The organism is Deltaproteobacteria bacterium IMCC39524 (assembly GCA_029667085.1).
Lineage (GTDB): Bacteria > Desulfobacterota > Desulfuromonadia > Desulfuromonadales > BM103 > M0040.
On sequence record JARUHJ010000002.1, the window covers coordinates 1 to 57,671 of the forward strand.

Genomic DNA, 57,671 nt, shown 5'->3' on the forward strand with positions numbered 1-57,671 from the left:
TGTTCCCCAGCACCAAGATCCTGGACGATTTGAACTACAAGGCGATCATGATCGGTTTCCCGATGCTGACCCTAGGTATCATCACCGGCGCTGCCTGGGCCAACTATGCCTGGGGCACTTACTGGAGCTGGGACCCGAAAGAGACCTGGAGCCTGATCGTCTGGTTTATCTATGCTGCCTTCCTGCACGCCCGCTTTACCCGTGGCTGGGTGGGTCGTCGCGTGGCCTGGCTGTCGATCTTCGGCTTCGCCGCCACCATCTTCTGCTACCTTGGTGTGAACCTGGTGCTTTCCGGGCTACACTCTTACGGCGGTTAATTGGGACTATCCGGAGTCGTTGGGTGACCCTCATGCCGTGATGATGGTATTGGAATCTTGACGTTAATTTTCCAAAATCCTCGCGGGTAAATATTCGTATCAACAAGTTTGTCATCGGGGGATGGACATTGTGTTCTGTCCCCCGATTTAAGTTTGGTCTAACAAGGCAGAAAACTTGCATATGTGCAGAGGTTAGCTCTTTGTGTGCAATGCGGTTACGTGCTTTTCTTTAGCACCTTTGGCAAGTTAACCCCTGAAAAGTGAGCCTCTTAATTAGGGTATCTCACTGATTGGGTACCGTCAAAGGGCGATAATGATTGTTTGACTTCTTATAAGTTTATCCGGCTAATGGGAATTGATAAGAGATGCGTTTCGGACTGCTCTGCACCCTGACAATACTTCTATGTGCTTTGGCACGGCCTGGCTTTGCTGTCGAAACGGCAGGTAAAAGTTTTGTGCTTTGGGCCGGGTCAGGGTCAGCGGAGACTTGTCTGACCGCTGAATGTCACGCAGATCTTGGTCGAGCGAAATATGTCCATGCGCCGGTTGCCGAAGGTGATTGCCTGATTTGTCACGGCACGACGGATCAGCCACATCCCGGCGCGGGTTCCATCGTCTTGCTTGAAGAGGAGCCAGGTCTCTGTTTTCAGTGTCATGAAAACCCGGCGGCGGGGATGGCCTATCCCCATTCCGCCGTTGCCGAAGGTTGTACCGGTTGCCATAGCCCGCACCAGGGAGGGTTGCCGCAGCTCGTTGTTCAATCAGGCGGCCAGCTCTGCCTGCTTTGCCATGAAGACGTCGATGATGGTAAATATATTCACGGGCCGGTCAGGGCGATGAACTGCAAGATGTGTCACGGCATTCATGGCGGAGATAACCTTGCCATGTTGAATCAGCCAGGCAATGGTAATTGTCTGGGCTGTCACTCCGGTATCCAGGCCATCATGGATAATGCGGTTTCCCAGCATGAGCCGGTCGTTAATGGTTTTTGCTGGGATTGCCATACGCCACATGCCTCAGAATATAGGCCTTTTTTGCAGGAGTATTACCCTGAAGAGTTTTACACGTCTTACAAAAAAGAGAACTTTGGGCTCTGCTTTCGCTGTCACGACGAGACGGCCTTCACTTACGAGCTCACTTCGGAGGCGACCGCGTTTCGTAACCATAATGACAACCTGCACTATTTTCATGTTAACAGGAAAAGTAAGGGTAGGGTTTGTAAGGCGTGCCATGGTGTTCATGGTGCCGTTCAGGATAAGCTCTTGGTGGCGAAGTCCCCAGGGTTTGGCCGCTGGGCCATTCCTCTAACCTGGATTAGTGATGGTGAACGTTCGACCTGCTATGTCGGATGCCATAATCCCAAAACGTATATTCGAAACAAGAAATTCGGTAATCTATGAGTGTCGAAAAAAACTTTAAATGTCTCAGCTGTTTGCTCTTTTACGGCTTACTTGCGAGTCTCTTGCTCGCGGGTTGTGCTCCTGTAGAAGGGGTAGTAAAGCAAAGGTTCTTTTGGCCTCTTCCTGTGGATGGGGTTGAGCCAAAAATCGAGTACCTCGGTTTTTATCAGTCGGATAAAGATCTGGAAGTTCATGGGCCAGGATGGGTCGAGTCTGCGGTTCTGGGTGAATATCCCCCGTTTGAACTGTTTCAGTCACCTTATTATATTGCTACCCTCACAGGGGGGCGACTTGCGGTTTCAGACACGGTTGCGCGTAAGGTGAAAATTCTTGATCTGAAAAAAGGGGTCGTTCGTGAGCTCATGGGCAACGAAGGTTCGCCCTTTGCTTTTTCCCTGCCTATGGGTGTCGTTGGTGATGAGTCGGGGGCTGTTCTCGTGGTTGACTCACTGAGGGGGGAAATTTTCAAGTTTGGTGCTGACGAAAAGTATGTCGAGACTTTTGGCGGCAAATCAATTCTTGGACATCCGCTCGGCATCTCATTGGATGAACGAGGCAAGCGGTTCTGTGTGACTGATGTCGTGGAGCATAACATCGCTTTTTTTGATCTATGGGGAAATCTGCTTTACAAGATTGGCGAGCGGGGAGCAGGCCCTGGCCAGTTTAACTTCCCAACGGATGTTAGCTTTGACGAAGCAGGCAATGTCTTTGTGCTTGATGCCCTGAATTACAGGGTGCAGGTGCTTGATGACGCCTTGCAGTTTAAGCGTGAATTCGGGGAGCTGGGTACCGCCGCGGGTTCGTTCCGTTTGCCAAAAGGGTTGGCCGTGAGTCCTCACGGTCAGGTATACATCACAGATGGCCTTGCTCATAAGGTTGTAGTGTTTGACCACCAGGGCGCTTTTTTGCTCAGCCTTGGGGATAAAACATACTCACGGCAAAGTGGTGAGATAACTCCGGGTGGTTTTTTTGCACCGCGTGGTGTTGCCGTCGATGCAGCAGGCGAGGTTCTGGTCGTTGACGGGATCAACAGAATGGTGCAGCGCTTTCAATATTTGACAGAAGACTATCTCCAGGGGCATCCGGTTCGTGATGAGGAGATTTATTTGCCTCCGGCCTTAAGGCAGCAACCGCGTACCCCCTTTGCCCCGGTGTCAAGTCCATCGGAGAAAAGTAATGACTAACTTCTTGAAGCCTGCGATGCTGCTTATCTTTCTGCTGTCCTTGATGGGAGACTTTTCCAGAGTCTGGGCCCTGGAGATTCTTTATCCCCGGGATGGCACCTATGTCACCAAATCCAATTATTTGATTATACAGGGCGGTGGGGAACAGCTTCTTGACGGCATGCTGATTGAGATCGATGGTGTCAGGAGTGACCTGATCGATTTGAGCCCTGATGCGTATCGAAGCCTTTATGCGGATAAGCTGGTGGTCGAGCCCCTCTTTGATCCAGGAGAAAATAAAATTACCGTCGAGGGTTATCTTCAGGGCAAAAAAGTGGCGTCTTCCAATGCCAGCGTTTATTATCTTGCTGATGAGACCGAGTCCCCGCCGACTGGCTACCGCAGGGAAATTTTTCATCTGGCAGAGCGAGAGGACGTCTGTGCAGCTTGTCATAATATGCAGCCCTCTGTAAATCAACTGCAAAACCCGACTATAAATAATCCTTGTGCCAGTTGTCATGCGCGAATGCTGGCGAAAGCTCATGTCCATGGACCTGCGGGTGTTTATGATTGTTCCTACTGCCATGATGCGGAGAGCCGGCCGGCAAAGTACGCTCTTAGACTTGATGAAGGGGCCCTGTGCCTGGAGTGTCATGAAGAACAGCGTTCGCTGCCCCTGTTGCATGGGCCTGTTGATGCTTCGATGTGTGTCATCTGTCACGATCCTCATGCCAGTGATCACCCTGCACAGTTGACCTCAGAATTGAACCAGGGTTGTCTGGAGTGTCATGCAAGTTTGATCGGTAAGCCACATGTGGCAAGCGGTATGAGCTCTTCTAGAGCCCATCCTTTGCAGGGGCCTGAAAATCCAAGAGAACCGCAAAAAAAATTAAACTGCAGTAGTTGTCATAACCCGCATGGAGGGGCGTATGCAAAATATTTCGTCGGCGATGTACAATCGCCTATGCAGCTCTGCGCCGAGTGCCACAGGAAATAACAGGGCCTGGGTCCACAATAAGTTGATTGAAGGATCGCGTCTCGGCAGAATTCTGAAAGTCGCTAAGCTTTGTTTCTGCTGATTTCATTGGGTTGCTGGTTTAAACGCGGATTGTAGCTTGCAGCGTTATTTTTTTATTAAGGAGTCTAGAATGCAAGACAAAGGATTGATTAGAAAACTTATTATGGCGGTGCTCTTGTTCAGCCTGTTTGGCTGTTCGGCGGCAATTCAGGAAAAGGTTGTCTATCCCGTTCCACCGGAGACCGCAAGATTTGAGTGGGTGGGGACATACGCCTCAGTCGCCGATTTCAGGGGCAAGTTCTCCCAGTTTATGATTGGTGAAGGCGGGGTGAGCGGGGGATTTTTTGCCGGTGTGATGGGTGTGGGGGGGGACGCGGACGACCGCCTTCTGGTCTGTGATCTCGCCGGCCAGAAGCTCAGAGTTCTGGACCTGGCAAACCAAACAATCGAGAATTTTACAAGTTATGCCTTCCGTAATCCGATCGATGTTGATGTCGACCGGCAGGGGCAAGTCTATGTCAGCGATGCCGCCGCTAAAGAGGTTCTGGTGTTTTCACCTGAGGGCTCCTTGGTGCGCACCATTGGCAGCGAGGATGTGTTCAAGAAGGCTTCATTCCTCACGGTCAATGATGATTTGGGCCGGCTTTATGTCAGTGATCCGCTGGCTAATGATATCAAGGTGTTCAGCCTGGAGGGAGAGCTTCTGTTCAAGTTCGGTCAGAGAGGTGTAGAGGGTGGAGCCTTTCATGTCCCCCAGGGCCTCGAGTTTGACTCCTCCGGGCAGCTGTTTGTCGCTGACTCCCTGAATGCCAGGATCCAGGTGCTCAGTGCCGATGGCGAGTTTATAAGACAATTTGGAGAGCGTGGCACATTTAACCACCAGTTGGAAGCCCCCAAGGACCTGGCGTTTGATAGCGAGGGCCATTTGTACGTAACCGATTCCCGTAAGCCAAGTTTTCGAGTTTTCGATCCTGAAGCAGGGCAGCTTCTGTTGATGATTGGGGGGTCAGTAACCTCCGATCACAAACTTGGCTTTACGGTGCCAACAGGCATTTACGTTGACAGCCAGGATCGCGTCTATATTGGGGATTTGATGTTGGGTCGCGTCACCGTATGGCAGTACCTGTCAGAGGCCTACAAGCAGCGCGTTAAAGAGGCCGCTAAGCAGCAATAAGCGTTATTGGTGATATGGCTTAGGTGTGGCTGGTTTTATGGCTAAGACTGAAACGCAAAAGGCGACTGTGCAAATGCACAGTGCCGAAAAATAGGCGTTTGGTTGTTTTGGCATTGCTCTTGCTAGTATAGGAAATCATGTCCAGCAGGACAAACAAGTTTAAGATGGAGAGACTAAAAACTCTCTGTCTCAATTCAAACCGGGGATGAGCCCCAAATTAACGGAGGTAGGAAAATGAAGAAGATTATTGTAATGGTAGCACTGGTAACCCTGGCGGCAACTTCAGCTTTCGCTGGTATCCAGAACACAGCTCATGACCTGTCCGGTCGTGGCACAGGCGTCGACGAGATTTGTGCTTTCTGTCACACTCCTCACAGTGGCGGTACTCAGGCTCCTCTGTGGAACCGTGGTAATGGCCCAGCAGTAACCCAGCAGTACAGCAGCATCAGCATGGACGCGACCCCAGGTTCCGGTACTTCTGACGCTCCTCTCTGTCTCTCTTGCCATGACTCGGCTACAATTGACACTCTTGTCATCACCAACACCCCGAACAGCAAGACTTACAACCCAGCTGGCCTGACTCTGAACGCCAATGCTGACCTCGGCACAGACCTCTCTAACGACCATCCTGTCGGTTTCGACATCACGACTGCTGGTCTTGAGATTAACGCTACTCCTGCTAACGCTCCTCTGTTTGGCGCTGGCAACGACGTATGGTGCTCTAGCTGCCACGACGTACACAACAACACCAACGCACCGTTCCTGATCATGACCAACACCAACTCAGCTCTGTGCTTGGACTGCCACAACAAGTAAGACTTTGAGTACTTTGATCGCATCTCTTTTGTGATCCTGAGGGGGACGGCTTGCCGTCCCCCTTTTTTTTCGAGTCGGATGGTGCGAATAAATTAACAGGCCAGCCACAATTGTGTTAAAAAGTTTAAAGCAAAATCCTTGTGGGATAAGCGCTGCCGGTATCAAGGGACTCGACGTCTTTTCTGGGAAGGTCCTGATGTAAAAGTTTCAGGGTCGATTTTCTCGGCTTTACAACCCTTTAAAGTAAAAAAATAATCGATTTCTCGGCTCTCTTTGTGGGGGCTTTGTTTTCTTTGTGGTATTCGTATCGCCCCCTTATGTATGAGCGGACTTTTCCTGCTCGATGCTTTCTGGGGAGCGGGTTGCGTTTGCACTTTGTGTAATCGCGGGATGTCTGGTCTTTTCGCTTGGCGATCTTATTGTTGTTTTCGTGTCTTTGGGCCACTGTCTCCATGTTCGGGAGGGTAGTTAGCGCACTTTCTGCTTGGTATAAAAATTGCTTGTTTTTGTATTGAGTACAAAGATGGTTATGTTTTTTTTATGCCCGTGTTTCGATGTGATGGCGAGAATGGTAATAAACCTCAAATATCAATTGTCAGTTAACCAAACTAAGCTGGCACAGTTGTGTCTGTTGGTTGTTATGGTTCTGACTTGTCTTGCCTCCACAGCGGAGGCGCGGATATCCGGTGAAGTTGCATTGCTTTACACAGACTACTCTGCCAAAGAGGATGGCGAAAAGGTAAGTGACTTTTCCTCTTTTTCCCAAAATTACTCTCTCTACTATAGCAAGTCTGGTTTTGTCGGCGATCAGAGGTTGGGTAAGTATAATTTCGGACTGGGCTATCAATGGGCGTCTACGTCCGCGACTCTTGATACAAGCCACGGAACTGAGGATTTCGATCTCGAAAACTCCGATGGCAAGTTTCTTTTCAACGGCGATATAACCATCGCCCCTGGAGCTTTGCCGTTCCGTTTTCACGCCTTCAGCTATGATAACCAGGCTCCAATATCTAATTACGCTCGGACTCGAGGTGTTTTGGACCGAACCCTGATCACCGGCACGCGAACTCGTGAAGAGGTGGTCTCCGGATTTACTTTGATGGCAGGTATTCGCAACGGTTCATATCTAGGCAAATATCGTAAGCTCCTTAGCAGCTTGCCCCGCGCTTATGTCGACTACAGCCAGACTTTTATCCGCGACCTTGACACTCTCAACAAAGTTCATAGCCTGGAGCGTGACTTGGCTTTTGTCTCCTTGAATAAGAAAGACAATTGGTTCCATTTTCGCGCATCTGACTATAAAGATTACCTCGATAGCAGGAATAATACGTATACAAAAACGATTCTCATTGGCACTATCAATCAGAATCTTGCCCGCCAGTGGATTAATATGACCAACTGGATCAAACTTTCTGTCGATGCCAGTTATACGGAAGAAGAGAGCGAAGAGACTCTTGAAACAGCATATGACCCTAAGGTCTTTTCTTTAAATCTCTATAGTCAGGCCGATTATGGGAAAAATCACGTTTCCGTATTTAATAACTACAGTCGATTGAGGGATTCAGACAAATTTGAAAGACGTTATGAAATACCTGTTTTCGCCCGGGGTGTGATTGATCATAAGCGGTCCTGGAGTCTTCAGCTCCGCAGGTATGCTGATCAGGAAGACTGGTACAACACAAATTTTGTTGGTGTGGATGAAGAAGGTGAATACCTCGCAGCACGCTTCAATAATCAGAGGAGCACTTACACTTTCGCATCGACGCTGGAGCTGGAGAGGAGCAAGCAAATTCCTACAGAAGCGTTTGCTGCTCGACTTCGCCAGGAGATCAGCCAAACAAGGTCTTATGGTGTCGCGAACCCTTGGTTGTTGGGTTATACTGCGGTCTTTGTCCATACTGATGGTGACTACGAGGCTACTGGTGGCACGGGAGATATCTTTGAGCATGAGCTCTATGGATCCTCCCAGTGGGCCTTATCACCACGCAACACTTTAGAGCTCAGGCAGAACTTCCGCCACGCAACCGCAAACGGTTCCGGCTACTCGACAATTTATATCTCACCCAAGGGGTATGATGTTACCTTCGATAACGTGGGACCAATCGCTTCTGAGGAGGCCCTTTACGCTTCAGAGACGACCCTTAGCCTTGAATCACTTTGGGGGGCAAAGCTGAAAAACCGACTGGTATTATCGAACCAGGTTTATTATGGCGGGGCTGAAGATAAAAGAGATTCCTCTCTGGTGGATTTCCTGACCTACCGATCCCGTAATTGGCGGCTTGAGATGATGAATGGGGTTTATGTGGGTGATGATCCTCCTGATATAACGGTGAGTCAATCGAGCTCAGCCAGGTCTTTCTCAAACTCAACAGCTGGAGGTCTGGATACTCGTGATGTGAATTATATTCTGGGCCACAGTACAAAAGTGGAATATTTCAGCAGTCGGAATTTCAAGAGCAAGGCGAACTTTAAATTCGCCCTGAAGGACACAGATAACGGTAAGGTTTACCAAGGATCATTCTTTGAAGAGAGTGAATATTCCTTGTTCTCAAGGACTGGTCGTAGAAGGGCCTTGGGAAGGCTATACCAGCAATTCGAGTACGAAAAGTATTCCAGCGATTTCAATACTGCGAGCTATCTCAAATTGTTGCTTGGAGCCACTTATTATCCCATGTCATATTTCGAGCTCGGCGGAGATATTTATTATGAAACATACGACCAGCTAGGGATTGATCAAATAGCATTAAGCGTTTTGGCCAGACTTACTTTTTCCAGATTGACGTGTGAAACTCGTTACTCTTATGCCCTTGGTAAGTTGGACGATGGTAACTATGATAAACGAACAGAACATTTGTTTGAGGCAAAGGTCATAAAAACCTTTTGAATCGCGCCTCCAAGTTGTGCCCCTTCAATTATTCTTTTTGATCGCTTCCCTGGTAGAAATCGCTTAACATCGGTACCTAACATCTCTTTATCGAAAGAAGCTTGATATGAATAACCTTCAGATTAAGATTTCCGTGGTGGTTCCGATTTTTAATGAAAAAGAGAATCTGCGTGTCCTGGTCGATGAGGTGCGGGCGGCTCTGGTCGAAACCGGCCTGAGCTATGAACTGCTCCTGGTTGATGACGGCAGCACCGATTGCTCCCCCGCTCTGCTCGAAGAATTAGCCTCTGAATCAAAATCCACAAAAGTGATCCTTCTCCGGCGTAACTTTGGCCAGACGGCTGCGATGGCTGCAGGCTTTGACCACGCCCAGGGAGAGGTGATTGTTCCCATGGACGGCGATCTGCAGAATGATCCCCGGGATATCCCCCGTCTCCTGAAAAAACTGGATGAAGGCTACGATGTTGTCTCCGGTTGGCGCAAAGACCGCAAAGATAATTTCTTCTTCCGAAAAATCCCCTCGATTCTTGCCAATGCACTGATTTCACGTATGACCGATGTGTCACTTCGCGATTATGGCTGCAGCCTCAAGGCTTATCGGCGAGAGGTTTTGTCCGGAATTAACCTCTACGGTGAGTTGCACCGTTTTGTGCCTGCCCTGGCCAGCCAGTTTGGTGCCAAGGTCGCAGAAATAACCGTGAACCACAGGCCGCGTGTGGCCGGGGCCAGCAAGTACGGTATCGATCGAACCTTGCGGGTCGTTCTGGATCTGGTCACCGTTAAATTCCTGCTTAAATATTCGACCCGCCCTATGCAGCTGTTTGGCCGTTGGGGAGTATGGACTTTCCTGCTGGGTGGAGTGAGCGGCTTGACGACCCTTTATATGAAGATGTTTGAAGGTTTGTCTATGAACCGTAACCCCTTAATGGTTCTCACTGCCTTCCTGCTCTTCAGTGGTGTTCAATTCCTGGTGTTGGGGCTGGTTGCTGAACTGGTGACCCGAACCTATCACGAGGCACAAAATAAGCCTGTCTATGTTGTCCGCGATAAACTGAACTTCTGAGCTTGTTTGACCTTGACTGCGCTGCATTGATGGTGTTTGCCAAGTATTCATTGAGCGTGTATCATTCTCCTGACATTTATTGAGTTGGCTATAAAACATCAATAAACTCATTTTTTCCCAGCGCTAAAATATAAACAACACTACACTCTCTCACCCCTGACTTAGCGAGTCGATGCGCATACTTTTTCTCAATTATGAATTTCCGCCGATCGGAGGCGGAGGTGCCAACGCCAACGCCTATCTATTCCAGCAGTATGCGAACAACCCGGACTTTGTTGTTGATTGTGTCACCAGCACTCTTGACAAGCAGGACCAGGTTGAGAGCTTTGCGGAGAATATCACTTTGCATCGGCTTGCGGTGGGTAAGCGGGAACTGCATTTCTGGACACAGCGTGAGGTTTTATCATGGTTGCGGCAGGCGCATCGAAAAGTTCGAGAGCTTGTCAGCCAACATGATTATGATGTCTGCCATGCTTTTTTCGGTTTTCCATCCGGGTTAGTCGCCTGGTGGTACAGAGCTCAGGTCCCCTACGTACTGTCCTTGCGTGGCTCTGATGTCCCTGGTTTTAATCCCCGTTTTGCGTTCCAGTATGTTTTTCTGAAACCGCTTTTTCGCCATATCTGGCAGCAGGCCTCCTCGGTTATCGCTAATAGCCAGGGACTTAAAGTTTTGGCCAACAAGTTCATGCCGAAGCTTTCCATCGGAGTCATTCCGAATGGCATTGATACTCAGCAGTTTAAGCCGGCGACCGCTGGCACGAGGGTGCCGCAACGGATTTTGTGTGTCTCCCGCCTGGTCGAACGCAAGGGCGTCCAGCATTTGATCGGGGCGATGCCTGCGATTGTCGCCAGCTTCCCAGATGTCAGTCTTCAGGTCGTGGGCGAGGGGAACTTGTTGGACGAACTGGCTGCACAGTGTGTTGCACTGGGAGTGCATGAGCATGTTGATTTTTTGGGCTATGTTCCCCACGAGCAACTGCCTGAGTTTTACCAAAAGGCCGAGCTCTTTGTGCAACCGTCATTTTATGAAGGGATGAGCAATACCGTGCTCGAAGCTATGGCTTGCGGTTTGCCGGTTATCGCATCCGGTGAGGGAGGGCGCGAAGAGCTGCTCCGGGACAACGCATTGCTGGCACCCTACGGCGACCCCACTGCTTTGGCAGAAGGGGTCACTGCCCTTTTGTTGAATCCAGAAAAGCTGACAGACATGGGACAAGTCTCACGCGAGATTGCCCAATACTACTCCTGGGCTGCCGTGGCCAAAAGTTATCTCAATGTTTACCATGATTTGCTCGACTCCAGCCACGCGCCACGCGCCGCGCGCCACGGATTATAGCTATGTGTGGCCTTTGCGGATACCTGGGACCAGGCAACGAAGACGTGTTGCAGGCTATGTCAGAGGCTATTGTCCACCGTGGCCCAGATGATTCCGGAATTCACGTCGGTGATGGTTTCGGTTTGGCCCATCGTCGCCTGTCGATCATCGACCTGGCTGGTGGCCATCAGCCGATGTTTTCGCCCGAAGGCGATGTGCTGGTCTTTAACGGCGAGATCTACAATTTCCAGGAAATGCGTGGTGATCTAGAAAAACTCGGCCACCGTTTCTCGACCCATAGTGATACCGAGGTCCTGTTGCGCGCTTATCGACAGTGGGGCGCCGACTGTCTGCAACGGTTGCGTGGGATGTTCGCTTTTGCCCTGTGGGATAATGTTCGCCGTGAGCTCTTGATCGCCCGGGATAGAGTTGGCATCAAGCCACTCTACTATACAGAACACCGGGGGACTTTCTACTTTGCCTCCGAAATCAAGGCACTGCTTGAAATCCCGGATTTCCCGCGTCGTCTCAACCGTGAGGCCCTGCCGCTATTCCTGACTTTCCGTTATACGCCGGGTGAACCGACTCTGTTCGATGGAGTTAACAAGCTTCTTCCCGGACACAGCATGACTCTGAAAAAAGGTCAACCTGCGCAGATCAATCGCTATTGGCAGCTCGAATTCGAGCCGGATGAGGGGCCAAGTGAAACCGCATGGAAAGAACAGTTCTGGGAAACCTTTGAAGAATCGGTTCGTCTGCGCATGATCAGCGATGTGCCTCTTGGCGCCTACCTCTCGGGTGGTCTTGATTCAAGCTTGATCGTCGCCGGGATGAGTGGCCTGTCTAGCTCGCCGGTAGAGACCTTCTCGGTTGGCTTTCGCGACCAGAAATTCGACGAATCCCCCTATGCCAAAGAGGTTGCTGCGCAGTTCAACTGCAATCATCATCAACTCTCAGCAGAAGAGGAAACGGGCGATCTGCTTGATAAGGTTATTTACCACCTTGATGAACCCTTGGCTGACTTGGCAACACTCCCTACTTATCTCATGGCACGTGAAACCAAGCCGCATGTAACTGTCGCCTTGTCCGGTGAAGGTGCTGATGAAATTCTTGCCGGTTATCCCAAGTACCGGGCTTTTCTCATGAGCCGCAAGGCGGCGAATATGTTGCCAACATCTCTTTGCCACGTGGGGGGCCGCATGGCAAACAATATCACTCTGCAACGGGCTTTTGCTTCAATCGGTGAACGGGATCGAGCCCGGGCCTATCTCAATTTAGCTGCTGTCTATTCAGGTGGCGAGCTCTCTCAATTGCTGAATAACCAGGTGCTTGCAGGAGGCAATGCTGCGGAGTTGATCGTCAAGTCCTTCTTTTCTCCCGGGTTGGATGGCTTGAGTCAGCTACTCAACCTCGATTTCCATACCTGGCTGCCCGATGACCTGCTGCTCAAGAACGACAAGATGACCATGGCGCACGGTGTTGAAGCCCGAGTGCCATATCTCGATCACAAGTTGGTGGAGCTCTGCGCCCGGATTCCGTCTCGATATAAACTTAAGTGGAATCAGGAGAAGGTCCTGCTGCGCAAGGTCATGCAGGGGCGATTGCCAGAACGGATCCGGACGCGCAAAAAGACAGGATTCACTGTTCCTTTGGAGCAGTGGATGAAAGGGCCGATGGGCAAACAGGTCAAAGGATTTTTTGAGCCTGAACAAGTTGCTGAACAGGGGCTGTTCCGTCCTGATTTTCTGCAGGAATTGGCACGCAAACCTTTGAATGACCAATATTACCGGCGGCAATTCTGGAGTGTTGCGGCTTTGGGGCTTTGGCAGCGGCGTTTTGGTGTCTGGTCTTGATGGGAAAAAGACAATTTGGCCGCGATGAAGGTCTATCAAGATCTATGGTTAAATCCAAACACAAGGTCATGCTCTTTGGCCACATAGATTTTCATAGATTCTGATAGCGGCTAAATATAGATTGTTGCTTTTGTTTTGTGTGCTCAGGAGGGGAAGATGGTTAGAGATAAAGTGTATTATGATGCATTGGCCGAAGTGATTGTCGGTAGTGCATACAAGGTTGGCGGTACTCTGGGGTGTGGCTTTCTCGAAAAGGTTTACGAGAATTCACTGGCCATAGAACTTGTCGCGTCTGGTCTGAATGTCGAAACACAGAAACCAATCAAGGTTCGTTATGCAGGCGAGGTCGTTGGCGAGTATTTTGCTGACATGCTTGTTGAGAACGATATCGTCGTCGAGTTGAAGGCTGTTAGGGCAATTGAGAATATTCACTTTGCGCAATGCCAGAATTATCTGAAGGCCACAGGGAAAAAGCTTGCATTGCTCATCAATTTTGGCGAAGAGAAGGTCAAGATCAGGCGAGTAGCAAACGGCATTTAAAGACCAGTTTGCCGCGATGAAGGTCTATCTAGGTCTATGGTTTACCCCAAACACAAGGTCATGCTTTTTGCCCTTATAGATTTTCATAGATTTTGATCGCGGCTAAACAAAGGTTTTTGTTTTAGCTTGATCACAATGGCCGTTCAAAAAATGAACAAGAAACATAAATACCCTTGATTTATATGGAGTCTTTGTTGTAGCGTTCATAATATGAACAATAAATCCACCGATCAGGAATCATTCCGTACCCTGCAGTTGATGACAGAACTCGAAGAGGGTTCGACGGTTTCCCAGCGGGAGCTGGCCGGGCGTCTCGGGGTTGCTGTCGGTCTGGTCAACTCCTATCTGAAGAATTTTGTTTCCAAAGGCTATGTGCGGGTTAAGAATTACCCGCGCAACCGCTATGCCTACCTGCTTACTCCTAAAGGTTTTGCCGAAAAAAGCCGCCTCGCACTACATCACCTTAACTACTTCACCAATCTCTACACCATCACCCGTCAGGAATATCTGGAGCTGTTCCGGCAACTCAAAGCCGATGGCGTTGTGGAGGTGGTGTTCTGCGGTGTAGATGAGGTGGCGGAAATCGCCTATATGTCGTTGCAGGAAGCCGGGCTCAAGTTGTCGTCTGTGATCGACGAGAGCTATGAGCGCCGGGAACTGTTCGGCCAGCCGATTCGTTCGTTTCCGGAAAACTGGAGTGATATCTCTGGAGAAATCGTCCTGACGACTCTTAAGCGCGGTGCTGACTTAAGGAAAAAACTACGCGAGCATGGCTGGCAACATGATATCTATGCGCCGCCTGCTTTACTAAATGGTGACATGTGAAAGCGAGACATAATTGAAGCAATTTGATTTTGGCCAGAACTGGCAGGATTTCTCCACGAGTCGCCTTGATGACCTCCATATCGAACAGGCTCGGCAACATTTCCGCGAATTGATGGCAGATGTCGACCTTACAGGGAAAACCTTTTTAGATGTCGGCTTCGGTCAAGGTTTGAGCCTTTTGATTGCTTATCAAGAGGGGGCAATAGTCACGGGTCTGGATATCAACCCGAAGTGTGCCCAGGTTGTTGAGAGGAACAAGCAGGTCCTTGGTGTCGAGGAAGATATCGAGACGATTGTGGGTTCAGTGTTGAACCAGGCTGACTTGGCTAAGTTGCAAGGTCGACAGTTTGATATCGTCCATTCCTGGGGAGTACTGCACCATACCGGTGATATGGCGAGCGCCATCAACAATGTTTGCAGGTTCGTTAAACCTGATGGACTCCTGGTCCTGGCGATCTATAATCGGCACTGGAGTTCTTTGCCCTGGCTTTGGATCAAGTGGTTCTATTGCCATGTGCCGGTAGTTTTGCAAAAAATCATGATTGGTCTGTTTTATCCGGTAATCATGCTGGCAAAGTTCCTTGTCACTGGAAAGAACCCTTTTCGCATGAGCCGGGGAATGGATTTTTATTACAATGTCGTCGATTGGGTCGGCGGCTACCCTTATGAGTATGCTTCACGGCAAGAGCTGGAGAATGTTTTGAAGCTCAAGGGGTTTTCCCTTGAAAGCTTTTCTCCTTGCCGCCTCCCGACCGGCTGCAATGAGTTCATCTTTCGGAGAAATAACGCTTAATGTACCGTTTGTTGAAAGAGCGCGGTCGTGCCGCCTCCGATTACTATGCCGGTAGTCGCGAGTATTTTTTCTTGTCACCGGCAGGGCTGTCGTTGTTGCAGTCACTAAAGCCAGCAATTGAAAGCTGTTGCCGGGGTCGAGTCCTGGACGCTGGAGCCGGCCGTGGGGCCTACCGGGAGTTATTGGACGGATTTGCTGAAAGTTATGTCGGTATGGATGTTTCAGCGACACCGTCGACCGATGTTGTTGGGGATGCGCAAAAGCTCCCCTTCGTTGATGAGACTTTCGATGCGGTTTTCAGTTCGCAGGTTTTGGAGCATGTACCACAGCCCGAGGCAGCTTTAAAGGAGTTTCAGCGAGTACTGAAACCGGGCGGATATCTGATTCTCACGGTTCCGCACCTGTCGTGGTTACACAATGAGCCCCACGATTATTACCGCTATACGCCGCATGGACTACGTTTCCTCTTAGCCAGGGCAGGATTTCAGGATAAATACATTGTTCCAGCAGGAGGTCTTTTGTCATTTTTAGGTCACATACCTTCCACGGTCATGGTGAATTCAACTTTTGGCATCCCTGTCGTGCATCGTCTTGTGTTGGCGTTAAATTCCATTTGGTGTCGGCTAGTTACGTCATTGGACCGTCTAATAGAAAAGAATAAAATTTACGCTCTAAATTATGTTTGCCTCGCTGAAAAAAATAGAGTTTTTCAGCAACGGAAACCAGATGATAGAAGCTAAGTGTAAAATTCTGATGCTCATCGATAACTTTGATCCCGGTGGTGCGCAGACTCTGCTGATTGATTTAGTTAAGGGCCTGGATAAAAATAGGTTTGAGGTGTTCATTGCCCCTTTGCGAAAACCTGAAGCCTTTGCCGATGCTTTAGCGAATTCCGGGGCAAGGATCGTGAATCTTTCCGGAGGGAAATACAACCCATTCAAGATGTTGAGTTTGGTCAGGCTGATTCGTAGAGAGCGTGTGGACGTGGTGCATACCCACCTTACTGCTTCGCGATTTTTAGGAGTGCTCGCAGGTTTTTTTGGCGGAGCAAAAAAAATCTTAAGTCATGACCACAGTGGTGATGAGTACCTGCGTAAAAGAAAATGGGCTGCTAAACTTGTACTTTATCCCTTAGATCGAATGCTCATGAGTTGTACCGATCAGGTTCTGGCTGTTTCAGAAGCGATCGCTGCTTTTAATATCGATTATAAAAAAATCCCCGAGCAAAAAGTTACAATCTGCCACAACTGGATTGATGTTGGCCGATTTTCCCCCGACCCAAGTGACCGCAGGGAATTACGCCTGATATTGCAGATTCCAGAAAGTGCATTTGTGGTGGGTGCAGTCGGCCGATTGAGTTCTCAAAAAGGCTATCGTTATTTTGTGGAGGCTGCTGCTGAGATTTTAGCCGGGGCACCCAAAACTGTTTTTGTTGTTGTTGGTTCTGGAGAAGAGTTTTTACCTCTTAAACAGATGGTGCAGGCTCTCGATATCGATCATGCGTTCCGCTTCCCGGGGTTTGTTCCCGAAGTAGAGAGGGTTTATCCGGTTTTCGATATTTTTGTCCTGCCTTCCGTGTACGAACCTTTTGGCCTGGTCGTATTGGAGGCGATGGCTGCGGGCTTGCCGGTCGTGGCCTCCGCAACAGGTGGTGTCGTTGAAATCATCGAAGATAAACTCAACGGTCTTCTCGTCCCTCCTGGGGACTCAAAAGCTTTGGCTCAAGGGATTGTCAACTTGATGGAGAATATGGAGGCGTTGGCCAAACCAATGGCTGCCAGGGCAAAACAGTTGGTCAGGGACAGGTTCGATCGCAACACCGCGATTTCCCGAATTGAATCACTTTACCTGGAAGAGGGTGTATGAAACCAGGAACCTTGCAAATCCAGAGAAGGAAATTTCACTTCAAAATAATGGAATTCTTTCAACCGACAGGGTTGGAGAGGTTGATGGAGGCGGCTGTTAAACAATGATGGCTCAGGAAAATAAAAGACTTCGAACTGATATATTGTTTGTGTCGATGCCCTCCCGTGCTAACTCGGTGCTGCCTCCCCTTGGTTTTCTTGTCTTGGGTGGTTTTTTGGATAAGCATACGGAATTCACCTCGGCAATTTTTGAGAAGAAGATTTCTAGTCTTCGAGAGGTCACTCCTGCCCGTAAGGTTGAAATTGAAAAGACTATTCTCGATCAAATTGAACTTCAAAAACCCCGGTTTGTCGGTTTCTCTCTCTTCCCTGGCGATCTGAGTGAGTTTTATTCTCTGGCGCGGCAAATCAAAACTCGATTTGCAGAGATTAAAGTAGTTGTTGGTGGAGTGCTGCCAACCATTGATCCTGAATCACTTCTGTGTGATGAGTCCCCTGCCGATATATTGATCCGTGGAGATGGCGAAACACCACTGAGTCATCTTCTTTCTGGAGGGATTCTATCCGAAGTGCCAGGTCTTGCATGGCGAGAAGAGAGAGAAGTCTGTGACACGGGTGTGGCTTGTTATGTCGGTGAATTGGACTATATGCCAAGTTATCACAAGATCGATATGGGATATTACTGCCGTGTCTCCACTGAAATCATCAGGCCCTATTACAGCAAGGGAATGTTCGTTTTCTCAGCGGTAGGATGCCCTCATCGGTGTTCTTTTTGTTTTAATCCAAAGACGAAACTCAAATACAAAGACTTGGACGTATTTATTGAAGAATTGCGACTGCTCAAAGAAACTTACGGGATTAATTCATTTTTTGTTTTGGATGAGTGCTTCCTTGCTAACAAATCAAGAGTTGCCAAATTCTGTACCAGGTACAAAGAATCTGGTCTTGGTATGCCTTGGGCGATGCAGACCCGGTCCAACCTGCTTAAGGAAGAAAACATCGTGACACTAAAGGATGCCGGTTGTGTCCATATCAGTTTTGGTGTGGAAACGGGGTCTCCTGGACTACTTAAAGCCATTACCAAGGGACTTACCGTTGATGACAACCTGTCAGCGTTCAAATTATGTAGAAAACACGGGATCAAAACTTTTGCCAATATGTTGTTTAACCTGCCCGGGGAAACCGTTGAGGACGTCGAATTGAGCAGGCAGTTCCTCAAAAAAGCCAAGCCGAACCATGTCGCACTCAGCCTGACAGTTCCTCTCCTGGGGACCCAGCTTTACAATGAGCTTGTCAAACCGCCGCTGGAGAAAGAAGAATATGTATTGTTTGGCTCAAACGATCCCTATACAAGGATTGTCGATCCACGTTTCCGCTTGGCAGCGCACGACTTGGCCCTTGATAAGTTGTTGGCCCGCGAATCAATAAGATACTATATAAAGACGTCCTTTGGCTTGTTGAGCATGGACAAGTGGTACGTGCAAGGGGTCTTGCGGAAGATGGCTCTGTCTGAGTTGGCTTGGGCCATCTGCAAAAAAACAGTTAAACAGGGGCGCTCTTACTTCAAAGGTGGCGTAAGTCTCTTTCGCAGCACCCTTGGAGTGAAAAGGAGAAAGTGTTAGTCCTCTCTTTATTTAGGCTCATACCTTTGTTAGACAAAAGGCTCTCTGTTCCCTCGTGCCCTTATTCTTTGGAGAACTGAAAAGTGAAAGAGGTCAACTCAGATTTAGCGGAGGAGGTGCGCCAAGAAAACATCAAGATGCACGACCGCGACAGTCAGATTTATGATATGCGCCACCCATACATGCGGGACAAGAAGTTTCAGGAAAGCTTTAAGGCTGATCTCGCATTGATGGCTTCGTTGCTAGGGCTTGTTAAGTCGGTCAGGGTCCTTGATTGTGGGGCCGGCACAGGAAATCTGACTCTCAAGTTCCTGGATTTTGGCTGGCGGGTGACAGCGCTCGATATCTCCGGTGGTATGTTGGAGGCCCTTCGTGCCAAGGTGACCGATGGTGATGATCGTCTCGAAACCGTAAAAGCCGACGCTGAAGATTATTTGCGTAGCCAGGAGGGGACCTTTGATGTTGTGGCTTTTGGGGCCACGCTTCACCATCTTCCTGACTACATAACCGCGTTGGAACTGGCGTGCAAGGCTCTGAAGCCTGGCGGTATCCTCTATATCACTGGAGAGCCTGCCTTGGTTGATCAGGTCAGCCCATTGGAGCATCGACTGCTTCGTCTCGACGAATACTTCAATGTCTTTTACAAAGTCGTGAGTCGGCCTCAGCACGGTTTGACTGTGCTGGGAAAGCTGTTGAGTCTGTCCAGACCTGAGGAAGTCGACGAGACCTTGGCCGAGTTTCACGTTGAAGCCGGCATCGATCAGGGTCGCTGCCAAGCTGTTCTTGAAAACTCGGGTCTAACACTGGTCAAATTAGAATTGTTTGGTTATTTCGGGTTTCGCTTCAACCGATTTTTGGCGAGGCTTGGTGGGATTGATCTTCGTTCTCAGTTTAAGCTGATAGCCCGTAGGTGTTGAGTGCCAGTTTCCTGTCGACTGGATAGCGTGTCCTGAATATGCCTTAGGTAAAGGCATGTCCCTCGATCTCCGGGGATGAACTGATCTAAAAAGTCTTTGTCGTTTTCGGTGATCTGGTTGCTGGAATTAGAGCTACGAGTGGCTAAAAAGTCAAGAACCACGTGGTTGTTTTGGTTTCTACGCGATTTTAAGTAAATGCAGTGTTTTGATCAGTCACTCGGACTTAGGCATGAAAGGTTCGATTTCTCTTGCGTGTTAAATTCGGCCAATAAGAGGTCTTTGTGTTATGGCATTTTTTGATCATTATTCTTCAGATAAAGCAACCTCTCTTGGTAGGGGCTTTGTCAGAAAATCTGCACAGATGTTGTATCTAAACATAAAAAAAGTGCAGCCTGAAGCTAAAGCGGCTCTTGAAATTGGCCCTGGTAAGGGTGATTTCTGTGACCTCTGGTTGAGTCATGGCGGGGAGATTGCCGCTATGGAAGCCAATCCTGGAATGGGACATGCGTTGTCAAGAAAAGGTGTTCGGGTTGTCGAGGCTTTTGCGCCGCCTCTTCCGTTCGATTCCGCCGAGTTTGATGTTGTTGTTGCATCACATGTTATTGAACATATGCCTACCGTTACTAAGGCTGTCGAGCTTGTTGAGGAGATGGCAAGGGTTTGCAGGCCGGGTGGCTTGGTCTGTGTTGTTGCGCCAGACGTCCGTGCCTGGAAATCTGATTTCTGGAATGCCGATTACACGCATAATTATGTGACAAGCCCCAGGCGCGTCGAGCAACTATTTCTCAATGCAGGATTACACGTTGAATCTCATGTGTTGTTTTCCGCTTATTTTAGTGGCTTCAGGGGGAGACTTCTGAGCCTGTTGGCGAGCATCTTCCCGGTAAGGTTGCTCGATTGGTTGCCCTTTTGCCGATTCCTGCAAGTCAAGCTTTACAAGTTGAAACTGACTTTTTTAGGTAATTTTCTGTTGATAGGACGTAAGGAATAGAAGATTGTTCTCCGGTTATTGGAAATTTATTGCAAAACTTGTTGCCTCAATCACTTTGTTGGGAGTCCTTTTTGTCTTTGTAGATTGGCGAGAGGGGTTGAGCTTGTTGTTAGAAGTGGAATTGAAGCCACTTGTTCTGGTCTTTGTCCTCTATGCGATTGGTTTATGGCTGTGTTCTGTAAAATGGCTAATGTTACTGAATGTTCATGACGTTTCTGTTCCTGTTGCTAAGCTTTTTCGCTTTTATTGGATAGGGGCTTTTATCAGTAATTTTTTGCCATCAACCGTCGGGGGTGATTTCTCACGACTGTCATTCCTTCGCTCTACCAATCGTCTGGCAGAGGTCGCTGCCAGTATTGTCCTGGAGCGAATGACTGGCATGTTCATGCTTATTGTCTTTTCAGGTTTCTCCCTGTCGTTACGGGCTCATTATTTTGGGGGTAGTTTTTTACTCCTGGTCCTATGGTTAATCTTTGGTTTGAGTTTGGGAGCCTTGTTAGTGTCTTTTATTTACAACAGAAATATAGTTGGTTGGCTGGGAAAGTTATCGTTAGACGAAAATGGGTTTACATGTAATCTTTTAGTGAAAGCAAAAAAAGTTCTTGTTGCTTTGCTCTTTTGCCAAGAGCAGAAACTGGTTTTATTTAATTGTTTAGCATTATCCTTTGTTTTTTATTGCCTTTCTTTTTTGGCACAACAGCTAATCTTTCTTTCCTTGGGTTTGTCTGTTCCTTTCACTGAAATTATGTTTATACTCCCTCTGGTAAGTTTGATTTCTTTAGTTCCTTTTTCTCTTAATTCTATTGGCCTAACCGAAAGTGCTTTTGTCTTTTTTTTCGTTCAGGCGGGCCTTCAGCCATCAGAGGCACTTGCTGCCGCCTTGCTTGGGCGGATTCTCATGGTTTTGTTTTCTTCCTTTGGAGGTGTCTTGTTGCTCATAGAAAATAACACCATTGCAAAAACGCCAGCAAACTGAGGTGGGTTGGAAAAAGTGGACACCAATCTTTTTTAACCTATGCGCCTTAAGAAGGCGTTTGGTTGTAACCTCCTTAATGTGGAAAATTAGATGATCAGAATTGGTAATATTGCTAAATTAAATAATTGGGTCTTATTCCCCGCAGCTTGCTGCATTGTTTAACTTTAAAGAGGCAACCTTTGTTTGGCCGCGATGAAAGTCTATTAAGATCTATGGTTAGAACCAAACCTAGAGCATCTCTTTTTAGCTTGTACAGATTTTCATAGATTCTGATCGCGGCTAAAAATAGACTCCCATTGTGTTGACAACAAAAGTTACACGCTGTTGATACTTCGAAGCTTGCTGCGAGGTAGTTCATTATGATGGAATGATAATTCTCAAATCAATGGAAGGGACTCCACCTTGACGTTTCTGCGCGTAATCAAATATGTGAGCATTCTTACTCTTGGCACCATGGCCTTCGCCGTTCTCGCTGTTGCAATTTCAGAGGTGCATTCCTTTGATGTCTTCTGGCAATTGCAGTCCGGCAAGTATATCTGGCAAACCAAAAGTATGATCCACAGTGACCTGTTCACGCTTGCCAAAGATGTTCCGAGAAGCGAGCATTCCTGGCTCCATAGTCTAATTTTATTCGGTCTGTATTCAATGGGTGGCTATGCCACGATCAGCGTGCTTAAGGGCCTCCTGGTGACGGCAACCTTGGCTTGTCTGGTCTTGGTCGCGCGGCGCCGCTCTGCGAGCTGGACGGCTATCCTTTTAGTTCTGCCGGTTTTTCTGCTGACCAGCGGTGGATGGCTGGAACGACCGCAGCTGTGGACGTTTTTGTTCTTTGCCCTGTTCTTGCTTGTGCTGCAGCAGTTCCTTGAGCAACAGAGCTGGTCGGTTCTATGGCTTTTTCCCATAGCGATTTTCTGGGCCAATGTCCATGCCGGCTCGGTGCTTGCTGCCGCGCTTCTGGTCGCTTTTCTTGTTGGCGGGGTTGGTGACCAGTTTCTGCCTGGAACGCGAACTCCTTTTCAACTTCGCAAATTGCTGGTTGCCTCGGGCCTGGTCGCTTTGGCGAGTTTTATAAGTCCTTACCCGGGCTACCTGATGAATGTTCTCCTTAATGTTTCCAAGCTGGGTGGCTCGACAGATAGCTCTGGCAATTATACCGTTTCGATGGCACAGAAGTTCAACATGGACTGGACGCTGACGACGTTCAGTAACGAGCCGTTGTTCTTTTACCTGATGGCGGCAACTGCTCTCATCGTCCTTCTTGGTTGGCGCAGGGTCAGCCTGGTGGATCTTTGCCTGCTGGCTGGTCTGGCCATGATGGGGATGAAGCTTGTGCGCCACATCCCGTTCTTTTACATGGGAGCGATCGCCATCCTGCCAGCTTACCTCGACCAGCTTGCAGAACCGGTGCGCGTGCGACTGCCCGAGCTTTATCGCAAGCTCGCTGCACTGGTTCTCTGCTGCGTGGCTGTTGTTCTGTTCTGGACTCTCTGGCAGCCGATCTATAAAGTTTATGGCACCTTCAAAACGGGCTTGCGCGAGTGGCATTACCCGATTGCCGCAACCGAGTTCGTCCAGAAACACAAACTCACGAAAAACATCTACAACACCTACGATTGGGGCGGATACATGGCGTTCAAGCTGTATCCCGAATACCTGATGTTCTGGGACGGTCGTCAGAATTCTGCTGAGATGTTCCAGCTCGGTTGGAACGTGATGGCCGGCAAGCCTAATTGGAAGGAAATTCTCCAGCGCTTTGATGTCAATACCATTGTCACAAGAGCGTCGACCATAGACACCGGCCAAAAATATCCGTTGCTGGACCGCCTGAGTGCAAGTGACGACTGGCACCTGGTCTTCAATTCGGAATCATCCATGATTTTTGTCCGTTCCGGAAGTGTTCACCCTCTCTGGTTGAAACGGCATGAACGACCCAAGGAGCAGATTGACAACACGGTTCTGTCTGAAGCCAACTTGATGGTTCGCTACAATGCGGGCCGTTACATGGCCTGGTGGGAAATGGCGCAGATTTACATGAAGCGTAAACATTATGCTCGAGCAAAGTTTGCTTTGGAACAACATATGTCAAGAACTCCGCAACGCAACCCCAATGCCGAACGTATGTATAACCAACTGTTGCGGAGGTTGAATACCACTTCTCATGAAAGAAAGTAACCTGTTTGTGCAAGGGGCGCTATAAAACAATCCTCACGCCATCTTTCTAATATTGCTAACTATTCCGTATCGGTCCCGAAGTTGATTTCTGCTTTGATGCTTGTCATGTATGTGCTCTGTTACCTTCCTCATGCAGGAATAAGAAACTTGTAACAATAAGCTTTAATCGTTAGAATGACTGCCTAAACCTTGGTTAGGATTCCTGTGTCGCTGAAAGGGATGTTAAGTCTGCTGGTTGCTGTGTTTAGCAAGGAAGCGTTCACTCCAAACTCTTGATTTCTTACTGTTAATAGGCTCTGTTATGAAGAAAGTCGCTATTGTTCAGTCAAATTATATCCCTTGGAAGGGGTACTTCGACATGATCGCCTCGGTCGATGAGTTTATCCTTTACGATGATATGCAATATACCCGACGTGATTGGCGCAATCGTAACAAAGTAAAGACGCCCCAAGGGTTGATGTGGCTGACAGTTCCAGTGAAAGTGAAAGGCAAATACCACCAGAAGATTCGCGAAACGGAAATTGATGGCAATGATTGGTGTGAGTCTCATTGGAAGTCTATCTCACAGAACTATCGAAAAGCTAATTACTATGAGGAAATCGCTCATTTAATTGAACCCTTATATTCAAAGGGTACTTACAGGTCTTTGTCTGAACTCAATCGGACTTTCATAGAGGTTATCTGTGGTTATCTGGGAGTCGATACCAAAATAAGCAATTCATGGGACTACGATCTTGTCGATGGCAAAACGGAGCGTCTGGTCGATTTGACTTTGCAGGCAGGCGGGGGGGAGTATGTCTCCGGGCCTGCCGCTAAAGGTTATGTTGAGGAACATCTATTTGCAGATGTCGGGGTTGAGTTGACCTGGTTCAATTATGACGAATACCCTGAATATCCTCAACTTTGGGTTGGTTTCGAGCATGGAGTGAGCATTCTGGATCTCTTGTTTAACTGCGGCAAGCAATCGCCTCGTTACATGAAATACGTCACGATATGAAACTTTCAATTGTTGCAACTCTGTACAACTCAGCCGGCTACATTGAAGAGTTCTGCCTTCGGGCTGCAGATGCGGCGGTCCAACTTGTAGAGGACAGCTACGAAATCGTTTTGGTCAATGATGGTTCTCCAGATAACAGCCTTGATGTTGCCGTTCGGTTAAGTGAGCAGAACCCTCATCTGAAGGTCGTTGACCTGTCCAGAAACTTTGGTCATCACAAGGCAATGATGGCCGGGCTGACTTATGCGCGTGGCGAGAAGGTCTTTCTGCTCGATGTCGATCTGGAAGAGTCGCCGGAGTGGTTGCCCGATTTTTCTGCGCAAATGGAGCAAGAGAAATGCGATGTCGTCTATGGGGTGCAGGAGAGCCGTAAAGGGGGGTGGTTCGAAAGGTGGAGCGGCGAGCTTTATTATCGTTTTTTAGACCAATTGCTGAGCTTCAAACACCCCAGGAATATTACCACCGCCAGATTGATGACCAGGAGATACCTGGATTCTCTTTTGCTGCACCATGAATGTGAGATTGTTATTTCCGGCTTGTGGCTCATAACGGGTTTCAAACAATCTCAGCAGATTGTTCAAAAACAATCGACCAGCAAGACGACCTATAGCTTTTATCGCAAGTTATCTCATCTGGTGAATGTTGTTACGTCGTTCAGCAGCAAGCCACTCAAAACAATATTTCTCAGCGGAGTCGCAATTTTTTCTTGTTCTTTGGCTTATACAACATATTTGGTCTTAAGAAGACTGTTTTTTTTAATACCTGTAGACGGCTATACCTCGATCATGGTTTCTGTTTGGTTGTTGGGGGGGCTGACGATTTTATTTGTCGGGATTGTAGGTATTTATCTGTCAAAAGTGTTCTCTGAGACAAAACAAAGGCCACTGTTTATCGTAAGGAGTGTCTATGGCGGCAATAAAGGGTGATATTGATTCGAGTTATTCAAAATTCTACGCCGATCGGGTTCACAGGCGCGTTTATCCAACCGAGTTCGTAGTACGGACTTTTTTGGCTGACTACCCTGGATTGCATTACAAGAAGCCGCAACCTGGTGATTCGGTTCTTGATGTTGCCTTTGGTGATGGCAGGAATACGGTTTTATTGTGCGACCTCGGTCTTGATGTTTCTGGCATAGAAATTACCGCTGATATTGTTCAGCAGACCGGTACTCGATTGGCAGAGATGGGATACCACCCCGATTTGCGCGTCGGCCGCAATAGCAGCATTCCATACGAGGATGGGTCTTTTGATTATATCCTCGCTTGCCACTGCTGTTACTATTGCGATGAAGGGGAAACGCTCATCGATAATCTCAAGGAATACCAACGTGTTTTGAAACCGGGCGGGGCTTTGATAGCTTCTGTTGCAGATAGGAAATCTTATATTTTTCAAGAGGCTGAAGAGTTGCACGATGGCACAATGCGGATAAAAAATGACCCCTACTGCAACAGGGATGGATACCGGTTGCATGGGTTTCATTCAAATAGAGAAATTGAAGAATATTTTTCGGGTTATTTTGGTAACTTTTCATTTGGCCATGCGAATAATGAATATTTTGGAATTCAGGAGCAGGTGTTCTGGGTTGTTTGTGAGAAGAAGCTTTAGCCGTTAATCTATCCGAGAGGTGTCGGGATGAAGTGGACTAAGCTCGGTCGTGTTTTTTGTGCCGATAGCGAAAGCGAATGGATGGTTACCGGAGGGCGGGCACCCGTCCCGCTACATATAGACAACAACTTGTATCGAATTTATTTTGCCTCGTACGATAAGACAGGACGTGGCAGAATCTTTTCGCTCGAACTGGATATTTGCGAGCCCTCAACAATTCAAGGGTTAACCACCTCCCCAATCATCGACCTCGGTCAGGTGGGGTATTATGATGACAATGGGATAATCCCCTCATCATTGGTAACGCTTGGTGGAATGGTGTACTTGTACACAATTGGGTTCAGTCTGAAAAACAAAATTATTTTTGATGCAGCTTCTGGTTTAGCTGTCTCTCGTGATCAGGGTAAAACTTTTGATAAATACCCTGGTCCGATCCTTGACAGAGGGGTTGATGACCCATGTTTTGCGGCTTCTCCAACTGTTCTCAGGGAGGGGGATACATGGCGTATGTGGTATGTTTCATGTGACCGTTGGGAACCTGAGGGCCAAGGTTACAAGCATTACTACAATATTAAACATCGTACCTCCCATGATGGCGTATACTGGGGGCCCAAGGCGTCGGTATGTATTGACTATGCTAACGAATATGAGTATGCGATTTCTCGCCCGTCTGTGCTCCAAGAAAAAAATGGGTTGTACAGGATGTGGTACTCATTCCGGGCTCAAAAGAATGTAGAGACTTATAGAATTGGTTATGCCGAATCATATGACGGCCTCGATTGGGTGCGTTTGGATGACCAGGTCGGCATTGACGTGTCTGATGCTGGCTGGGACTCTGAAATGATCTGCTACCCCTGTGTTTTTGAGCATAAGGGGCGTAAATATATGCTATACAACGGCAACGGCTATGGCCGAACAGGTTTTGGTCTTGCGGTCCTAAATGAGGAGCTATGAAAAAAGTCATACTTGCAGGAAATGCAGTTACTGCAGATATTCTCAATGAGTACCTGATGCGGGACACACGTTATGAAGTGGTGGCCTTGACTGTTGACGATGAATACGTTAACCAAGGCGGCATCGTGGGTTTGGAAACGATCCCTTTGTCAAAATTACAGCAGCGTTATGACGTTGCCGACTGTGTCATTATTATGGCGGTTGGTTACAACGGCCTCAACCGTAACCGGGAAGCTCTGTTTGGTCGGATCAAAGCCATGGGTTACATCATGGAAACTTACATTCATCCCGACGCGAAAATTTATACGGAGTCTCCTCTTGGAGAGGGAAGTGTCGTCCTGGCCAATGCCGTGTTGGAGCCGCATGCCAAACTCGGTGCTGATACCCTGGTGTGGTGCAACACCACGCTGGCCCATCATTCCGAGGTGGGTGATCATTGCTGGATTGCTTCGGGCTCTGTCATCTCTGGTCACGCCGTCGTCAAGAACAATGTTTTTTTGGGTGTTAATGCGACCGTTGTCAATAAGGTTATAGTCGATGAATTCTGTATCATCGGTGGCGGTGCCTTGATAACCAAATCGACCAAGCCTTCAAGCGTCCACCTGGCACGATCCGCAGAAGAATTGCGGTTTACTTCTGAAGATTACGATAAACATTTCGGGATTTAATATGAATGAGCGTTTAGTTGCAGTTTTGTCGTCAGTATTTGGCCTTCGCCAAGAGCAGATTGTCCCTGAATTGACTAAGGACATGGTCAGCAAGTGGGACTCTCTGACACAAATGGATCTGGTTGTCTCAATAGAGCAGGAGTTCTCCATAACACTTGAAATTGAGGATATCCTCAAGATGAGTTCTGTGGCGGGTATCTTTGAGGTGTTGCAGGGTAAGGGGGTTGATCTTGGACATTAACGATGCCCTCGCATTGGTGACTGGAGGTGGCAAAGGTTTGGGTTTGGCCATAGCCGAGCACCTGCAGGCCAAAGGTGCGCGGGTGATTGTCGTTGACCTCGATCAGGGGGCTCTTGACCGTTTGCCAGAGGGTATGATCGGTTATCTGCTCGATGTCACTGACCCCGATAGTGCCAAGAGGGTGGTGCAGACCGTTGTTGATAAGCACGGTTGCATCGACATCCTCGTCAATAATGCCGGGGTCATATACAGTGAGCCTTTGCTGAATATGATGAACCCGGCTTCGATGATGCACGATTACGAGCGCTTCCGTAAGTATGTAACCCTGAATATGGATTCAGTTTTTATCATGTCCACGGCCGTTGTTGAGCAGATGGTTATGAAGCGTTGCAAAGGTGTTATCGTCAACATCAGTTCGATCAGTGCCCGTGGCAATGAGGGGCAAACGGCTTATTCCGCTGCCAAGGCCGGTGTAGAAGCCATGACAGTCACCTGGTCGAAAGAGTTGGGCCGTCTCGGGATTCGATGTAATGCTGTCGCCCCAGGTTTTATTGGCACAGAATCGACAAGTGCCGCACTGAGTGAAGCGATCATCGAGCATGTGCGTTCGAATACTCCGCTGCGGCGACTGGGTGTGGCGGGTGAAGTGGCCCATGCCGTTGCGGCCTTGGTTGAGAATGATTTTATGAATGGTGTGATTCTGGATGTGAATGGCGGTCTGACTATTTAGACCGTGGCGGTTTTAGATAGCTTACGAGTGATCAATGATTCTTCTAAATAAAAACAAGTACTTGAAAGTACTCGACGTCTATCGTAAAAACGAACTTTTCTTCCCTCTAGTTGCTGCGGTGTTGCAGGAAACCCAGGGCGGTGTCGTCTATGCCGACAGTGCTGAAACACCAGGGCAGTTTTATGTCGAGCACTCGTTCGGTTTTGCTCAAGTCTTTGGCGAGCCGAACCCGTCTTTCGAACAAAACCTTGAAGCTTATTTGCTGAGGGAAGGTCGCTTTCATGCCAGTAAAGTAAGACTTTATGCTCCTTATGTACCTGGTTTTTTATTGGTAGAAAATGACAAGGTGTCGCTGTCCACGCGGCAAAGGTTTGCGCTGGATAAGATGCAGATGACGTCCGAAGATATTCTAACGGCTATGCCGCATCGAGGAGACATCTCTTGTGTCGGAGCGAGCCAGACCAATATTGCTTTGATCGATGAAAAATTCGGGGTCGTCACCCGCTTCTGGGGGAGTCCGGCAGAGTTTATAGCAAAATCAAATATGGTTGCTGTCATGTTCAAAGGGGAGGCGGCCGCGATCTGTTATTCCGCAGCCACGGCTGACAGTTTTGCTGAGATCGACGTCATGACCTTGCCAGAGTTCAGGAAACTCGGCCTGGCGAAGCTGGCTGTTTGTGGCTTTGTTGAACATTGTTTCAATCAGAATATCTCGCCTTTATGGGATTGTTTTACCAATAATGCCCCTTCTATGCTACTGGCAGAATCTGTCGGCTATTCGCCGGTTGGCAAGCCTTACAGCTTTTATACAATCAATCGTTGATTTGGCTCTGATTAGTTAGGAAAAGTCTCTTGTATTACTTCAATCTAGGTTCTCTCTTCGCGGAAGTTGTATCCGGAAACCCTGCTTGCCCTGCTTTGCGTTATCCTGAAGGGGATGTTAGGTATGCCGATTTGCAGGCCACTGCGAATCAGCTTGCTCAACTGCTTTTGGACAAAGGGTGCCAGCGTGGTGATGTTATCGCTATCGGCCATACAAAAAAAACACTCTCCTACGCGTTGATGTTGGCCGGTTTAAAATTGGGTATTCCTTATGTGAATGTTGATGTGACCTCACCTGTGGCCAGGAACGCGCGGATTATTGCTGTGAGCAACCCGCGACTTATTTTTTTCGATGACATGCAGTTTGCAAGCAGTATGCAAGAGCTGTCTGAGACGAGCAGTTGTGATGCCATCTATCTCGATGGAGAGGTGTTACCGCAGCTCTCTGTTCGGCAACTTGAGAACCAGGAGCGTTTGCTCTCGCACGTGGACGGAGCATGTATCGCATATATCATGTTTACTTCCGGCTCTACAGGCGATCCTAAAGGGGTAGCTGTTACCCATCAGAATGTGTTGCATTTTATCGAGTGGGGGCAAAAACGCTTTGACGTGAGTACACAAACAAATTTTGCCAATTTGAGCCCGATGTATTTCGATAACTCGGTCTTTGATTTTTATGTTGGTCTTTTTTCGGGTGCTTGCCTGTCTCCAGTTCCCAGGGAATTGATGACCAGTCCTTATGAACTGGTCGAGCATGTTGGGAAAATGCAGTGCAACCTCTGGTTTTCCGTACCATCTCTACTGATCTATTTGACAACCATGAAAGCAATGAAGGCGAACAGCATGTCGGCATTGCGCTGCATCGTGTTCGGAGGGGAAGGTTATCCGAAAACCGAGCTGAAGAAACTTTATGACGAGTTCAGTGCGCAAGCGATGCTGGTCAATGTTTACGGCCCCACGGAATGTACTTGCATCTGCAGTGCCTACGATATCGTGCAAACAGACTTTGACGATATGCAGGGCTTGCCGACACTCGGGCACCTGAATCAAAATTTCGATTACCGGATTCTTGATGAGGAAGAGAACGCTTCGGATTGCGGCGAGCTCTGTTTGATCGGACCCAATGTGGCCAGTGGCTATTTCAATGATTTAGAGCGAACTTCAGCCGCATTTTATACCTTGACTGAGCCCAACCGTTATATGAAGAGAATGTACCGGACCGGCGATCTGGTAAAGGAAATCGATGGCCGTCTCTATTTCAATGGCCGCAAGGATAACCAGATCAAACACATGGGATACCGGATTGAACTGGAGGAAATCGAGCATGCTCTAGTCAAACTTCCGCAGGTCAACCAGGCTGCTGCAGTTTACCAGCGCGGTAATGTGACCCACGGCAAGATCATTGGCTTTGTCGCTTGTCAGGGTTCGGTTGAGGAAGAGGAACTCCTGGCCTGTTTGGCCAATTTCTTGCCGGACTACATGATCCCCAGCAAGATTGTCGTTGTGGAAGTGTTGCCCAAAAACCCCAATGGCAAGGTTGACCGTCAGCAATTGAAGGCTTTGATCTAATATGGTGTTAAATCAAGAAAATTGGGGTGGCAGCCTTCGGCAACTCATTCGCTATGGTGTTGTTGGCTTGCTGAGCAATCTCCTTGGTTATCTGGTCTACTTGCTGATTACCTGGCTGGGCGTGGACCCTAAGCTCACAGTGACTTTATTTTACCCTCTTGCCGCAACCATAGCTTACTCTGGCCATGCCCAATACTCCTTCGCGTATAAAGGAGGGCATGCCAGTGGTTTTTCGAGGTATGTTGTTGCCCATGTCTTTGGATACCTTTTGAATATCGCGTCTCTTTACTTTTTCGTTGATGTTCTTCTCTACCCACACCAACTTGTACAGTTATGTAATATTTTTCTGGTGGCCGGTTTTTTGTTTGTTGCCTTCAAATACTTTGCATTTCAATCAGGTAAGGAGGAGGCCCGACTATGATTGTGTGCCCTTCTTGCTCGGCAAGCCTTGAAACCATCTCACGGGAATGCACGACCTGTGGCTTTAGTCCTGAAGTGCATGAAGGCTTTGAGTGTTGGGCACCCGAACTTGCCTTTGCGGGTGATGGCTTTAATCCGGAGTGTTTCTCTGGATTGGCCCGCAATGAAGAGGGTCATTTCTGGTTTAATGGCCGGAATCGGTTGATCGTCTGGGCGTTGAAAAAGTATTTCTCGCAGATGACGTCATATCTGGAGGTGGGTTGCGGTACTGGATATGTTCTGCGGGGGGTTGCGGAAAACTTTCCAGCTGTGAAACTCTTCGGCAGTGAGCTTTTTGTTTCCGGGCTGAAGTTTGCGTCGGCGAGATTGCCTGATGCAACTTTAGTCCAAATGGATGCCAGGAAGATGCCTTATTGCAACGAATTTGATGTGGTTGCGGCCTTTGATGTCCTGGAGCATATTGAAGACGATGAGAGGGCTCTGCAAGGGTTGTTTTCGGCTGTGAAACCCGGTGGCGGGGTTGTTCTGACTGTCCCGCAGCATGCCTGGCTGTGGAGCGCGGTCGATGAGTGCGCCTGCCATCAACGACGCTATTCATCCCACGACCTGCACAAGTTGGTGAAGAGTGCGGGCTTTCAGATAATGAGAAGCACATCGTTCGTTTCTTTTTTGCTTCCTGCTATGCTAGCCTCTCGCGTGTTTGGCCGGAAAGAGAATGCACAGGAAATCGACAACTCCAATGAATTTAACTTGCACCCCCTTTTGAATTCAATATTCAGCAGTATCCTGCGGTTAGAATCATGTCTGATTCAACTTGGTGTCAACTTGCCGGTGGGGGGGTCTCGACTCCTGGTCGCCAGAAAGCCGCTAGCTTCCTGAATTTATCTTTTTCCTGATCTGCCGGTTCCTGAGAAATTTCGATTGCTTCTGGAGTACAAGATTATGAAAGTACCATTTAACAAACCTTATATGACCGGCAAGGAACTTTGGTACATCAGTCAAGCTCATCATCGTGGGATGCTGGCTGGTGATGGATATTTTACCAAGCAATGTCACAGCTGGCTGGAAAGACAGACTGGCTGTCACAAGGCGCTATTGACTCACAGCTGTACGGCGGCTCTTGAAATGGCGGCTTTGTTGGCCGATATCGGGCCGGGCGACGAGGTGATCATGCCGTCTTATACGTTTGTCTCCACCGCAAATGCCTTTGTGCTACGAGGTGGTGTGCCGGTTTTTGTGGATATCCGTTCTGATACACTCAACCTTGATGAAAAAAAAATCGAAGAGGCAATTACCGAAAAGACTAAAGCCATTGTTCCCGTTCACTACGCCGGAGTAGGTTGTAGCATGGAAGCAATTATGGACATCTCTAATAAGTACGATTTGCTGGTGATTGAAGATGCTGCCCAGGGGTTGATGGCAAAGTGTGAGGACAAGGCTCTCGGTACGATTGGACATCTAGGAGCCTTTAGTTTTCATGAGACCAAAAATGTGATTTCCGGCGAGGGTGGAGCCTTGCTGGTCAATGATCATCGTTTCCTTGATCGAGCTGAAATTATTCGCGAAAAAGGGACCAATCGCAGCCAGTTTTTGCGGGGCCAGATTGATAAATACACATGGGTTGATGTCGGCTCCTCCTATCTTCCTGGTGAAGTGATTTCCGCTTTTCTTCTTGCTCAGTTGGAAGCTGCCGATGAAATTACACAAAGACGTTTGTTCCTGTGGGAACAGTATCATCAGGGATTCTCCAATCTTGAAACTTTAGGGCATGTCCGTCGTCCGATCCTCCCCGAAAATTGCCAGCATAATGCGCATATGTATTACCTGCTTGTTGAGAGCCTTGAAGTAAGAACAAACCTTTTGGCCTTCCTGAACGATCGCGGTGTAAATGCGGTTTTTCATTATGTCCCTTTACATTCCTCTCCGACCGGTCAAATGTATGGCCGTGCCTCGCAGGGGGCGCTGCCTGTCACTGACTCCCTCAGTGGAAGGCTTTTGCGACTACCCTTATTCGTTGAACTTGAGGATGCCCCTGAGATTGTCGATTTGGTTTGTGATTTTTTTTCAGGGAAAGAACCTTAAAAGAAGCTTTTTATGTCAGTCTTGGTTTTTTTTCTCTCCGAAGTTTAATTCATGAACAGAATTCTTGTGGTGTTTTATTTTATATGGAAAGCCTCTGATCATGTCTTTTGCTAACAAAACGTGGCAAGATAAAATACATTTTATTCTTGCCGCTCTTTTTATTCTTGCTTTTGCTATAACCCTCTTTTTCCAGGCATCAAAACCGATTTATGACCCAGATTTTTGGTGGCATCTCAAAACCGGGGAGCTGATTGTTGATAAAGGGGGGCTATTAGAGACTGATCCCTTCTCTTTTCATGATAATAGCGAACATTCCTTCAGGGAAAAGAATGCCCTGCAGGGCTATTGGCTGTGGCAAGTCTCCGTGTCAACGCTCTACGAAATTTTGGGTCTTAACGGAATCTTACTCCATAATGTCCTCATCTCTTTTGCCATTGTATCCTTATTAGTTTGGCAGTTTTACCGCCAGCGCATCAATATCTGTTTGGCAGCTCCCCTTTTATTGTCTGGCTTTTTGCTGACAAGATATTTTCCTTTGGAGAGACCTCAGGTCTTTTCATTTTTCTTTGCGATCTTTCTTGTCGGGATGCTCTTGTCCGTGCGTCGAGGCGGTCGACTCGGTTTTGCTCTGCCCATAATAATGTGTATTTGGGCCAATGTTCATGGCGGCTTCGTGTTTGGTAGTTTGATTCTGTTATGCTTCAGCGCTGGAGTTGTCGTCGAATACCGTCAAAACCCGGTAAAAATGAAAAGCTTGCTAGCCTGGATAGCTGCTGGCTTGGCTGCTACTCTTGTGACCCCAAATGTAGGGGGAATATATCTAGAGCTGTTCCGTTTCCACGGAAGCGATTTGATGAACCTGGTCCCCGAATACCAGAGCACGTGGGTATCGTTTGTTAAAGGAAGACAGATATATTCGCTATTATGGGTCCTGATAGCTCTTTACTTTACGACAGTGCTTATTTTGAGAAAGATTTACTGGCCAGAATTGCTGATTGCTATTTTTCTCGCTTATATTTCTGTTCGATATACTCGTAATGTTCCCTTCTTTGCCTTGGCTATGTTGCCTGCTATAGGCTCTTCATGCAGTGCAGTGTTGCAACGCTGGAAACCCCATGGTTCTCAACTGGTGGGCTTTATTTCAACAATCCTTGCAATTTCAGTGACACTGTGGCTGGCAACCTCTTATTGGAAGATTTGGCAGCCAGGTGAAAAAATGAGAATGTTTTATCCTGTAGAGGCCGCCGATTTTCTCGCTACAAGTGGGCTTGATGGGAAGGTCTTTAATGATTATGCCTTAGGTGGTTATTTGTTGTGGCGCCTTTCCCCTGAATTCCGGTTTTTTATAGATGGTCGCGCTATAAACCCCGATGTTTTTGAGGAGTATCACAGGATTTACAAGGCCTCAACCAATGCAATCAGCGGGCAAAGTGACTATCTGACGTTAATTAATTCATACAAAATAGACTATGTCCTGCAGCCGAGTTATGACCCTTATACAGGGAACGTTCAACCTCTGATGACCAGGTTGCTCGAAAGGCCGGAATGGGTGCCCATCTATCTTGATAGAAAAGTATTTATTCTTGCAAAGCTGGATGATCGCAATAAAAGCATTCTTGAGAGACATCAGATTGAGAAGGATGAATTTAAAAACAGACTTCTTCTGATCTACAATCAACTTCAACAAGCCAACCCACGGCAAATTCGTTTTCGGGTTGCGCGTGCCGGAATGCTTATTTATATGGGCTATTACGATGAAGCCAGGAAGGAGGTTGATACAATTGCTACTATTGCACCAGGCAACAGCTCATTGCCTTCTTTGCGGCAAGGCTTGCAAATTCTGTCCTGGCGTCGCAGCAGGTCCTTGAATTAAAGAGTGGATTTAACGGCTGTCGTATACAGAATGAGAGAATGTTTGCTCGTCGAGTCTGTGCAATAATACATCAAAATAACAAATTGATAGGTTGGAATCATTGAAATGATAGAGTTCATGAAAACAAATAAAATAAGCTTCGGGCTGTTTACATTTGTTTTGTTTTGCGTCCTTTTTGTTTTGAACACATTTGCCGTGTTTGATGGAGATTATTTCTGGCACGTCAACACTGGCCAATGGATATGGGAGAACCATGCGCTTCCCGTTTCAGACCCTTTTTCTTTTACTGTTAAAGATTCTAATCCTTTCCGCCCAGAATCCGTACACGTACAGTTCGTTCTCAAGCAATATTGGCTCGGTCAGCTAGCGCTCTACGCGCTTTGGGAGGTATGGGGAGAGACCAGTGCTGTTGTTCTAAGGGCTCTGATTAATTCGGGGCTGATTCTGGCCGTCTTTGTTGTCTGTTGGCATCGTTCGAATTTACACAAGGCCATTATTTTCGGTGTGCTAACTCTGTGTCAATTGCAATCACTCGGTAGTGAACGCCCGGTTTTATTCACTTATCTTTTTGTTTTTTTGTTGCTCTGCCTTCTTGAAAAAATAATTGATAATCGTCCATTGGCAAAGAGTGTTGTAATTTGTTTGCCACTGATTATGATCATATGGGCCAATATGCACGGCGGCTACATCTTGGGCCTGTGTCTTATTGCTGCTTATATTGTTGGTATTGCTTTTGACAGCTTTAGATCAAAGGAGAGCTTTCCTGTTAAAAGAATCTGCTTGCTTTTTGGCTCTGGCTTGCTAGCAACAGCAAACCCTGCGGGCCTTCCCGAGCTCATTGCCGGCTTTTTTCAAGTTCAGTCCAGTTATGCCTCTCAAGTTACTGAGGCCAGGAGTACTGTTGAGTATTTTATTGCAACAAGAGACTTTGGCCACCCCTACTTTATTCTCGCTTTATTGACCGTACTTACCCTGGCTGTTTCATTCAAGAAGATGCGAACAGCACATCTGTTGTCTATCGGAGGGGTATTGACCCTCTCTTTATTGGCTGTACGGTATAAACTTTTTCTTTTTCTTTTGGCTCCTTTGATTACTCTCTATCTGCCCTTTTCTCCCCGAAAAAAATGGTCTATTCCGGTCACTGTGACGCTCGTATTGATCCCACTGCTTCATACCAATTTCCAATCACCGTTGGCCTTCAAGGAAAGTGATAGCTTCCCTGCTGCTGCAGTTGATTTTATGCATATTACGAAACCGGCGCCCAATCTGTTCAATTATTATGACTGGGGCGGGTACCTGGCTAACAAGATACCTGAATATCAAGTTTTCATTGATGGACGAGCCCTTGTTGAGGAGCATTATGTCCAGCATAACGAAGTCGTCTACCTTGAAAATCTCTCAACTTTGGATGCCTATAATATCAATACGGCTATTTTCCCAACTCACAACCTGTCTTCGGGAGGTGTCATTCCTCTGGCCGTTGTATTAACTTATCACCCGGATTGGGTGGCCGTTTTTGTTAGAGATCATAGTATGGTCTTTGTTCGTAATGTCCCGGAGAATAAATCTGTCATTGACAGGTATGCAATCCCCGTGAAGACAATGTTCAAAATACTTATTGATAATTATGACGGGATGCTTAAGCTCTATCCCGACCACTATCGTGCCTTGGTAACAAAGGCTCAGTTGCAAGAGGACATGGGTGACTTTGAAGGTGCAATCAGCTCTCTGCAGAGGGCGCGGGCTGTCAATCCAGAGTCAGTCTACACGAAGCAATCTCTCCAGCGCCTTACGCGCAAAAAAAACTAGTCCAGGTTCATGGTGAGAGGTAGCAACGCGGCTCAATTGATAAGGAGGTTTCTGCGCGTGATGTCGAAGTATCTTAGTTATGAACATGCAATAAATTATACAGTCATGATTCTCTGCGCTGTAATGACCCTCTATGTTCTTACCTACCCGTTACAGGATCCAGATACCTTCTGGCACTTGGCTTATGGGCGGGCCATGGTGGAACAGGGGGCGTTCATTAACCATGAAATTTTCTCTTATACTTCGCAAGGGGTTCCTCTTGCCAGCCATTCGCAGCTGGCACAAGTCCTCCTCTACCTGATTTGGTCTGCTGGTGGGGTGACCGGCCTCTTGGCTTTTAAATTGTCGATCGGCCTGGCGACTTTTGCAATCATTGTGGTCACAGCTCGTTTCTTCTCCGTCAATAAGCTGTTCGCACCATTCTTGGCTATGATCGTCATAACTGCAGGTATGGGGCGATTTGTAGAGAGACCAGAACTTTTCTCTATTCTTTTTCAAGCCTTAATAATCTGTTGTCTTTTTGGTTATAGTCGGGGGTTCTTTACACACCGGGCGCTATGGGTACTCCCCCCGGTTTTGGTTGTGTGGGATTATCTCCATGGTGCCATCTTTGGCTTGGTCATCCTTTTAGTTTTTGTTGCCGTGGAGACCTTGAAGAGCGTCGTGCTTGCGAAAATTGATAGAGTAAAATCTGGGTGGGGCGGTTGTGTAATCGAACCTAAAAGGTTGAAAGAACTCTGGCTTTGGACTGGAATTACTTTGTTTTCAATGGCTCTTCACCCAAATGGCCTTCTTGTTTATAGACGTTTTTTTCGTGTTACAAGTAATACACAAGAATATTCTGTCTTTGCCGAATGGAGCCCAACACTCTCCTCTGGTCTGCAGTTCTTCTGGTACTGGTTCTGTCTGGCAGCTCTATTGGTTCTGGTGCTGCTGACTCTTAGAAGGATTGATCTTACGGCTCTGGCCATTGTCCTTCCTTTTCTCTATCTCTCTCTTAAGTTCAATCGCGCGACCCTGGCTTTTTGCCTGGCAGCGGTCCCCTTGGCCGCTCACTGTATGGCGCTGGTGTATGAGAACTTACCTCGATCTTCTTGGAAGAGATGGGCCGCTGGTTTAGCAGGGGGGGTATTATTGCTCGCGCCACCGATCTACAAAGAAGTCTATGCCCCTAACGCGCAAAAGTTTGGCGTTGGGCTGAATGAAAATGCTTATCCTGTCGGTTCAACGCGTTTTGTCCGTGACCTTGGTCTCAAAGGCAACATGTTTAACACGGACCATTCGGGGGGCTATCTGGCATTCTTTGCGGCCCCGGAACAAAAGATTTTTCACTACAATCAGCCCGGCGAATTTACAGCTTTGAGCGAATATATCCATAAGCCGGAAACGCGTTCACGTTGGAATATCTCTTATGCCATCGTTAGAGAGCTTATGGAATACAAGATGTTCGAGCCCGAAGGTTTTGTCCCGGTTTATCGTGAACCGAGCGGTATGGTCCTGCTGAAGCCGGGCGGAGAGAACGATGTTCTCATCAAAAAGTACCGGATTCGTTACTTTGATCCGACCCTGTCGACAGAAAAACTTGAGACTCTGAGCAAAAGCCCGCTCGCGGGACGTCGTTTGCTGGAGGAAATGTCGATTTATCTCACTTACCGGGCCGACGCAAGGATTGCGTGGTTGCTTGGGAAGCTATTGAACACAAAAAACCCGGAAACGAAGATGGGCTTTTTGGAGCGGCGCCCCCTGTTGGAAAATGCTCTTCGGCAGAATCGCGATAGTGTTGCTCTCTTGCTGTCGCTCGGTAATCTTGATTACCGCATGCAAAACCTGGACAAGGCGGCTATCCTTTTTGATGAAGTGCTCACTCTTGATGGGAAGAACCTCTCGGCATTACTGAGCCGCGGTTATATCCATTACGATCGAAAGGAGTACCTTGATGCCCTTGAGCTGTTCAGGGTGGCGATTGATGCTGCTCCAAAGGAACCTGACGCCTATTATGCCTTAGGCCTGGCGGCCTATCGTTATGGGGATTCAGCTCTAGCCAATAACAGTTTTAAAACTTTTGTGCAACTTGCACCCACCAGCCCTTACGTCGGTAAGGCAAAAGGTTTTCTTGAAAAATTGCGTTGATGCTTTCTTGGATTTAACAGTGAAGAGCAGTGCAACGATGATGATAGCGGCAAATGTTAAGTTGCTTTTCGGTTAACTCGAAGCCCTGCCAACCGATTTAGTGGTTTGAAAATTCCTCCTGCTTGTGACTCTATGGTTTACTCTCTCTCCACCGGGTCCGTGCTTGAGCTGAGTGGTTTGGGGCCGCGATACTGAATTTTAGGGTTGAAAGTGCTTATGTCCGAATACTTAAAATCTAATGCTGAGAAAGGAGACTTAGTTCAACGATCCTATGAGTATATTACTCGGCATTCGGTTCTTTTCGCTTCAGCTCTCCTAATGCTTTTCTCTTTGAGTATTTATTCCAATGCTTTGGATCATGAGCTCGTCTGGGACGATGCAGGGGTTATTGTCGAAGATCATAAAATCCGAGACTTTTCCAATATCCCTTCTTTCTTTGTGAACCCTCTCGTCCTCGGGGATCAGGACGCTCATGACGCTGTTGGGTCTAAGGGGATTCGCTATTACCGGCCTTTAATCAGTACTCTGCACACCTTTGAATACAGCGTTTTCGGCATTAACCCGCTGGGCTATAAAATAATTAATCTGTTATTGAATGGACTGGTTGTTGTCTGCGCATTTCTGTTGGTGCGCGCATTGACAGGTGAGGCTTGGCTTTCTTTTCTCGCTGCCCTTCTCTATGCCGCCAATCCAGTGCGAAGCGAGGTAGTTTATTGGGTATATTCTGATTCGCATTTGTTGGGTACGCTCTTCTTTCTTGTTGCCTTGTTAGCTTACCATTACGGTCGGACAGTTTTAGCTTTTATGGTGCTGGCTGCTGGACTGCTCTGTTTGGAGAGCGTTATCCTCTTTCCTGTTGTACTTCTGATCTACCATCTAACCGTTGTCTCAGCAAAGGGTTGGAGGTGGCAGAGGTTCGTGCCGTTTGCTGCATTGGTGGTGCTTTATCTTGTGATTCGTCAGCAGGTTGCTGGTGTCGTTTCGTTCACAGATTTATCTTTTATGGAGATATTTCGGGCACTTGCTTACCTGAGTGTCAAATACATCAAGATTCTTATCGTTACAGATGCGCCTGTGACTATGTATCGCTTTGTGCCCGGGATGTTTTCGGCGGGTGGGGCTGTGACAGTCACGACCTACGTTATTGCTGGATTTTGTCTTGTTCTGGGGGGTGCGCTCTTCTGGTTCCGTAGAGCTTGGTTTTTCTGGTTCGCCTGGTTTTTTGTTTTGCTCTCTATTTACTTTAACGTGGGCGGTGTTTCCTCTGATTATTTTATGGCTGAAAAATCTCTTTATTTAGCCGCTCTTGGGCCGTGTGTTCTTGTTTCTGCTCTTGTGTTGAGAATGCGTCGTCTCCAGTGGGTCTCTCTTTTGTTTCTACTGGCGCTGGTTGGGTACCAGGCCTGGACAACAGTTGATCGCGGCCGATATTGGACGGACACGGTGACCTATCTTGAAAAGCTGCTGGAGTTTGAGCCAGACTATCATGTTGCCCAATACCAGCTTGGGGTCGAATATCTGCAACTGGAACGCTACGATGATGCAATACATCAGTTTGATATCTTCCTGACTCTTCGCCCGGGTTGGCATACGAGAATCACTGAATTGAAAGTGTCTATCTATGAGCAGTGGGGCAAATCTTTGGCTGATCAGGATGACCTTGCTGGTGCCCTGAAGGCGTTTAATCATGCCAGGGAACTATCGCCGCGGAAATCGACGCTTTATAATGGCTTGGGAATTATCCATTTTTTACGGGGGGAACAATCAAAGGCTGCGGAAAATTGGCGAAAGGCTCTTCGGTTGGATCCCGGCAACAAAGAGGCACTTTCAAACCTGGAGTTGCTTGGGGAAGGGGCTGGAGTGCTGAAATAGCTTTCCCTCAAAGACTCAATGGTTTTGTTATTCGTTCAGTACAGGTCTTTTCTACTACAAATGTTACACCGGGAATCATTGTTTGTAAGAGGGAGATTTGTATGTACATGAGGGACCCTTCATGGTCCGCAGAGCGATGATCCTCTATGTATTGGAATTAATTCTATGGCAATCTTTACCGAAAACAAAAGATATATAATTGCTTTCCTGGTCGTAATGACATCTCTCTCATGGCTTCCTTATCTCCTGGAAGTTAACCCTCGAATATCCTTTGGTGACGAAGGTGTCGTCGCTCAAGGAGCCCTGCGAATATTCAGAGGAGAAATCCCATATAAAGACTTTTTTATAAGCTCGACACCAGGAGTTCTTTATTGGACCGCAATCTTTTTTGAAATTTTTGGCCCAACTTTCCTGGCACTGAGATTAAGCGCCTTTTTTTCAATGTTTCTCGTATTATCTTTGTCCACCCTCATCTTATGGCGGGTTGGGGTTCGTAATACCTCTTCAATCCTTTGTGTTATCTCTTTTTTGGCTTTTTTCGGAGGTCCGTACTGGTTTATAGCCAGTCATCATTGGGTCTCTAATGCCTTTTGCTTGATGAGCTTGTTGTTCCTGCTTACTGAGACAGGCGCAAAGCACCAAGCCCTTAGCTGGTTTTTGGCAGGGGCTACCGGTGGATTAGCCGCTTTAACCATACAGCATAAAGGCTTTTTTTGGGTTATTTTTGCAAGCGCTGCCCTGCTTTTATATAGACAGGAGTGTAAAGCTTCACGCCTGCTTTTGTTTTGGGCGGGGGTTTTGGTTGTAATGCTTCCTGTGCTGGCTTTCTTTTCTTTTCAGGTTGGTCCGCAGGAGCTCTTTTATGATCTGGTTTCTCATAATTTGCTGAATTACAATAAGCTTGATGCTCACAAAGGTGGTGCTATATTCAGAGACCTGGTTACTAATTTTAAGAATATCAACAATTTTGATTCCCAACGCTTAACTTTCAATTCGTTCTTTAATATCCTTGTTTGGAATGTCGGTTACGTTGCGAGAGTCCTTGTTCATTTGCTGCCGTTTTTTACTCTTCTTGCTTTAATCGCCTGGATAGCTCGTGTGAAGAAAGTGAATTTTAAAGCGGTGTTGTTAATCTGTTTTTTTGGAGCATTTTATTTTTCATCCTTGCATAGAATTCATGAGACGACTTTTGTCTTCGCTGCACCATCAGCGCTACTTTTGTTGGTTTATTTAAAGCACAACCTGGGATATCAAGGTTCCTCAATTATAAAAGCGACGGTTAATATTTCACTTGTTTTTGCAACGATCGTCTTTTGCATAACTGCAGCAGGTTTTGAGTTGAAGACTGTGATATCGCGTAAAACAGTTGTTGCGACTCATGTAGGGAATTTGCATTTTGTCTATCCGAATGAAGCAAAATCAGTGCAGACGGTGGTCGATTTCTTTAGTGACAGGTTAAATGGTGAGTATCTTTTTGCTTATAAATATCTAGCCTTCTATTATTTCCTGTTAGATGCGAAAAATCCCACTCCCTACGATCTTTTAGTGTACCCCGCAAGCTCGCAAGAACAGTTAGACAGAGCTGAGTCTCTGCTCAAAGATTCAAATTGTCGTTGGATTCTATGGGATATGTCAACGATGTTGGATACTTCAATTGGTCGGTATATTGCCACGCAATATGCCATACGTGAGAGCTTGGGAGATGTTTCAATCCTTGAAAGAAAATATTCTCGTTGATTTAAATGAAAAAGAGCCTTATCCCCCGCAGCTTGCTGCGTTGTTTAACTTCAAAGCAACAACCTTTGTTTATCCGCGATGAAAGTCTATCAAGGTCTATGGTTAGAACCAAAACCAAGCGCATCTCTTTCTAGATTTACAGCTTTTTATAGGTTCTGATCGTGGCTAAAAAATAGAACCCTACAGTGTTGGCAACAAAAGTTACAGGCTGTTGCTACCTCGCAGCAAGTTAAGAGGGAGTTCGTTTTCTCTAGCTATTGAGTTTCTGCATATTTTTCAATGTACGCCTTGGCTTTATCGTAATACGGCCCGCTTCTCTTGACTTCAATGTATTTGTTGAAGCTGGCGACGGCTAAGTCAGGCCGGCCCTGACGTACCCCTGTAAGACCGAGACCATAGAGGGCCACATCGTAATCAGGCTTGATGGATAGTGCAGCATCAAACCGTTTTTTCGCCTCCTCAAAGTTTCCGCCATCAAGTTCGCAATAACCGAGATTTGCCAAAACAGCAACATTTCTTGAGTCGAGTTCAAGGGCCTGAAGGAGGATTTTACGGGCACCAGTGTAGTCCTTTCGATTCATTCTTGCACCCGCCTGCTGCAGCAAGTCGGTAATTTCCGTGCTTTCCATAAGTCCAGATAGTGCACTGTGAAAATTTTGTGTTTGGTAGCGACGTGCGCCTTCCTCATAAATGGCTTTTGCCTCTTGAGTGCGACCTAAATTCTTGAGCACATGCCCGTAGTAGAGCAAGGCTATACCTGAAGCTCTTTTGACAGGGCCAAGGACTTGTTCAGCTTTATTATTGTCACCAATAGTGTAGTAGCAAATTCCCATGAGAAGTTTGTCGATCGGAGTATTCGTTGCTGCACGCATCAGATCATTCAGTAAGCCTTTGGCATAGCCGGGGTTGGTTTTAAAAAACTGCTCATATGCTCCGGGCCCTGCAAATGGGATCACGTAACGGTAAGTATTTTGGGTGACGAGATTGGCGTAAGGGCCTTTTTTGCGCAGAAAAACGTAACTGTTCTTGTCGAAGTAAACGAGGGACCAGTCGGGGTTAAAGAAGTAGCTTTCCATGCCGTGCGGGTTGATTTCCATGGACTGGTTTCTGCCAAACAGTAGAACCTCAAACCCATATTGAGCCTGTAATCTACTCATTTCCTCAGGATCTTGAAAAGCTTTTGAGTAGGCTTTGAGCGACTGTTCCGGAATCGCCCCACGACCATCTATGAAGACTGTCAGGTCTGGCCAGCCATACCAGATAATGGATTGACCATCCTCGAAAACGTTGAATACCCTGCCGGAAATACCATTTGCTTGCAGGAAGTTGACTGCTTTTCCATGGTCGACCTTGAGGTTGTAACCAAAGCCAAAGCGTTCAGAGGAAATCACATCCCTCTCAAAAGGAGCAACACTGCCAGCTTTCATGCCAGCCAAAACTACTATTAAGAGCGCAGCAGCGACTGTGATGATTTTCCCCTGGCTTAATTTCTTCCAGCGTTGTGGCACTAGAACCGTTATGGAACGGGCAAGGATCGGCGCTTGCATGAGACAAAAGAACTCGAAAAATCGAATTGCCTGGAGTGAGACGTACAGTAGTGCAATGCTGATCAACACGTAAGGAATCGCTCGGCGCCGCAAAGCCAGTATGGAAAGAATGACTGATGCGGCAAACACTGGCGCGATAACGAGGAGTTCCTTGGTGCGTGGTGGTTGCAGTTCGATGATCGACTGTTTGTACCAGCTATTCGACATCACGTCCTGGGCAAGTAGAAACTGATCCATGAAATTAGGGTTAAAAAGCGCAGCGAGAAGCGACAGGACAAAGAAGGAGCACAGCCCTGTCAGGCGACTTTCCTTTTCCTTGCGAGAGATTGTATCTACAGATCTACGAATAAGGATCCATTCTGAGAAATGATAGGCCGCGAAAGCCCCGAACGGTACGAACATGAGAGTGATACTGGAATGGCTATTTGCCCATAGCAGACATATGGGTGGCAGCAGCCACAAGACTTTTCGATCACCATTGAAGGCGTGTCGGCCCAATATCCAGATGACTAAGGAAAAAACAAGAGCGAGTACAATTTCGGGGCGGAAAACAAAGCGGTCTTCTGCCAGCATCAAAGCAATGAAAACTACTCCCGCTCTTATTGCCTGGCCATCTCCCGCCGATAACACTCCTGAGTCTCGGAACAGCACCCAAGCGGTTAGCACAGTAAAAAAGACAACAAGAAGAGATAAACCATAAATACCGAGTAATTTCCATACCAGGAAGCTACCAAGAGCAAATAGCCAGGAAGTATATAAAAATGGTGATTCTTTTGCTGGGTAGCAGAACACCTCATAGTCCGGGAACCCCTGCATTGTCCAGAAAAGCTTGCCCATACTCAGGTGAAGCAGGGCATCAACGTCGGCGATCTGTTTTAGTGATAAAATCAAAGCGCTGACGAGAAGAGCGGCAAGTAGCACTCGGCCACCGAGTCTTTTGAAAAGGTTTTCCATTATTTTGGAGTTCCGTCGTGTTCAGGATATTTGTTCATCTCAATCTCGAATAGCTGGTGATGGTAATTGGCGATAGAGTCCATCATGACCCCCAAACTGAGGAAGTGTCCAGACAGCAGCATCATTCCGGTGGCGAGAATTGCCGACGGGATTTTATAAACCAGGCCTGTACGGACAAACTCAATGACCACTGGAATCCCCGTGGCGAGTCCGAGAAGAAAAAACACCACTGACAGAGTTCCAAAAAATTTGAGAGGACGATAGTTCTTAAACAGAAATAAGATCAGTCTCAAAACCTTGAAGCCGTCGCGGTAGGTGCTCAGCTTCGAGAAACTTCCCTCTGGCCTGCTCAGGTAGTCGACGGGATGCTCGATAATGCTGAACCTTCGTTCCAGGGTAAAGATCGAGAGTTCGGTTTCCAGTTCGAACCCACTATTAAGGGAGGGGAAATGCTTGACCAGTCTTTTGCGCATCACCCTGTAGCCGGACATGATATCGCGAAGATCGCCTTTGAAAAGAAAATTGATCAGAAATCGAACCAGGTTGTTGCCGCTGCGATGGAAAAGACGTCGGGTCGATTCCATGTAATGGCCTTTCGTGAGACGATCACCCACGACCATGTCAGCTCCCGTTTCCTGAAGCAGGTCTATCATGTGCGGTAGCTCTGAAGCCGGATAGGTCGAGTCGGCATCACACATTATGTAGATATCCGCTTCGATGGCCCGGAACGCCTTGCGCACCGCAAAGGACTTCCCTTGTTGACGTTCTGATAACACGCCTCCAGGGATTCGTTTCTCACTGAAAAGGGCTCTTGCAATCTCCCCTGTAGCATCCTGGGAGTTGTTATCAATGACCCAGATTTCGGCTTGCGGGAGAACCGCATGGAAATCAGCAATGACCTTGGCGATGGTCAAAGATTCATTGTAGGCCGGAAGGATAATGGCAAATTTCATGAGTTCCTTAATTACCTTTGTTAGCTCTAGTTCGATTGGACTCAGCTGTTAAGAAAATACTAATCCTGAATCTCAAGAGTGGTATCTGTTACATTGATAATAGTTATCCTTGCGTTCGGTAAAATAACGTACAACCCCGCTGGCAATCAAGAACTTATGAAGCTCCAAGCCTTGCATGCGCCGATTGCCTGTAAAATTGGTTGATCCAATGAAGAATCTTTTCTTGTTAACCTAGTATTTGAAAATTTTCCCATGATGAGATATGGTCTCGGATAATTTCGTCAAGGGAATCTTGTTTGCGGAAACTTGCTCGAATTTTGGGTGTCAATATTGTTTTTGACGCCTTGTTGTTTGCTGTGGAGTCTTCCCTTTGAGGCCATAGCGGAGCGACCAGGGAAATGTCAAATTTGAACAAATCTTGAACATTATAAAAGGACTTAAAAGGTTTTCTTATGAATGAACAGCAATCCAACACGCCACATTCGAAAATGTTTGTCTGTTTTTTAATCTTGACTTCTTTGACCGGCGGGTCGCTGATCATGGTCGTTGAAGTGCTTGGTTCAAAAGTTATCGGTCCTTTCTTCGGGGCCAGTTTGTTTGTCTGGACGTCGCTGATATCTGTGGCGATGATCGCTCTGGCAGCAGGCTACGCGTTCGGCGGATTCATGTCAGATCGTCGGGGGCACGCCGATTATCTCTATGGCATTATCGCGTTGTCGGGGATTGCTGTGCTGCTGATCCCTTCGCTGACGCCACCTGTACTTAAACTCTGTATGCCGCTTGGCTTGCGTACAGGGGCTTTCTTGAGCAGTTGCATGCTTTTCGGACCGTCGCTCTTTCTGATGGGATGCATCTCCCCTTATGTGATTAAAATTGCGGCAAAGGAATTGCACAGTATTGGCCGAACGGTGGGCAGTTTCTATGCAATTTCCACTATCGGTAGCGTTCTCGGAACGATCTCCACTGGCTTTGTTCTGATTGCTTTTTTGGGTGTAAAGCAGATATTTTTCCTGGTTGGCTGCCTATTGCTGCTTCTGTCAGTACTCTATTTTACTCTGTTCAGGAAGAAGGCTGCTGCTGTTTTGGTGCTGCTGCCTCTGTTCTTTTTCTGGCCGGCTGATCGGGTGATTGATAAGGTCATGGAGAATGGTACGCGCGTCCAGGTCGTTGCGAGCGAGAAAAGTTACTATGGAGATGTCAAGGTGGTTGATTACAGCTACCGTGAAAAGCATACGCGCGAGCTTGTAATTGACGGCCTGGTGCATAGCGGGGTTGATATGAAAAGTGGTCGGTCAATTTACCCTTATACTTATATCTTGCCGCATTATGTCATGGAGATGAACCCGCAGGGTAAAGACTGTCTCATGTTGGGGCTGGGCGCAGGGACTATACCTGGGATTTTCCAGGCGCATGGAGTGATGACCGATGTCCTTGATATTGATCCTGTTGTTTTTGATGTTGCTGAGACGTACTTCAACTTCCGTAATAACGGCAAATCTATCGTTGAAGATGCTCGATATTACTTGATAAATACACCCCGAAAATACGATTTTGTTGTCCTCGACGTCTTCAGCGGAGACACGATGCCTGCCCACTTGCTTAGTCTCGAAGCTTATGAATTGATTAATCAGGTTCTTTCCCCAGGTGGTATTATGGCTTTTAATCTTTTTGGCAGCCTCGACAAAGACAGCTATATGACGGCCTCGATCATCAAGACCTTGCAACAGGTTTTTGAGAATGTGGATATCTTCCCAAACTTTAACCCGGTTGGCCCGACTGGCTCTGGGAATATCTCGGTTTTTGCTTACAACGGAGCTTCGCGAACCATTCAAAAAAATCTGTTCTCCGACGTGGCCTCACATCCTTTTGTTGCCAACACCCTGAATTTTCAGCACCTTTGGAAGTGGCGGTTCTCTGCAGATGACAAAGCGATTATTCTGACGGATAACTATATTCCTCTGGAGTTCTATAATGCATGGATCAGCGAGCAGGTGCGCAAGAATATTGTTGAAACAACCGATTGGGATGTGCTTTCATCTTGACCACGCCAGTTGCTAATGATGAAACTCTTGATGAATTGATAGCTACTGGATTTAAGGTTCTGCAGGCGAAAAAAGGTTATCGTTATTCCCTTGATCCAGTTCTTCTTTGCGCGTTCATCTCAAGTGTAAAAAATAGTCGAGTGGTGGACCTTGGCACCGGAAATGGTGTCATCCCGTTTCTTTTGTCGTCCCGGAAGGAAGCGGTGTCGATAATCGGTGTTGAGCTTCAACGGCAAATGATTGAACGTGCTCGACGTTCCGTTGAGTTGAATGGCCTGGGAGAGTCTATTCAACTTGTTCATGCTGATATCCGCGAATTGGACGAAGTTCTATCTGCCGGGAGTTGCGATGTTGTCACGGCGAATCCTCCATACAGAGTGGAAAGCTCTGGACGAAATGCGGAAAATGGAGAACGATGTATTGCACGGCATGAACGTTATGGAGGGCTGAGAGATTTTTTGAGAGCGGCTGCATTTTTGCTCACTTCCGGTGGCCGGTTCTATGTGGTTTATCTTGCTGAACGTTTGCCGGAACTTCTGGCGGAGATGCGAGGTTCCAAAATCGAGCCAAAGCGGCTGCGTTTGGTCCAGTCGCGTATCGATGAGCCCGCCCGAATGGTCTTGGTCGAAGGGCGTAAAAATGGTAACCCCGGAATGAGGGTTGAGCCTTCTCTGGTCATTTACAAAGGGGAGGGGCGAGTTTACTCGGATGAAGTCCTGGCGATGTATAGACCGACAGTGGCAGTAATCACTAACCAGCAACCAGCTTCTCGCCCTCAGCCTTAAGCAGCCGCGATTGTTTTACCAAAAACTTTTCCATCTCATCTCGTAGCTCAGGATTTTCAATTCCAGTCAGCAGTTCTTTTATCTTTGTTTTTTCACTATCGTCTAACTGCACCATCCTCCATTTCGGCGGTGGCTCCACTTCTTTGTCAACACGAACATGAACCTTGCCACGCTTGAGGAACAGGTCCTTGATGGTGGCTTTGCCGAGTTCCGCGTTTAGTTGAGCGAGGATTTTGGGCTTCATCAGCTGCAACTGCTGCATCCAGGTCGGTTGGTCGACGTTGACTTCAAGAATCCCCTCGCGAATTCTGATCGGGCGGGTGCGGGCTGCGATCTGTGGTCCGACGACTTCTTCCCAGATAATCAGAGCGCGGTATTGTTGCAGGCGCTCATCAAGACCGAACCCTTTGAGCAGCTTTTCAACCAGATCACCGGCAAGAGCTGCCTTCTTCATTTTCGGCCTGCGAGGCTTTCTCACCGTTGACTCCGACGATAAAGGCGACTGCCGACCATTTGGCCGGCAACGGCCAGCGCGATGGAGAATGGAATGACTTGCCAGCTGATATTGTTGGAAATACGCAGTCCGATTATGAAAGGTACGGAGAGGTGAATATAGACAAACCACCGCACCGAATACTTTTGCGTGCCCATACGCAGGTAGCCGAGGGGGATGTTGCTGAATACTGCGAAGGCCAGCAGACTGATCAGGGCGATGTTGAATTCAAGGTTCAAAAGATTTCCTTAGGAAATGGAGACGGTCCGTACAGTGACAGCCCCTTAATTTGTGAGATTAAATGACAGTTTATGCTCTGCGTTTCGCTAAAGTCAACCGTGGAGGTTAAGGGTTCAGGGCGCAGGAGTAAGGGATAAGGGATGAATGTGTTTCCCTGGACCCTTAGCCCAGAACCTTGAACCTTTGACACTGATTCTTTGATAAATTGACACCCGAAAACCCCAAGTGCTAAACTTCTCAGGTTTTAGCCAACCTTTTCCCGGGATTTTGCCATGGATCAGAAACAACAGCTTTTGCTCGATGCTACCAGGCGCCTGATCCGGCGCGGGGCTTTTCCTAATCTGGCGAAACTCCTTGCTAAATCTCATCCTGCTGATATCGCACATCTCTTCCGCTACCTTGACCTTAAGGATCAGCGTATTCTCTTCAACCTGATTGAAGATGCGGAGAAGAGCGCCTACGTACTGGCTGAGCTTGATCACAGCACGGGCGCGCAACTGCTTGAACAGCTCGATAAAGAAACCATTACTGAAGTTCTTCAGGAAATGTCTTCAGATGATGCGGCTGATATTATCGGTAACATGCCGCAAGAGCTTGCGGACGAAATCCTCGATATTATGCACGATGAGGATTCTGAAGAGATTGAGCATCTGCTTCAATATGATGAGGACACGGCCGGCGGTATCATGTCGACCGAAATTTTCTCCCTCGATGAAGATCTCACCGTTAAGGATGCCATCGAAGCGATTCAACAGGCCGGAGATGTGGAGATGGTCTTCTATCTCTACGTGGTCAATGAGGCCGGGCAGCTCGTTGGTGTTCTTTCTCTTCGCCAGTTGTTGACGGTTCTGCCAACGAAAAAACTTTCGGAAATCATGATCACCGATGTTTTGAGTGTGCGCACCGACGTGGACCAGGAAGAGGTTGCGAGGATTGTTGAAAAATATAATATTCTTGCGATACCGGTTGTCGATGAGATGAACAGCCTGAAGGGTATTATCACCGTAGATGATATTATCGATGTTATTCGGCAAGAGGCGACTGAAGATATCTACAAGATGGCCGGTGCCAGCGAGGAAGAGCTCCTCTATGGCTACAAAGCGTTCAAAATCGCCCGACTTCGTTTGCCCTGGCTGTTGGTTAACTTGTTCGGTGGCGTTGCGACCGGTTACCTGATGTGGCTTTTCAAGGTGACCCTCAAGGAAGTGATCGCTCTGCTCGTTTTTATTCCTGTTATTACCGGTATGGGCGGTAACGTTGGAGGCCAGTCGGCGACGATTATGGTGCGAGGCTTTGCCACCGGGCGCATTGATTTCACAATGCTGCGTCAAGTTTTTTTCAAAGAAGTCCGGGTTGGTATGATCATGGGAAGTGTTTGTGGTTTCACTGTCGGCCTGGTTGCCTGGTTCTGGCATGGCAACCCCTATCTGGGGATGGTCGTTGGCCTGGCGATGTTTGTCGCGATGATTGTCGCTGCCTCGATGGGTGTGATTGCTCCCGCCGCCTTTAAGCGACTTGGTATTGACCCTGCGATTGCTTCAACGCCTTTTGTTCAAACTGCTAATGATATCACTGGTATCCTCATCTACTTTGCGACTGCGACCGCATTTATCTCTTATTTGCGTTGAAACACAATATAGTTCTTATTCCCCGCAGCTTGCTGCGTTGTTTAACTTCAAAGCGACAACCTTTGTTTAGCCGCGATGAAAGTCTATCAAGATCTATAGTTAGAACCAAAACCAAGCGCATCTCTTTTTAGATTTACAGATTTTCGTAGATTCTGATCGCGGCTAATAATAGATTTCAATTGTGTTGACTACAAAGGTTGCAGGCTGTTGATACCTCGTAGCTTGCTGCGAGGTAGTTCATTCCAAAAAGAGACTAGGGTCTTATGCAATCATCTAACCCATTTCTATGAATTTACTTGTCTCCCCAGCAATCATCCTTCATCACACCGATTACGGTGAAGCCGACCGTATCGTCACCTTCCTCACGCCTGAACATGGACGTCTCAAAGGCTTTGCTCGGGCTGCACGGAAAAGTCGTAAGCGTTTCGGCGCCTCTCTGGAGCCCTGCGCTGAAGTTCAGCTGCATTGGACAGCACGCGGTTCTGGAGATCTGGTCAGCTTGCGCGATGCGGAGCTGGTCGACCTCCATTCCGGATTGCGTCGTGATCTGGAGACCCTGACGCTGGCCAGTTATGGCTGTGAGCTGGCTGATGTGCTTTTTGACGAGTCGGGCGTTGGGGTTGAGGTCTTTCAGCTTTTACAGGCCTTTCTCAACCATCTTGATAGCGAAGGTTATTCCGTTGAAGCACGACTCCTCCTGGAAATTCGCATGCTCTCTGTTGCCGGCTATCTCCCCCATCTTCAGCATTGTGCAGATTGTTTCGGACCCCTGCCGAATGGAGCTGTTAGTTTCTCGGCAGCCCTTGATGGGAGTCTTTGTTCTGACTGCGACGCTGGGCGGGCGACACTGAAAGTCGATCGTATGACACTCGGAACCTTGGGTCGAATCATGCATACCCCTCTGACCAGTTTTGCTGATTTCAAGCTCAGCCCTCTCTCTCGTAAAGAAGGTCAGCTGTTGTTGAGTGACGCCTTGCACTGTCACTTACACAGACCTCTGAGGAGCCTCGAATTTCTCAATCGGTTCAGCCCGGACGAGACACCTTGAATGTCGCCTCTGAAAGAGAGTTTAGAAGAAGGGAAATCTTGACAGCTCATAGGTGTCAAGCTAAGATGCCAAGCCTGTTGCCTGTATACAGTATACGGCTTTCAGGCTCGTTGAAGTCGGTTCATTTTGACTAAATGTTTTAACCCGAAAGACACTAACGCAAAGACGCAAAGGGTAAAGAAAGGCGCAAAGAAAAACTTTAGAGGGTTTTAAAACTTTCTTTTTTCTTGCTTTGTTTTTCTTGGCGTCTTGAGTGAGTAAAACGAACGGGCGTTGAATGTTTTTGTTTGACCTTATTGACATGATGGGCAAACTGCCCCTGGAGGCATTGTGAATTTTCAAGAACTCATCCTGGCACTACAGAACTACTGGGCCAACCACGGCTGCATTCTTCAGCAGCCCTATGATACGGAAAAGGGCGCGGGTACTTTTCATCCTGCAACTTTTTTGCGCGCGCTTGGCCCTGAGCCGTGGAACGTCGCATATGTAGAGCCGTCCCGTCGTCCTACTGATGGGCGCTACGGTGAAAACCCGAATCGTCTGCAACACTATTACCAGTTCCAGGTTCTCCTCAAGCCTTCGCCGATGAATATTCAGGAGCTTTATCTCGACTCTCTCAAGAGCTTTGGGATTGATCCTGCCAAGCACGACATTCGTTTTGTTGAGGATGATTGGGAGTCACCGACTCTTGGTGCCTGGGGTCTTGGCTGGGAAGTCTGGCTGGATGGTATGGAGATTACCCAGTTCACTTATTTCCAGCAATGTGGTGGTATTGACCTCAAACCGATTCCAGGCGAGTTGACTTACGGTATTGAGCGTATCGCCATGTATATCCAGGGCGTTGATAATGTCTACGACCTCGATTGGGGCGGCGGGCTTAAGTATGGCGACGTTCATCATCAGACCGAAGTTGAATTCTCCACTTATAACTTCGAAGAGGCCGACACCGGCATGATGCTGCAACTTTTCGATATGTACGAAAAAGAATGCACGCGTCTGGCGGAAAGAGAGCTGGTCTTCCCGGCTTACGACTACGTACTGAAGTGCTCACACGCGTTTAACATGCTTGATGCCCGTGGCGCTATCTCGGTCACCGAGCGTGCACACTACATCGGCCGGGTTCGTAACCTGTCCAAGCTTTGCGCGGAGTTGTATGTGGCTCAGCGAGAGAAGATGGGTTTTCCGCTTCTGAAAAAATGAGGCGGGTAGCGGGTGGCGGGAAAAATCGTGAACAAAAAAATATACCTTAAGACCGAAAGCGTAACGCAAAGACGCAAAGGGTAAAGAAAGACGCAAAGAAATTCTTCAAGTTGGTTTTAAAACTTTCTTTTTTCTTTCTTAGCTTTCCTCTGCGTCTTGAGTGAGTAAAGCGAACGGGCGTTAAGCGAACGGGCGTTAAAATAATTGGAGTTATACATGTCCAAAGACATATTTCTTGAAATAGGGACCGAAGAGATCCCAGCAGGATTTCTTCCCAAGGCTATGGCCGATCTCGAGCGCATGATTCGTAAAGAGCTTGAGACTGCGCGCCTGGAGTTTGGCGAGATCAAAACCTTTGCCACGCCTCGCCGCCTGGCTTTGGCCGTTAGTGACGTTGCCGAAGATCAGCCGACCTTGCGCACTGAGGCGATGGGTCCAGCCAAGCAGATTGCTTACGATGCCGACGGCAATCCTACCAAGGCCGCGATCGGTTTCGCCCGTGGCCAAGGTGTTGATGTTGCTGAGCTGAAGCTGGTTGAGACAGAAAAGGGTGAGTATCTTTTTATTGAAAAGGAAGAGCCTGGTCGTCCAACACGAGAGCTGTTAGCTACCGTTCTGCCTCGCCTGGTCGCTGCACTCTCTTTCAAAAAGTCGATGCGTTGGGAGACTCAGGATATTCGCTTTGCTCGCCCGATGCATTGGATCGTCGCTCTTTACGGGGGAGACGTGATCTCCTTTACCCATGGCAACCTGACCAGCGGCTATCAATCGCGCGGGCACCGCTTCATGGCTCCACAGGAGTTTACCGTAACCGATATGGGCGATTGGCTGGAAGGTTGTCGCAAACATTTTGTAACGGCCGACCACATCGAGCGCAAGGCAACGATTCGTGAGCAAGTTGTTGCCACAGGCAAGGCTGCAGGTGGAAATACCGTTGTTGATGAAAAGTTGCTCGAAGAGGTGACCTACCTGCTCGAAGATTCGACTCCGCTATGCGGCACCTTTGAAGAAAAATATCTGCAACTGCCGCGTGAACTTCTGGTGACCTCGATGCGGGAGCATCAGCGCTATTTCACCATCGAAGATGCGCAGGGCAAACTGCTCAACAAGTTTATTACCGTATCCAACACCCGCCCGGAAGATGAGCAGGTTGTCGTTAAGGGTAATGAGAAAGTAATCCGCGCACGTCTTGCCGACGCAATGTTCTTCTGGGAAGAAGATCAGAAGATCAAATTTGAGAGCAATCTGGAGACTCTGAAAAATGTGATCTACCAGGCCAAGCTCGGCAGCAGCTTCGAAAAGGTTGAGCGTTTCACGCAGATTGCCAAGGGGCTGGCTGAACGCTTTGAGCCCACAGCCGTAGCCCTGACCGAGCGGGCGGCTCGTTTGGCCAAGTGTGATCTCGAATCAAAGATGGTTTACGAGTTCCCAGAGTTACAAGGCATCATGGGCCGGGAGTATTCCCGTCTCGAAGGTGAGGACCCACGGGTTTCAATTGCCATCTTTGAGCATTACCTGCCCACAGAAGCTGGCGGCACCTTGCCTTCCGATAATCTCGGCGCTTTCGTCTCTATTGCCGACAAGATCGATACCATCTGCGGTTGTTTCGGTGTCGGGCTGATCCCCACCGGATCGGCAGATCCTTATGCCTTGCGGCGCTGTGCGATCGGTGTTCTCAATATTATCCTTGATCGTGGCTACCAGGTCAGCATCCCTGAGTTGATTGAGCAGAGTCTTGGCCTGTTGGAAGAAAAGTTGACTCGGCCACGCGCCGAGGTGCAGGCCGACGTGGTGGATTTCATCCGTTTGCGTCTGGCCAACATGTTGACAAGCCGTGATTTTGCTTCCGACGTCGTTGATGCTGTTCTGGCCGCCCGCTTCGATGAGCCCGGTGATGCCGTGGCCAGAGTCGAGGCGTTGGCCGCTCTTAAAACCGCGGCTGATTTTGAGCCGCTGGCGGTCGCTTTCAAACGTGTCGGCAACATCATCAAGGGCGGTGTTGATAACCCGGTGCAGGCGGATCTTTTTGAAGCCGATTGCGAAAGAGCCCTGGCCGCAGCAATTGAGTCAGCGAGGCAGCACATTGTCGACCAGGTTAACAAGGGTGACTATGGTGCGGCGCTACAAACGATCGCCGCGTTACGCGAACCGGTCGATGCTTTTTTCGACGGGGTCATGGTTATGGCCGACGATGAAAAGGTTAAGACCAACAGACTGGCCTTGCTGACACAGGTCGCCGGCTTGTTCGCCGACATCGCAGACTTTACACGCATCGCCGCTTAGGAAACTAAGCGGCGGTTTTATTTTGGCTGAAAAGACCAAGCATTTTTTCCGGTGTACTGTAAAAATTTGGACGTATCTCTAAAAACAAGCTTTAAAGAAAAGAGGCAAAAACATTAGGGGAACGGATTTGCACAGAAAGAACAGATTCAGATTTTCATTTCTCTTTTAAGATTATATCCTGTTTATCCTGCATATCCCTGTAAATGTTTTTCAGGTTTTAAAGACTTTTTAACAGGGATGTGCAGGATAGTTAGGATGGATAAAGTCGGTTCTTTTTAGATTTGATGAGTGGCCAATTATAGATTCTTTGAACATAAACTATCAATTTCAACGGGGAGGATGGATCAATGGCAAAGTATGTTTATTTCTTCGGCGCCGGAGAGGCCGAAGGGCGCGGCGACATGAAGAATCTGCTCGGAGGCAAGGGCGCCAACCTGGCGGAAATGACCAGCATCGGTTTGCCTGTTCCAGCCGGTTTTACGGTCACGACGGAAGTTTGTACAGAATTCTACAAGAACGACCGCAATTATCCTGCCGGGTTGGAAGAGGAGGTCAATCAGCATCTGGCCAAGGTTGAGACGTTGATGGACAAGAAGTTCGGCGACTCACAGAATCCATTGCTGGTTTCGGTGCGTTCCGGGGCCAGGGCCTCGATGCCGGGCATGATGGATACGGTCCTTAATCTTGGCCTCAACGACGAGACTGTTCAAGGCGTTATAGCCCAGAGTGGCGACGAACGCTTTGCCTACGATTCTTACCGCCGCTTCATCCAGATGTACGCCAACGTTGTGCTCAATATGGATGGCGATATTCTCGAGCATATTCTGGTGAAGATGAAAGAAGATCGCGGCGTTGTGGAAGACACCGCTTTGACTGCCGCTGACCTGAAAGAAATGGTTGGTCTTTTCAAAAACAAAGTTAAGGAAGAGCTTGGTCAAGATTTCCCCATGGACCCTAAAGAACAACTTTGGGGTGCCATTGGTGCTGTGTTCGGCTCCTGGATGAATTTCCGCGCGATCACCTACCGAAGGCTCAACAATATTCCTGCTGAGTGGGGTACTGCAGTGAACGTACAGTCGATGGTCTTTGGCAATATGGGTGATGATTGTGCGACCGGCGTTGCCTTTACCCGCGACCCCTCTACCGGAGAAGATTACTTCTACGGAGAATACCTGGTTAATGCCCAGGGCGAAGACGTGGTTGCCGGTACACGGACGCCACAGCCGATCAACAAGGCCAAACACCAGCCGGGCGACCTGCCCGCCATGGAAGACGTTCTGCCCGA

At 47.9% G+C, this 57,671-nt stretch carries 48 protein-coding genes (1 of these 48 running past the window's edge); 44 read left to right on the top strand and 4 right to left on the bottom strand.

Translation table 11 applies throughout. The features are described from left to right. The 37 genes from ccsA to P9J64_05835 all read left to right on the top strand — a co-directional run. Positions 1-317: cytochrome c biogenesis protein CcsA (ccsA, locus tag P9J64_05655; GenBank protein ID MDG5467809.1), on the top strand; the 317-nt coding region annotated here is incomplete at its 5' end. A gap of 365 nt (positions 318-682) precedes the next feature. Further along, complete coding sequence (locus P9J64_05660; GenBank protein MDG5467810.1) at positions 683-1,717, top strand: cytochrome c3 family protein; 1,035 nt, start codon at positions 683-685, stop codon at positions 1,715-1,717. Continuing rightward, positions 1,714-2,901 (top strand): 6-bladed beta-propeller, encoded by a 1,188-nt coding sequence (locus tag P9J64_05665; protein ID MDG5467811.1) that lies wholly within the window; start codon positions 1,714-1,716, stop codon positions 2,899-2,901. The genes P9J64_05660 and P9J64_05665 overlap by 4 nt, the downstream gene beginning before the upstream one ends. Beyond that, the gene (locus tag P9J64_05670; protein ID MDG5467812.1) at positions 2,894-3,877 is read left to right on the top strand and encodes a cytochrome c3 family protein; all 984 of its coding nucleotides are present in this window, start codon (positions 2,894-2,896) and stop codon (positions 3,875-3,877) included. Before P9J64_05665 ends, P9J64_05670 begins: the two co-directional genes overlap by 8 nt. A gap of 151 nt (positions 3,878-4,028) precedes the next feature. Next, entirely contained in the window at positions 4,029-5,072 is a 1,044-nt protein-coding gene (locus tag P9J64_05675) for a hypothetical protein (GenBank protein MDG5467813.1), read from the top strand. A 234-nt stretch (positions 5,073-5,306) separates the two neighbouring features. Continuing rightward, positions 5,307-5,888 carry a cytochrome c3 family protein gene (locus P9J64_05680; protein ID MDG5467814.1) on the top strand — a complete coding sequence of 194 codons (582 nt, stop codon included), beginning with the start codon at positions 5,307-5,309 and terminating at the stop codon, positions 5,886-5,888. A gap of 568 nt (positions 5,889-6,456) precedes the next feature. Continuing rightward, positions 6,457-8,772: a hypothetical protein gene (locus P9J64_05685; GenBank protein ID MDG5467815.1), complete on the top strand. Its 2,316-nt coding sequence runs from the start codon at positions 6,457-6,459 to the stop codon at positions 8,770-8,772. A 121-nt stretch (positions 8,773-8,893) separates the two neighbouring features. After that, positions 8,894-9,835 carry a glycosyltransferase family 2 protein gene (locus tag P9J64_05690; GenBank protein MDG5467816.1) on the top strand — a complete coding sequence of 314 codons (942 nt, stop codon included), beginning with the start codon at positions 8,894-8,896 and terminating at the stop codon, positions 9,833-9,835. Between the two features lie 172 nt (positions 9,836-10,007). Then, the gene (locus P9J64_05695; protein ID MDG5467817.1) at positions 10,008-11,171 is read left to right on the top strand and encodes a glycosyltransferase family 4 protein; all 1,164 of its coding nucleotides are present in this window, start codon (positions 10,008-10,010) and stop codon (positions 11,169-11,171) included. A 2-nt stretch (positions 11,172-11,173) separates the two neighbouring features. Then, a complete protein-coding gene (gene asnB, locus P9J64_05700; GenBank protein ID MDG5467818.1) occupies positions 11,174-13,003 on the top strand; it encodes an asparagine synthase (glutamine-hydrolyzing) in 1,830 nt (609 codons plus the stop codon). A 156-nt stretch (positions 13,004-13,159) separates the two neighbouring features. Next, entirely contained in the window at positions 13,160-13,543 is a 384-nt protein-coding gene (locus tag P9J64_05705; protein ID MDG5467819.1) for a GxxExxY protein, read from the top strand. Positions 13,544-13,753: 210 nt separating this feature from the next. Next, positions 13,754-14,368 carry a winged helix-turn-helix transcriptional regulator gene (locus tag P9J64_05710; protein ID MDG5467820.1) on the top strand — a complete coding sequence of 205 codons (615 nt, stop codon included), beginning with the start codon at positions 13,754-13,756 and terminating at the stop codon, positions 14,366-14,368. Positions 14,369-14,381: 13 nt separating this feature from the next. Beyond that, positions 14,382-15,161, top strand: a complete 780-nt coding sequence (locus P9J64_05715) for a class I SAM-dependent methyltransferase (GenBank protein MDG5467821.1) — start codon at positions 14,382-14,384, stop codon at positions 15,159-15,161. Next, positions 15,161-15,901 (top strand): methyltransferase domain-containing protein, encoded by a 741-nt coding sequence (locus P9J64_05720; protein MDG5467822.1) that lies wholly within the window; start codon positions 15,161-15,163, stop codon positions 15,899-15,901. Before P9J64_05715 ends, P9J64_05720 begins: the two co-directional genes overlap by 1 nt. Beyond that, positions 15,888-17,027: a glycosyltransferase gene (locus P9J64_05725; protein MDG5467823.1), complete on the top strand. Its 1,140-nt coding sequence runs from the start codon at positions 15,888-15,890 to the stop codon at positions 17,025-17,027. The genes P9J64_05720 and P9J64_05725 overlap by 14 nt, the downstream gene beginning before the upstream one ends. A gap of 154 nt (positions 17,028-17,181) precedes the next feature. Next, positions 17,182-18,648, top strand: coding sequence for a radical SAM protein (locus tag P9J64_05730; GenBank protein ID MDG5467824.1), 1,467 nt, complete (start codon positions 17,182-17,184; stop codon positions 18,646-18,648). A gap of 83 nt (positions 18,649-18,731) precedes the next feature. Beyond that, positions 18,732-19,565: a class I SAM-dependent methyltransferase gene (locus tag P9J64_05735; protein MDG5467825.1), complete on the top strand. Its 834-nt coding sequence runs from the start codon at positions 18,732-18,734 to the stop codon at positions 19,563-19,565. 361 nt (positions 19,566-19,926) lie between these two features. Beyond that, positions 19,927-20,556 (top strand): class I SAM-dependent methyltransferase, encoded by a 630-nt coding sequence (locus tag P9J64_05740; protein ID MDG5467826.1) that lies wholly within the window; start codon positions 19,927-19,929, stop codon positions 20,554-20,556. A 4-nt stretch (positions 20,557-20,560) separates the two neighbouring features. After that, entirely contained in the window at positions 20,561-21,532 is a 972-nt protein-coding gene (locus P9J64_05745) for a lysylphosphatidylglycerol synthase transmembrane domain-containing protein (GenBank protein MDG5467827.1), read from the top strand. A 429-nt stretch (positions 21,533-21,961) separates the two neighbouring features. Further along, positions 21,962-23,704, top strand: coding sequence for a hypothetical protein (locus tag P9J64_05750; GenBank protein ID MDG5467828.1), 1,743 nt, complete (start codon positions 21,962-21,964; stop codon positions 23,702-23,704). Between the two features lie 301 nt (positions 23,705-24,005). Beyond that, on the top strand, positions 24,006-24,701 hold the full coding sequence (locus P9J64_05755; GenBank protein MDG5467829.1) for a WbqC family protein: 696 nt from the start codon (positions 24,006-24,008) through the stop codon (positions 24,699-24,701). Further along, positions 24,698-25,627, top strand: a complete 930-nt coding sequence (locus P9J64_05760) for a glycosyltransferase family 2 protein (GenBank protein MDG5467830.1) — start codon at positions 24,698-24,700, stop codon at positions 25,625-25,627. The genes P9J64_05755 and P9J64_05760 overlap by 4 nt, the downstream gene beginning before the upstream one ends. After that, on the top strand, positions 25,608-26,306 hold the full coding sequence (locus tag P9J64_05765) for a class I SAM-dependent methyltransferase (GenBank protein ID MDG5467831.1): 699 nt from the start codon (positions 25,608-25,610) through the stop codon (positions 26,304-26,306). Before P9J64_05760 ends, P9J64_05765 begins: the two co-directional genes overlap by 20 nt. A gap of 27 nt (positions 26,307-26,333) precedes the next feature. Continuing rightward, on the top strand, positions 26,334-27,260 hold the full coding sequence (locus P9J64_05770) for a hypothetical protein (protein MDG5467832.1): 927 nt from the start codon (positions 26,334-26,336) through the stop codon (positions 27,258-27,260). Beyond that, a complete protein-coding gene (locus P9J64_05775; protein ID MDG5467833.1) occupies positions 27,257-27,928 on the top strand; it encodes an acetyltransferase in 672 nt (223 codons plus the stop codon). The genes P9J64_05770 and P9J64_05775 overlap by 4 nt, the downstream gene beginning before the upstream one ends. 1 nt (position 27,929) lies before the next feature. Then, entirely contained in the window at positions 27,930-28,169 is a 240-nt protein-coding gene (locus tag P9J64_05780) for an acyl carrier protein (GenBank protein ID MDG5467834.1), read from the top strand. Further along, positions 28,159-28,899, top strand: a complete 741-nt coding sequence (locus P9J64_05785) for an SDR family oxidoreductase (protein ID MDG5467835.1) — start codon at positions 28,159-28,161, stop codon at positions 28,897-28,899. Before P9J64_05780 ends, P9J64_05785 begins: the two co-directional genes overlap by 11 nt. A gap of 34 nt (positions 28,900-28,933) precedes the next feature. Beyond that, the gene (locus P9J64_05790; protein MDG5467836.1) at positions 28,934-29,722 is read left to right on the top strand and encodes a GNAT family N-acetyltransferase; all 789 of its coding nucleotides are present in this window, start codon (positions 28,934-28,936) and stop codon (positions 29,720-29,722) included. 29 nt (positions 29,723-29,751) lie between these two features. After that, positions 29,752-31,290: an AMP-binding protein gene (locus P9J64_05795; protein ID MDG5467837.1), complete on the top strand. Its 1,539-nt coding sequence runs from the start codon at positions 29,752-29,754 to the stop codon at positions 31,288-31,290. Position 31,291: 1 nt separating this feature from the next. Beyond that, a complete protein-coding gene (locus tag P9J64_05800; protein ID MDG5467838.1) occupies positions 31,292-31,711 on the top strand; it encodes a GtrA family protein in 420 nt (139 codons plus the stop codon). Then, positions 31,708-32,589 carry a class I SAM-dependent methyltransferase gene (locus P9J64_05805; protein MDG5467839.1) on the top strand — a complete coding sequence of 294 codons (882 nt, stop codon included), beginning with the start codon at positions 31,708-31,710 and terminating at the stop codon, positions 32,587-32,589. The genes P9J64_05800 and P9J64_05805 overlap by 4 nt, the downstream gene beginning before the upstream one ends. Before the next feature lie 63 nt (positions 32,590-32,652). Then, a complete protein-coding gene (rffA, locus tag P9J64_05810) occupies positions 32,653-33,792 on the top strand; it encodes a dTDP-4-amino-4,6-dideoxygalactose transaminase (GenBank protein MDG5467840.1) in 1,140 nt (379 codons plus the stop codon). A 100-nt stretch (positions 33,793-33,892) separates the two neighbouring features. Continuing rightward, positions 33,893-35,665: a hypothetical protein gene (locus P9J64_05815; protein ID MDG5467841.1), complete on the top strand. Its 1,773-nt coding sequence runs from the start codon at positions 33,893-33,895 to the stop codon at positions 35,663-35,665. Positions 35,666-35,782: 117 nt separating this feature from the next. Continuing rightward, positions 35,783-37,474 (top strand): tetratricopeptide repeat protein, encoded by a 1,692-nt coding sequence (locus P9J64_05820; protein ID MDG5467842.1) that lies wholly within the window; start codon positions 35,783-35,785, stop codon positions 37,472-37,474. 60 nt (positions 37,475-37,534) lie between these two features. Next, positions 37,535-39,604, top strand: coding sequence for a tetratricopeptide repeat protein (locus tag P9J64_05825; GenBank protein ID MDG5467843.1), 2,070 nt, complete (start codon positions 37,535-37,537; stop codon positions 39,602-39,604). A gap of 216 nt (positions 39,605-39,820) precedes the next feature. Continuing rightward, complete coding sequence (locus tag P9J64_05830) at positions 39,821-41,476, top strand: tetratricopeptide repeat protein (GenBank protein MDG5467844.1); 1,656 nt, start codon at positions 39,821-39,823, stop codon at positions 41,474-41,476. A gap of 165 nt (positions 41,477-41,641) precedes the next feature. Then, complete coding sequence (locus tag P9J64_05835) at positions 41,642-43,213, top strand: hypothetical protein (protein ID MDG5467845.1); 1,572 nt, start codon at positions 41,642-41,644, stop codon at positions 43,211-43,213. Positions 43,214-43,467: 254 nt separating this feature from the next. On the opposite strand, the gene P9J64_05840 is transcribed toward P9J64_05835, so the two are convergent. Further along, complete coding sequence (locus P9J64_05840) at positions 43,468-45,714, bottom strand: tetratricopeptide repeat protein (GenBank protein MDG5467846.1); 2,247 nt, start codon at positions 45,712-45,714, stop codon at positions 43,468-43,470. Beyond that, entirely contained in the window at positions 45,714-46,667 is a 954-nt protein-coding gene (locus P9J64_05845; protein MDG5467847.1) for a glycosyltransferase family 2 protein, read from the bottom strand. The genes P9J64_05840 and P9J64_05845 overlap by 1 nt, the downstream gene beginning before the upstream one ends. A gap of 452 nt (positions 46,668-47,119) precedes the next feature. Here P9J64_05845 and P9J64_05850 point away from each other — a divergent pair, with 452 nt between their 5' ends. Beyond that, positions 47,120-48,709, top strand: a complete 1,590-nt coding sequence (locus P9J64_05850; GenBank protein MDG5467848.1) for a fused MFS/spermidine synthase — start codon at positions 47,120-47,122, stop codon at positions 48,707-48,709. After that, positions 48,706-49,494, top strand: a complete 789-nt coding sequence (locus P9J64_05855) for a tRNA1(Val) (adenine(37)-N6)-methyltransferase (protein MDG5467849.1) — start codon at positions 48,706-48,708, stop codon at positions 49,492-49,494. Before P9J64_05850 ends, P9J64_05855 begins: the two co-directional genes overlap by 4 nt. Here the strand turns inward: P9J64_05855 and P9J64_05860 are convergent. Continuing rightward, positions 49,460-49,948, bottom strand: a complete 489-nt coding sequence (locus P9J64_05860; protein MDG5467850.1) for a DUF721 domain-containing protein — start codon at positions 49,946-49,948, stop codon at positions 49,460-49,462. The two genes, P9J64_05855 and P9J64_05860, sit on opposite strands and share 35 nt — an antisense overlap. A 20-nt stretch (positions 49,949-49,968) precedes the next feature. After that, positions 49,969-50,226 carry a hypothetical protein gene (locus P9J64_05865; protein ID MDG5467851.1) on the bottom strand — a complete coding sequence of 86 codons (258 nt, stop codon included), beginning with the start codon at positions 50,224-50,226 and terminating at the stop codon, positions 49,969-49,971. Between the two features lie 273 nt (positions 50,227-50,499). On the opposite strand from P9J64_05865, the gene mgtE reads away from it, so the two are divergent. The 5 genes from mgtE to ppdK form a co-directional block, all read left to right on the top strand. Further along, positions 50,500-51,855 carry a magnesium transporter gene (gene mgtE, locus P9J64_05870; GenBank protein MDG5467852.1) on the top strand — a complete coding sequence of 452 codons (1,356 nt, stop codon included), beginning with the start codon at positions 50,500-50,502 and terminating at the stop codon, positions 51,853-51,855. A gap of 286 nt (positions 51,856-52,141) precedes the next feature. Next, a complete protein-coding gene (recO, locus tag P9J64_05875; GenBank protein ID MDG5467853.1) occupies positions 52,142-52,903 on the top strand; it encodes a DNA repair protein RecO in 762 nt (253 codons plus the stop codon). Between the two features lie 330 nt (positions 52,904-53,233). Then, entirely contained in the window at positions 53,234-54,103 is an 870-nt protein-coding gene (gene glyQ, locus P9J64_05880) for a glycine--tRNA ligase subunit alpha (GenBank protein ID MDG5467854.1), read from the top strand. 216 nt (positions 54,104-54,319) lie between these two features. Then, positions 54,320-56,386, top strand: coding sequence for a glycine--tRNA ligase subunit beta (gene glyS, locus P9J64_05885; protein ID MDG5467855.1), 2,067 nt, complete (start codon positions 54,320-54,322; stop codon positions 56,384-56,386). A gap of 347 nt (positions 56,387-56,733) precedes the next feature. Next, a protein-coding gene (ppdK, locus tag P9J64_05890) for a pyruvate, phosphate dikinase (protein MDG5467856.1) crosses the window boundary here: on the top strand, positions 56,734-57,671 show its 5' portion. Its footprint extends 1,723 nt past the window's final position; the window shows 938 of its 2,661 coding nt (coding positions 1-938); it begins with the start codon at positions 56,734-56,736; its stop codon lies off the right edge, out of view.

What these genes read in the sequence shown, in the direction of transcription:
- P9J64_05730 (MDG5467824.1), top strand. Translation starts at nt 17,182, where the DNA reads ATGCCCTCCCGTGCTAACTCGGTGCTGCCTCCCCTTGGTTTTCTTGTC.
- rffA (MDG5467840.1), top strand. Translation starts at nt 32,653, where the DNA reads ATGAAAGTACCATTTAACAAACCTTATATGACCGGCAAGGAACTTTGG.
- P9J64_05755 (MDG5467829.1), top strand. Translation starts at nt 24,006, where the DNA reads ATGAAGAAAGTCGCTATTGTTCAGTCAAATTATATCCCTTGGAAGGGG.
- P9J64_05820 (MDG5467842.1), top strand. Translation starts at nt 35,783, where the DNA reads ATGAAAACAAATAAAATAAGCTTCGGGCTGTTTACATTTGTTTTGTTT.
- P9J64_05705 (MDG5467819.1), top strand. Translation starts at nt 13,160, where the DNA reads ATGGTTAGAGATAAAGTGTATTATGATGCATTGGCCGAAGTGATTGTC.
- P9J64_05725 (MDG5467823.1), top strand. Translation starts at nt 15,888, where the DNA reads ATGATAGAAGCTAAGTGTAAAATTCTGATGCTCATCGATAACTTTGAT.
- P9J64_05830 (MDG5467844.1), top strand. Translation starts at nt 39,821, where the DNA reads ATGTCCGAATACTTAAAATCTAATGCTGAGAAAGGAGACTTAGTTCAA.
- P9J64_05720 (MDG5467822.1), top strand. Translation starts at nt 15,161, where the DNA reads ATGTACCGTTTGTTGAAAGAGCGCGGTCGTGCCGCCTCCGATTACTAT.
- P9J64_05695 (MDG5467817.1), top strand. Translation starts at nt 10,008, where the DNA reads ATGCGCATACTTTTTCTCAATTATGAATTTCCGCCGATCGGAGGCGGA.
- P9J64_05845 (MDG5467847.1), bottom strand. Translation starts at nt 46,667, where the DNA reads ATGAAATTTGCCATTATCCTTCCGGCCTACAATGAATCTTTGACCATC.
- P9J64_05815 (MDG5467841.1), top strand. Translation starts at nt 33,893, where the DNA reads ATGTCTTTTGCTAACAAAACGTGGCAAGATAAAATACATTTTATTCTT.
- P9J64_05680 (MDG5467814.1), top strand. Translation starts at nt 5,307, where the DNA reads ATGAAGAAGATTATTGTAATGGTAGCACTGGTAACCCTGGCGGCAACT.
- P9J64_05675 (MDG5467813.1), top strand. Translation starts at nt 4,029, where the DNA reads ATGCAAGACAAAGGATTGATTAGAAAACTTATTATGGCGGTGCTCTTG.
- P9J64_05685 (MDG5467815.1), top strand. Translation starts at nt 6,457, where the DNA reads ATGGTAATAAACCTCAAATATCAATTGTCAGTTAACCAAACTAAGCTG.
- P9J64_05860 (MDG5467850.1), bottom strand. Translation starts at nt 49,948, where the DNA reads ATGAAGAAGGCAGCTCTTGCCGGTGATCTGGTTGAAAAGCTGCTCAAA.
- P9J64_05740 (MDG5467826.1), top strand. Translation starts at nt 19,927, where the DNA reads ATGTTGTATCTAAACATAAAAAAAGTGCAGCCTGAAGCTAAAGCGGCT.
- P9J64_05775 (MDG5467833.1), top strand. Translation starts at nt 27,257, where the DNA reads ATGAAAAAAGTCATACTTGCAGGAAATGCAGTTACTGCAGATATTCTC.
- P9J64_05665 (MDG5467811.1), top strand. Translation starts at nt 1,714, where the DNA reads ATGAGTGTCGAAAAAAACTTTAAATGTCTCAGCTGTTTGCTCTTTTAC.
- P9J64_05710 (MDG5467820.1), top strand. Translation starts at nt 13,754, where the DNA reads ATGAACAATAAATCCACCGATCAGGAATCATTCCGTACCCTGCAGTTG.
- asnB (MDG5467818.1), top strand. Translation starts at nt 11,174, where the DNA reads ATGTGTGGCCTTTGCGGATACCTGGGACCAGGCAACGAAGACGTGTTG.
- P9J64_05765 (MDG5467831.1), top strand. Translation starts at nt 25,608, where the DNA reads ATGGCGGCAATAAAGGGTGATATTGATTCGAGTTATTCAAAATTCTAC.
- P9J64_05780 (MDG5467834.1), top strand. Translation starts at nt 27,930, where the DNA reads ATGAATGAGCGTTTAGTTGCAGTTTTGTCGTCAGTATTTGGCCTTCGC.
- P9J64_05800 (MDG5467838.1), top strand. Translation starts at nt 31,292, where the DNA reads ATGGTGTTAAATCAAGAAAATTGGGGTGGCAGCCTTCGGCAACTCATT.
- P9J64_05825 (MDG5467843.1), top strand. Translation starts at nt 37,535, where the DNA reads ATGTCGAAGTATCTTAGTTATGAACATGCAATAAATTATACAGTCATG.
- P9J64_05790 (MDG5467836.1), top strand. Translation starts at nt 28,934, where the DNA reads ATGATTCTTCTAAATAAAAACAAGTACTTGAAAGTACTCGACGTCTAT.
- P9J64_05770 (MDG5467832.1), top strand. Translation starts at nt 26,334, where the DNA reads ATGAAGTGGACTAAGCTCGGTCGTGTTTTTTGTGCCGATAGCGAAAGC.
- P9J64_05835 (MDG5467845.1), top strand. Translation starts at nt 41,642, where the DNA reads ATGGCAATCTTTACCGAAAACAAAAGATATATAATTGCTTTCCTGGTC.
- P9J64_05850 (MDG5467848.1), top strand. Translation starts at nt 47,120, where the DNA reads ATGAATGAACAGCAATCCAACACGCCACATTCGAAAATGTTTGTCTGT.
- mgtE (MDG5467852.1), top strand. Translation starts at nt 50,500, where the DNA reads ATGGATCAGAAACAACAGCTTTTGCTCGATGCTACCAGGCGCCTGATC.
- P9J64_05760 (MDG5467830.1), top strand. Translation starts at nt 24,698, where the DNA reads ATGAAACTTTCAATTGTTGCAACTCTGTACAACTCAGCCGGCTACATT.
- P9J64_05670 (MDG5467812.1), top strand. Translation starts at nt 2,894, where the DNA reads ATGACTAACTTCTTGAAGCCTGCGATGCTGCTTATCTTTCTGCTGTCC.
- P9J64_05660 (MDG5467810.1), top strand. Translation starts at nt 683, where the DNA reads ATGCGTTTCGGACTGCTCTGCACCCTGACAATACTTCTATGTGCTTTG.
- P9J64_05840 (MDG5467846.1), bottom strand. Translation starts at nt 45,714, where the DNA reads ATGGAAAACCTTTTCAAAAGACTCGGTGGCCGAGTGCTACTTGCCGCT.
- recO (MDG5467853.1), top strand. Translation starts at nt 52,142, where the DNA reads ATGAATTTACTTGTCTCCCCAGCAATCATCCTTCATCACACCGATTAC.
- glyS (MDG5467855.1), top strand. Translation starts at nt 54,320, where the DNA reads ATGTCCAAAGACATATTTCTTGAAATAGGGACCGAAGAGATCCCAGCA.
- P9J64_05805 (MDG5467839.1), top strand. Translation starts at nt 31,708, where the DNA reads ATGATTGTGTGCCCTTCTTGCTCGGCAAGCCTTGAAACCATCTCACGG.